Origin of the sequence: Nocardia sp. CA-119907 (assembly GCF_050955995.1) — a bacterium.
In the GTDB taxonomy this organism is placed as follows: domain Bacteria; phylum Actinomycetota; class Actinomycetes; order Mycobacteriales; family Mycobacteriaceae; genus Nocardia.
The window spans coordinates 6,263,302-6,317,669 of the sequence record NZ_CP192091.1 but is presented as its reverse complement, the minus strand read 5'-3'; the positions used below and the strand labels follow the sequence as shown (position 1 = coordinate 6,317,669).

General features: G+C 66.2%; 58 protein-coding genes and 3 pseudogenes (2 of these 61 only partly in view). 28 read left to right on the top strand and 33 right to left on the bottom strand.

What is annotated here, in order from left to right; genetic code table 11:
* A protein-coding gene (locus ACQP2D_RS27915) for an LGFP repeat-containing protein (RefSeq protein WP_433678889.1) crosses the window boundary here: on the bottom strand, positions 1-432 show its 5' portion. It extends 330 nt beyond the left edge of the window; 432 of the gene's 762 nt are visible here — the first part of the coding sequence; it begins with the start codon at positions 430-432; its stop codon lies beyond the left edge, outside the window.
* Positions 433-588: 156 nt separating this feature from the next.
* On the opposite strand from ACQP2D_RS27915, the gene ACQP2D_RS27910 reads away from it, so the two are divergent.
* Positions 589-1,605 (top strand): NADP-dependent oxidoreductase, encoded by a 1,017-nt coding sequence (locus ACQP2D_RS27910; RefSeq protein WP_433678888.1) that lies wholly within the window; start codon positions 589-591, stop codon positions 1,603-1,605.
* 15 nt (positions 1,606-1,620) lie between these two features.
* Here ACQP2D_RS27910 and ACQP2D_RS27905 read toward each other — a convergent pair whose 3' ends face one another.
* The 6 genes from ACQP2D_RS27905 to ACQP2D_RS27880 form a co-directional block, all read right to left on the bottom strand.
* The gene (locus ACQP2D_RS27905; RefSeq protein ID WP_433678887.1) at positions 1,621-2,607 is read right to left on the bottom strand and encodes a zinc-binding dehydrogenase; all 987 of its coding nucleotides are present in this window, start codon (positions 2,605-2,607) and stop codon (positions 1,621-1,623) included.
* A 15-nt stretch (positions 2,608-2,622) separates the two neighbouring features.
* On the bottom strand, positions 2,623-3,045 hold the full coding sequence (locus ACQP2D_RS27900; protein WP_433678886.1) for an organic hydroperoxide resistance protein: 423 nt from the start codon (positions 3,043-3,045) through the stop codon (positions 2,623-2,625).
* Entirely contained in the window at positions 3,042-3,497 is a 456-nt protein-coding gene (locus tag ACQP2D_RS27895; protein WP_433678885.1) for a MarR family winged helix-turn-helix transcriptional regulator, read from the bottom strand. The genes ACQP2D_RS27900 and ACQP2D_RS27895 overlap by 4 nt, the downstream gene beginning before the upstream one ends.
* Before the next feature lie 80 nt (positions 3,498-3,577).
* On the bottom strand, positions 3,578-3,937 hold the full coding sequence (locus ACQP2D_RS27890) for a hypothetical protein (protein ID WP_433678884.1): 360 nt from the start codon (positions 3,935-3,937) through the stop codon (positions 3,578-3,580).
* Between the two features lie 77 nt (positions 3,938-4,014).
* Positions 4,015-4,863 (bottom strand): SAM-dependent methyltransferase, encoded by an 849-nt coding sequence (locus ACQP2D_RS27885; protein ID WP_433678883.1) that lies wholly within the window; start codon positions 4,861-4,863, stop codon positions 4,015-4,017.
* A gap of 168 nt (positions 4,864-5,031) precedes the next feature.
* A complete protein-coding gene (locus tag ACQP2D_RS27880; protein ID WP_433678882.1) occupies positions 5,032-5,181 on the bottom strand; it encodes a hypothetical protein in 150 nt (49 codons plus the stop codon).
* A gap of 300 nt (positions 5,182-5,481) precedes the next feature.
* On the opposite strand from ACQP2D_RS27880, the gene ACQP2D_RS27875 reads away from it, so the two are divergent.
* Positions 5,482-5,757 (top strand): hypothetical protein, encoded by a 276-nt coding sequence (locus ACQP2D_RS27875; protein ID WP_433685784.1) that lies wholly within the window; start codon positions 5,482-5,484, stop codon positions 5,755-5,757.
* A gap of 308 nt (positions 5,758-6,065) precedes the next feature.
* Here ACQP2D_RS27875 and ACQP2D_RS27870 read toward each other — a convergent pair whose 3' ends face one another.
* Complete coding sequence (locus tag ACQP2D_RS27870) at positions 6,066-6,548, bottom strand: DUF4383 domain-containing protein (RefSeq protein ID WP_433678881.1); 483 nt, start codon at positions 6,546-6,548, stop codon at positions 6,066-6,068.
* A 241-nt stretch (positions 6,549-6,789) separates the two neighbouring features.
* Here ACQP2D_RS27870 and ACQP2D_RS27865 point away from each other — a divergent pair.
* Positions 6,790-6,948: pseudogene (locus ACQP2D_RS27865) on the top strand (SDR family NAD(P)-dependent oxidoreductase); the annotation flags it as partial.
* Between the two features lie 44 nt (positions 6,949-6,992).
* Here the strand turns inward: ACQP2D_RS27865 and ACQP2D_RS27860 are convergent.
* Positions 6,993-7,454, bottom strand: coding sequence for an SRPBCC family protein (locus ACQP2D_RS27860; protein WP_433678880.1), 462 nt, complete (start codon positions 7,452-7,454; stop codon positions 6,993-6,995).
* Between the two features lie 311 nt (positions 7,455-7,765).
* Between ACQP2D_RS27860 and ACQP2D_RS27855 the strand changes: the two genes are divergently transcribed.
* Positions 7,766-7,936 (top strand): hypothetical protein, encoded by a 171-nt coding sequence (locus ACQP2D_RS27855; RefSeq protein WP_433678879.1) that lies wholly within the window; start codon positions 7,766-7,768, stop codon positions 7,934-7,936.
* A gap of 280 nt (positions 7,937-8,216) precedes the next feature.
* Here ACQP2D_RS27855 and ACQP2D_RS27850 read toward each other — a convergent pair whose 3' ends face one another.
* Positions 8,217-8,819, bottom strand: a complete 603-nt coding sequence (locus ACQP2D_RS27850) for a TetR/AcrR family transcriptional regulator (protein WP_433678878.1) — start codon at positions 8,817-8,819, stop codon at positions 8,217-8,219.
* A gap of 127 nt (positions 8,820-8,946) precedes the next feature.
* On the opposite strand from ACQP2D_RS27850, the gene ACQP2D_RS27845 reads away from it, so the two are divergent.
* From ACQP2D_RS27845 to ACQP2D_RS27830, 4 genes and pseudogenes are all read left to right on the top strand, one after another.
* Positions 8,947-9,372 (top strand): anti-sigma factor antagonist, encoded by a 426-nt coding sequence (locus tag ACQP2D_RS27845; RefSeq protein WP_433678877.1) that lies wholly within the window; start codon positions 8,947-8,949, stop codon positions 9,370-9,372.
* A gap of 34 nt (positions 9,373-9,406) precedes the next feature.
* Positions 9,407-9,607, top strand: coding sequence for a MarR family winged helix-turn-helix transcriptional regulator (locus ACQP2D_RS27840; protein WP_433685976.1), 201 nt, complete (start codon positions 9,407-9,409; stop codon positions 9,605-9,607).
* Positions 9,595-9,798, top strand: a pseudogene (locus ACQP2D_RS27835) (hypothetical protein); the annotation flags it as partial. The gene ACQP2D_RS27840 and the pseudogene ACQP2D_RS27835, both read left to right, overlap by 13 nt.
* A gap of 416 nt (positions 9,799-10,214) precedes the next feature.
* A complete protein-coding gene (locus tag ACQP2D_RS27830; protein WP_433678876.1) occupies positions 10,215-10,907 on the top strand; it encodes an SDR family oxidoreductase in 693 nt (230 codons plus the stop codon).
* Between the two features lie 119 nt (positions 10,908-11,026).
* Here the strand turns inward: ACQP2D_RS27830 and ACQP2D_RS27825 are convergent, their stop codons facing one another.
* Both ACQP2D_RS27825 and ACQP2D_RS27820 read right to left on the bottom strand, forming a co-directional pair.
* The gene (locus ACQP2D_RS27825; RefSeq protein ID WP_433678875.1) at positions 11,027-11,275 is read right to left on the bottom strand and encodes a hypothetical protein; all 249 of its coding nucleotides are present in this window, start codon (positions 11,273-11,275) and stop codon (positions 11,027-11,029) included.
* 473 nt (positions 11,276-11,748) lie between these two features.
* Positions 11,749-11,964: pseudogene (locus ACQP2D_RS27820) on the bottom strand (hypothetical protein); the annotation flags it as partial.
* 83 nt (positions 11,965-12,047) lie between these two features.
* On the opposite strand from ACQP2D_RS27820, the gene ACQP2D_RS27815 reads away from it, so the two are divergent.
* On the top strand, positions 12,048-12,587 hold the full coding sequence (locus ACQP2D_RS27815) for a MarR family winged helix-turn-helix transcriptional regulator (protein WP_433678874.1): 540 nt from the start codon (positions 12,048-12,050) through the stop codon (positions 12,585-12,587).
* 57 nt (positions 12,588-12,644) lie between these two features.
* Here the strand turns inward: ACQP2D_RS27815 and ACQP2D_RS27810 are convergent, their stop codons facing one another.
* The gene (locus ACQP2D_RS27810; RefSeq protein ID WP_433678872.1) at positions 12,645-13,139 is read right to left on the bottom strand and encodes a phosphoribosyltransferase; all 495 of its coding nucleotides are present in this window, start codon (positions 13,137-13,139) and stop codon (positions 12,645-12,647) included.
* 104 nt (positions 13,140-13,243) lie between these two features.
* Here ACQP2D_RS27810 and ACQP2D_RS27805 point away from each other — a divergent pair, with 104 nt between their 5' ends.
* The 3 genes from ACQP2D_RS27805 to ACQP2D_RS27795 all read left to right on the top strand — a co-directional run bounded on the left by ACQP2D_RS27805 (position 13,244) and on the right by ACQP2D_RS27795 (position 14,458).
* Positions 13,244-13,828, top strand: a complete 585-nt coding sequence (locus ACQP2D_RS27805; protein WP_433678871.1) for an NAD-dependent epimerase/dehydratase family protein — start codon at positions 13,244-13,246, stop codon at positions 13,826-13,828.
* A gap of 120 nt (positions 13,829-13,948) precedes the next feature.
* Positions 13,949-14,314 carry a hypothetical protein gene (locus ACQP2D_RS27800; RefSeq protein ID WP_433678870.1) on the top strand — a complete coding sequence of 122 codons (366 nt, stop codon included), beginning with the start codon at positions 13,949-13,951 and terminating at the stop codon, positions 14,312-14,314.
* Positions 14,315-14,398: 84 nt separating this feature from the next.
* A complete protein-coding gene (locus tag ACQP2D_RS27795; RefSeq protein WP_433685783.1) occupies positions 14,399-14,458 on the top strand; it encodes a hypothetical protein in 60 nt (19 codons plus the stop codon).
* 98 nt (positions 14,459-14,556) lie between these two features.
* Here the strand turns inward: ACQP2D_RS27795 and ACQP2D_RS27790 are convergent, their stop codons facing one another.
* Genes ACQP2D_RS27790 through ACQP2D_RS27765 form a run of 6 tightly spaced genes read right to left on the bottom strand, consistent with a single transcriptional unit; the run spans position 14,557 to position 21,331 of the window.
* Entirely contained in the window at positions 14,557-17,244 is a 2,688-nt protein-coding gene (locus tag ACQP2D_RS27790) for a fumarate reductase/succinate dehydrogenase flavoprotein subunit (RefSeq protein WP_433678869.1), read from the bottom strand.
* Positions 17,241-17,975, bottom strand: coding sequence for an ABC transporter ATP-binding protein (locus ACQP2D_RS27785; protein WP_433678868.1), 735 nt, complete (start codon positions 17,973-17,975; stop codon positions 17,241-17,243). Before ACQP2D_RS27785 ends, ACQP2D_RS27790 begins: the two co-directional genes overlap by 4 nt.
* A complete protein-coding gene (locus tag ACQP2D_RS27780; protein ID WP_433678867.1) occupies positions 17,972-18,865 on the bottom strand; it encodes an ABC transporter permease in 894 nt (297 codons plus the stop codon). The genes ACQP2D_RS27785 and ACQP2D_RS27780 overlap by 4 nt, the downstream gene beginning before the upstream one ends.
* Complete coding sequence (locus ACQP2D_RS27775) at positions 18,862-20,289, bottom strand: ABC transporter substrate-binding protein (RefSeq protein WP_433678866.1); 1,428 nt, start codon at positions 20,287-20,289, stop codon at positions 18,862-18,864. The genes ACQP2D_RS27780 and ACQP2D_RS27775 overlap by 4 nt, the downstream gene beginning before the upstream one ends.
* A 29-nt stretch (positions 20,290-20,318) precedes the next feature.
* Positions 20,319-20,546, bottom strand: coding sequence for a 4Fe-4S dicluster domain-containing protein (locus ACQP2D_RS27770; protein ID WP_355184857.1), 228 nt, complete (start codon positions 20,544-20,546; stop codon positions 20,319-20,321).
* Positions 20,546-21,331, bottom strand: a complete 786-nt coding sequence (locus ACQP2D_RS27765; protein WP_433678865.1) for a GntR family transcriptional regulator — start codon at positions 21,329-21,331, stop codon at positions 20,546-20,548. The genes ACQP2D_RS27770 and ACQP2D_RS27765 overlap by 1 nt, the downstream gene beginning before the upstream one ends.
* A 515-nt stretch (positions 21,332-21,846) precedes the next feature.
* Between ACQP2D_RS27765 and ACQP2D_RS27760 the strand changes: the two genes are divergently transcribed.
* The 4 genes from ACQP2D_RS27760 to ACQP2D_RS27745 are packed head-to-tail and all read left to right on the top strand — an operon-like array spanning position 21,847 to position 25,797.
* Complete coding sequence (locus tag ACQP2D_RS27760) at positions 21,847-23,568, top strand: hypothetical protein (RefSeq protein WP_433678864.1); 1,722 nt, start codon at positions 21,847-21,849, stop codon at positions 23,566-23,568.
* Positions 23,565-24,005, top strand: a complete 441-nt coding sequence (locus tag ACQP2D_RS27755; protein ID WP_433678863.1) for a hypothetical protein — start codon at positions 23,565-23,567, stop codon at positions 24,003-24,005. Before ACQP2D_RS27760 ends, ACQP2D_RS27755 begins: the two co-directional genes overlap by 4 nt.
* Positions 24,006-24,058: 53 nt before the next feature.
* Positions 24,059-25,198, top strand: coding sequence for a hypothetical protein (locus ACQP2D_RS27750; protein ID WP_433678862.1), 1,140 nt, complete (start codon positions 24,059-24,061; stop codon positions 25,196-25,198).
* A gap of 26 nt (positions 25,199-25,224) precedes the next feature.
* Positions 25,225-25,797 (top strand): hypothetical protein, encoded by a 573-nt coding sequence (locus ACQP2D_RS27745; RefSeq protein ID WP_433685782.1) that lies wholly within the window; start codon positions 25,225-25,227, stop codon positions 25,795-25,797.
* Between the two features lie 48 nt (positions 25,798-25,845).
* On the opposite strand, the gene ACQP2D_RS27740 is transcribed toward ACQP2D_RS27745, so the two are convergent.
* Complete coding sequence (locus tag ACQP2D_RS27740; protein WP_433678861.1) at positions 25,846-27,642, bottom strand: acyl-CoA dehydrogenase; 1,797 nt, start codon at positions 27,640-27,642, stop codon at positions 25,846-25,848.
* 109 nt (positions 27,643-27,751) lie between these two features.
* On the opposite strand from ACQP2D_RS27740, the gene ACQP2D_RS27735 reads away from it, so the two are divergent.
* Complete coding sequence (locus tag ACQP2D_RS27735) at positions 27,752-28,360, top strand: QsdR family transcriptional regulator (protein ID WP_433678860.1); 609 nt, start codon at positions 27,752-27,754, stop codon at positions 28,358-28,360.
* On the opposite strand, the gene ACQP2D_RS27730 is transcribed toward ACQP2D_RS27735, so the two are convergent.
* From ACQP2D_RS27730 to ACQP2D_RS27720, 3 genes are read right to left on the bottom strand one after another with little or no spacing between them, the layout of a single operon-like run.
* On the bottom strand, positions 28,345-29,337 hold the full coding sequence (locus ACQP2D_RS27730; protein WP_433678859.1) for a 1-aminocyclopropane-1-carboxylate deaminase/D-cysteine desulfhydrase: 993 nt from the start codon (positions 29,335-29,337) through the stop codon (positions 28,345-28,347). The genes ACQP2D_RS27735 and ACQP2D_RS27730 overlap by 16 nt on opposite strands.
* A 17-nt stretch (positions 29,338-29,354) precedes the next feature.
* Entirely contained in the window at positions 29,355-30,389 is a 1,035-nt protein-coding gene (locus ACQP2D_RS27725) for a phosphotransferase family protein (RefSeq protein WP_433678858.1), read from the bottom strand.
* A 5-nt stretch (positions 30,390-30,394) separates the two neighbouring features.
* Positions 30,395-31,510 (bottom strand): hypothetical protein, encoded by a 1,116-nt coding sequence (locus tag ACQP2D_RS27720; protein WP_433678857.1) that lies wholly within the window; start codon positions 31,508-31,510, stop codon positions 30,395-30,397.
* A 92-nt stretch (positions 31,511-31,602) separates the two neighbouring features.
* On the opposite strand from ACQP2D_RS27720, the gene ACQP2D_RS27715 reads away from it, so the two are divergent.
* Positions 31,603-32,205 carry a TetR/AcrR family transcriptional regulator gene (locus tag ACQP2D_RS27715; protein WP_433678856.1) on the top strand — a complete coding sequence of 201 codons (603 nt, stop codon included), beginning with the start codon at positions 31,603-31,605 and terminating at the stop codon, positions 32,203-32,205.
* A 90-nt stretch (positions 32,206-32,295) separates the two neighbouring features.
* On the opposite strand, the gene ACQP2D_RS27710 is transcribed toward ACQP2D_RS27715, so the two are convergent.
* Positions 32,296-35,142, bottom strand: a complete 2,847-nt coding sequence (locus ACQP2D_RS27710; protein WP_433678855.1) for an ATP-binding protein — start codon at positions 35,140-35,142, stop codon at positions 32,296-32,298.
* Between the two features lie 110 nt (positions 35,143-35,252).
* Here ACQP2D_RS27710 and ACQP2D_RS27705 point away from each other — a divergent pair, with 110 nt between their 5' ends.
* Both ACQP2D_RS27705 and ACQP2D_RS27700 read left to right on the top strand, forming a co-directional pair.
* Positions 35,253-36,410, top strand: coding sequence for an epoxide hydrolase family protein (locus tag ACQP2D_RS27705; RefSeq protein WP_433678854.1), 1,158 nt, complete (start codon positions 35,253-35,255; stop codon positions 36,408-36,410).
* 68 nt (positions 36,411-36,478) lie between these two features.
* Positions 36,479-37,411: a MerR family transcriptional regulator gene (locus ACQP2D_RS27700; RefSeq protein WP_433678852.1), complete on the top strand. Its 933-nt coding sequence runs from the start codon at positions 36,479-36,481 to the stop codon at positions 37,409-37,411.
* Positions 37,412-37,531: 120 nt separating this feature from the next.
* Here ACQP2D_RS27700 and cysC read toward each other — a convergent pair whose 3' ends face one another.
* From cysC to ACQP2D_RS27685, 3 genes are read right to left on the bottom strand one after another with little or no spacing between them, the layout of a single operon-like run.
* Complete coding sequence (gene cysC / locus ACQP2D_RS27695) at positions 37,532-39,370, bottom strand: adenylyl-sulfate kinase (RefSeq protein ID WP_433678850.1); 1,839 nt, start codon at positions 39,368-39,370, stop codon at positions 37,532-37,534.
* Positions 39,370-40,302: a sulfate adenylyltransferase subunit CysD gene (gene cysD, locus ACQP2D_RS27690; RefSeq protein WP_433678849.1), complete on the bottom strand. Its 933-nt coding sequence runs from the start codon at positions 40,300-40,302 to the stop codon at positions 39,370-39,372. The genes cysC and cysD overlap by 1 nt, the downstream gene beginning before the upstream one ends.
* A gap of 25 nt (positions 40,303-40,327) precedes the next feature.
* Positions 40,328-41,221, bottom strand: coding sequence for a helix-turn-helix domain-containing protein (locus tag ACQP2D_RS27685; protein ID WP_433678848.1), 894 nt, complete (start codon positions 41,219-41,221; stop codon positions 40,328-40,330).
* 122 nt (positions 41,222-41,343) lie between these two features.
* Here ACQP2D_RS27685 and ACQP2D_RS27680 point away from each other — a divergent pair, with 122 nt between their 5' ends.
* The 4 genes from ACQP2D_RS27680 (at position 41,344) to ACQP2D_RS27665 (ending at position 46,262) form a co-directional block, all read left to right on the top strand.
* Positions 41,344-42,507 (top strand): hypothetical protein, encoded by a 1,164-nt coding sequence (locus tag ACQP2D_RS27680; protein WP_433678847.1) that lies wholly within the window; start codon positions 41,344-41,346, stop codon positions 42,505-42,507.
* Positions 42,507-43,283 carry an SDR family oxidoreductase gene (locus tag ACQP2D_RS27675; protein ID WP_433678846.1) on the top strand — a complete coding sequence of 259 codons (777 nt, stop codon included), beginning with the start codon at positions 42,507-42,509 and terminating at the stop codon, positions 43,281-43,283. The genes ACQP2D_RS27680 and ACQP2D_RS27675 overlap by 1 nt, the downstream gene beginning before the upstream one ends.
* A gap of 4 nt (positions 43,284-43,287) precedes the next feature.
* Entirely contained in the window at positions 43,288-44,457 is a 1,170-nt protein-coding gene (locus tag ACQP2D_RS27670) for a sulfotransferase family protein (RefSeq protein WP_433678845.1), read from the top strand.
* Positions 44,458-44,801: 344 nt separating this feature from the next.
* Positions 44,802-46,262: a flavin-containing monooxygenase gene (locus tag ACQP2D_RS27665; protein WP_433685781.1), complete on the top strand. Its 1,461-nt coding sequence runs from the start codon at positions 44,802-44,804 to the stop codon at positions 46,260-46,262.
* Here ACQP2D_RS27665 and ACQP2D_RS27660 read toward each other — a convergent pair.
* The gene (locus ACQP2D_RS27660; protein ID WP_433678844.1) at positions 46,243-46,914 is read right to left on the bottom strand and encodes a PaaI family thioesterase; all 672 of its coding nucleotides are present in this window, start codon (positions 46,912-46,914) and stop codon (positions 46,243-46,245) included. The two genes, ACQP2D_RS27665 and ACQP2D_RS27660, sit on opposite strands and share 20 nt — an antisense overlap.
* Positions 46,915-46,985: 71 nt before the next feature.
* Complete coding sequence (locus tag ACQP2D_RS27655) at positions 46,986-48,386, bottom strand: MFS transporter (RefSeq protein ID WP_433678843.1); 1,401 nt, start codon at positions 48,384-48,386, stop codon at positions 46,986-46,988.
* A gap of 71 nt (positions 48,387-48,457) precedes the next feature.
* Between ACQP2D_RS27655 and ACQP2D_RS27650 the strand changes: the two genes are divergently transcribed.
* Together ACQP2D_RS27650 and ACQP2D_RS27645 are read left to right on the top strand one after the other, a co-directional pair.
* Positions 48,458-49,471 carry a GlxA family transcriptional regulator gene (locus ACQP2D_RS27650; RefSeq protein ID WP_433678842.1) on the top strand — a complete coding sequence of 338 codons (1,014 nt, stop codon included), beginning with the start codon at positions 48,458-48,460 and terminating at the stop codon, positions 49,469-49,471.
* A gap of 171 nt (positions 49,472-49,642) precedes the next feature.
* Positions 49,643-50,296, top strand: a complete 654-nt coding sequence (locus ACQP2D_RS27645) for an HAD family hydrolase (protein WP_433678841.1) — start codon at positions 49,643-49,645, stop codon at positions 50,294-50,296.
* Here ACQP2D_RS27645 and ACQP2D_RS27640 read toward each other — a convergent pair.
* Positions 50,293-50,532: a hypothetical protein gene (locus tag ACQP2D_RS27640; RefSeq protein ID WP_433678840.1), complete on the bottom strand. Its 240-nt coding sequence runs from the start codon at positions 50,530-50,532 to the stop codon at positions 50,293-50,295. The genes ACQP2D_RS27645 and ACQP2D_RS27640 overlap by 4 nt on opposite strands.
* Before the next feature lie 62 nt (positions 50,533-50,594).
* Positions 50,595-51,188 (bottom strand): TetR/AcrR family transcriptional regulator, encoded by a 594-nt coding sequence (locus tag ACQP2D_RS27635; RefSeq protein WP_433678839.1) that lies wholly within the window; start codon positions 51,186-51,188, stop codon positions 50,595-50,597.
* Between the two features lie 93 nt (positions 51,189-51,281).
* Between ACQP2D_RS27635 and ACQP2D_RS27630 the strand changes: the two genes are divergently transcribed.
* Together ACQP2D_RS27630 and ACQP2D_RS27625 are read left to right on the top strand one after the other, a co-directional pair.
* Positions 51,282-51,578, top strand: coding sequence for a hypothetical protein (locus ACQP2D_RS27630; RefSeq protein WP_433678838.1), 297 nt, complete (start codon positions 51,282-51,284; stop codon positions 51,576-51,578).
* Positions 51,575-52,063 (top strand): hypothetical protein, encoded by a 489-nt coding sequence (locus ACQP2D_RS27625; RefSeq protein ID WP_433678837.1) that lies wholly within the window; start codon positions 51,575-51,577, stop codon positions 52,061-52,063. The genes ACQP2D_RS27630 and ACQP2D_RS27625 overlap by 4 nt, the downstream gene beginning before the upstream one ends.
* 28 nt (positions 52,064-52,091) lie before the next feature.
* Here the strand turns inward: ACQP2D_RS27625 and ACQP2D_RS27620 are convergent, their stop codons facing one another.
* Together ACQP2D_RS27620 and ACQP2D_RS27615 are read right to left on the bottom strand one after the other, a co-directional pair.
* Positions 52,092-53,357 (bottom strand): RNA polymerase sigma factor, encoded by a 1,266-nt coding sequence (locus ACQP2D_RS27620; protein ID WP_433678836.1) that lies wholly within the window; start codon positions 53,355-53,357, stop codon positions 52,092-52,094.
* Between the two features lie 223 nt (positions 53,358-53,580).
* On the bottom strand, positions 53,581-54,368 hold the 3' portion of the coding sequence (locus ACQP2D_RS27615) for a tyrosine-type recombinase/integrase (protein WP_433678835.1). Its footprint extends 208 nt past the window's final position; only the last 788 of its 996 coding nucleotides appear in the window; its start codon lies off the right edge, out of view; its stop codon occupies positions 53,581-53,583.

The window sequence follows — 54,368 nt, the reverse complement described above, 5'->3', positions numbered from 1 at the left end:
ATAGATGGATCCGCCCTGGAAAACGCTGTAGGTACCGGATCCCGTGGGCGTGGATTGTTGCCGGGTGACCGGGTAGCGCAGCACCCCGGTTTCCCAGCCGAGGTCCCGCCATTTATCGCGGATCGCGCCAGCGACCTCATTGGCGCCGGTATCGGGATGCCAGTAGATCGAGGCATTGCGCTCGAACGTCTGATATCGACCGCCATTGGCGGCATCGAGCTCGGGGGCGGTCGGATCGCCGAGCGATCCGGGACCGCCCACCTGGTCGTATTCGACCTCGATGGCGCCGCCGACGTCGAACGGGCCGACGGGCCGCGCGGTCGCGGTGCCGAGACCGACGCTCAGCGCCAAGGCCAGCGCGGCGGTGGTCGATGTCAATGCCGCCCGCGCATGCGATCCGGCGGGTCTGTGGATGCGAAATTGCCGTGCCAAAGGAACTCCTGAGCAGGTCGTAGTCGAACACGAACTTCGGTGATGCCGCGGTCTGTCGTCAGGTTGTCGACAGCTGTATCGGCGGCCGAGCAATATCCGTTAGCCAACCTAGCTATTCCGTGCTTTCGGAGAGGGGCCAGCGCTAGGGTAAGGCATATGGCCGAGTCGACGAGAATTGTGCTGGCATCGCGGCCGGAGGGCGCTCCGACTCCGGCGAATTTCCGGATCGAGACCGTGGGGTTGCCGGAGCCCGGCGCGGGAGAGGTGCTGCTGCGCACGCTGTATTTGTCGCTGGATCCGTATATGCGAGGGCGGATGAGCGCTGCGGAATCGTATGCGGCGTCGGTCGAGATCGGGGATGTGATGGTCGGTGGCACGGTCGCCGAGGTGCTCGAATCCCGTGATCCGTCGCTGGCGAAAGGCGATGTGGTGCTGGCCTATTCGGGCTGGCAGTCGCATCAGGTCGCGCCCGCGTCGGGCGTGCGCAAGCTGGATCCGGACAATGCGCCTATATCGACCGCGCTCGGTGTGCTCGGCATGCCCGGCTTCACGGCCTATTCCGGACTGTTGAAGATCGGGCAGCCGAAGGCGGGGGAGACCCTGGTGGTGGCCGCGGCCAGCGGTCCGGTCGGTTCCGCGGTCGGCCAGATCGCCCGCATCAAGGGCGCGCGGGCGGTCGGCATCGCGGGTGGGCCGGAGAAATGCGCCTATGTGCGTGAAGAATTGGGCTTCGATGTCGCAATCGACCACCGCGCATCGGATTTCGCGGACCAATTGCGCGCGGCTGTCCCCGACGGCATCGATATCTATTTCGAAAATGTCGGCGGTGCGGTGGCGGATGCGGTGTATCCATTGCTGAATACCTATGCGCGCGTTCCGGTTTGCGGACTCATCGCGAATTACAATGCGACCGGAGCCCCCGCGGGGCCCGATCGCCTGCCCGGTTTCTTCGGTCGCATTCTGACCAAGAGCCTGACCGTGCGCGGATTCATCCAGAGCGAATTCGTCCGCGAGATGTACAACGACTTCTTGCGGGAGATGTCGGGTTGGATCGCCGAGGGCCGGGTCCGCTACCGCGAGGACATTGTCGAAGGCCTCGAGCATGCGCCGGAGGCGTTCATCGGCATGCTCGAGGGCCGCAATTTCGGCAAGCTCGTCGTGCGGGTCGGGTAGCGGACCCGGGCCGGATCAGACCGGCTGCGGCGACAGCGCGATCTTTGCCGACCGCCCCGGCGTTTCGCTCGCGGCCGCGGCATCGGCCGCGGCTTCCAGCGAGTAGGTGGCCTCGATGTCGAGTCGCAACGCACCCGTTGCCGCCATGCCCACCAACTCGCCGATCAGCCGCCGCATCTCCTCGCTGCTGGTCTGCTCGCCCCGCTTGGTACCCCAAAAGCCCTTGATGACAGCCTGTTTGAAGATCAGCGGACCCGGATTGATGGAGAGTGGCTGACCGGAGAGCGCGCCGAACGAGATCAGCTCACCACCGGATCCGAGCAGCGAGAGCAGCGCATCGGCGGCCCGGCCGCCGACCTGGTCCACGGCGCGCACGACCGGCGCGCCCGCCGTCGACGCGATGGCCCGGTCGAGCCAGCCCTCGGATTCGGTATCGAAGACCGGCTCGAAGCCCAACTCACGCAAGGCCTTTTCCGACGCCGAACCGCGGACCAGGTTGAGCACATTGATACCGCGTTGCCGCGCAAGCACATTCACCAGGCGTCCGACCGCACCATTGGCGGCATTGATCGCGATCCAGTCGCCGGGCGCCACCCGCAGATCCTCCAGCAGCATCAAGGAGCTGAGCGGCATTGCCAGCAGCTGCGCCGCCGTCTGATCGGAGATGCTGTCGGGCAGCGGAACCACCTGCGTCGCCTTGGCCAGGAAGTACTCGGCCCACACCTGGTGGATGCCGGAAACGCTCACGCGCTGACCGACTTCCAGCCCGGTCACATCCGCGCCCACCGCGTCGATCCGGCCGACGGCCTCGGTGCCCGGAATCGCGGGCAACTCCGGTTTATAGCCGTATATGCCGCGGATGGTCGCGAGATCATGGTTGTGAATGGGCGCCAGAATGAGCTCGATCCGCACCTGACCCGCGCCCGGTTCGGGCGTCGGCCGCTGCGCGATGGTGAGCACATCCTTCGGTTCGCCGAAACTTTCGATGACTACGGCACGCATGATGGATTCCTTTCGTCAGTCGTCAGCGAGGGTGACCTGGACGTCGATATTGCCGCGGGTCGCGTTGGAGTACGGGCACACCTGGTGCGCCTTGTCGGCGATGGTCTGCGCCTCGGCGGGGGACAGGTGCGGCAGCGAAACCTCGAGGGTGACGGTCAGCTCGAACCCGCCCGCTTCGTTCGGGCCGATGCCGACCTTCGCGCCGACCGCGGAATCGTCGACATTCGCGCCTTCGCGCTTGCCGACCAGGCGCAGCGCGCTGTGGAAGCAGGCCGCGTAGCCCGCCGCGAAGAGCTGCTCCGGGTTGGTGCCCACGCCGCTGCCACCCATTTCCTTGGGGATGTCGAGGGCGAAGTCGAGCTTGCCGTCGGAGGTGCGGGCGTGGCCGTTGCGTCCGTCGCCGGTCGCGAGGGCTTCGGCGGTGTACAGGACGGTCATGTCTGACTCTCTTTCGATCGGGGGTGCAGCATCAGCGAATCGGTAAGTCGCCGAAGGGTTTCGCGCAATGCGATGAAATCGTCGGGGGACAGGCCGCTGGCCTCGCCCATTTCCATTGGCAGACACCGTGCTTCGGACCGCAGTCGGCGGCCGTGCTCGGTGAGTTGGACATCGACGCGACGTTCATCGGCCGCTGCCCGGCGTCGCTCGACCAACCCCGCCGTCTCCAGCCGCTTGAGCAGCGGGGACAGGGTGCCGGAATCGAGTAGGAGTGCCTCGCACAGGTCGCCGACGCTGCGACCGTCGCGTTCCCACAGCGCCAACATGACGAGGTACTGCGGGTAGGTCAGCCCTAGGCGTTCGAGCTTCGGGCGATAGACCGCCGTCATCGCCCGCGACGCGGCATACAGCCGGAAGCACAGCTGCTCGTCGAGAGTGAGGTGATCGGTCATGTTCATTACGGTAGCGGGCAATTATATTGCGCACAACCAATTGGGGTGTGGTTCATGTCACTACAGCCGTGCGTTGGCGGCTATCCCGCGACGCTGCCGCCGCCGATGCCCAGGTAGACGATCATCATGGTGAACAGGAACCAGCCCGCACCCTGCCAGATCGGCCAGCTCCCGCCGCGCCGCCACTCCCGGTAGGTCTGCACGAACGCCCCGATGCCACCGAGGATCAGCACCACGGTCGGCCCGGCCACTATCGCGGTCTTCGCGGGCGCATCACAGAGCATCATCTCCGCATTCGCGCAGGCCGCGCGCTGGGCCGCCCAGATCGCGGTGACCACGAAGACGACCGCGGCCACCGCGAGGACTGTCGCCACATAGATCGCCACCCGGCGGAAGGTTCGGTTGTCCGCCGTCCATCGCTTCTCCAGATCGTTGACCATGATCGATCACCTCACCGGTGGAATTGCCGACCGGTGCCGACCCAAACGTCAATCGGTGCCGCGCCCGGACGCGGTGGTCATGGTTTGCGGCCGACACCCGCCCAGTACCACGCAGATGCAGGGTCGGCCTGGACGGCTCGAAGGCCACCCGACAGCTCGCCGACCAGTTCCGGATGCCAGGTGACCACGGGAACGACGCCCGGTTCGACCAATTCGGTTCCGGCGAAAAGACTTTCGGTCTCGGTGCGGCTCCGCGGGTGGAAGGTGATTCCGGCCGATTCGGCCGAGGCAACCACCCTGGCCATGGCGCGGTCGTCGAAGTCGGCGGTGGGATGGGTGATCACCAGGTAGCTTCCGGCGGGGACCGCATCGAGCAGCTTCTCGACGATCGCGTGCGGATTGTCGCTGTCGCGGAAATACATCATGATCGCGACCAACATGATCGCGACGGGGCGATCCGGATCCAGGGTCGCGGTGAGCGCCGGATCGCGCAGGATCGAGGCCGGATCGTGCAGATCCGCGTGGATGAAGGCGGTTTCGCCCTCGCGGGTGCTCGACATGAGCGCCCTGGCGTGGGCCAGGACGATCGGATCGTTGTCCACGTAGACGACGCGCGCGGTGGGATCGACGCCCTGGGCGATCTCGTGGGTATTGCCCGCGGTGGGGATGCCGGTGCCGATATCGAGGAATTGGGTGATGCCCGCGTCGAGCAGGTAGCGCACCGCGCGGCCGAGGAAGGCCCGGTTGGCGCGGGCCATGCTGCGGATGGCCGGAACATGGGTCGCTATCGCGTCGCCGAGTGCGCGGTCGGCCGGATAATTGTCCTTTCCACCGAGCCAATAGTCGTAGACACGCGCTTCATGAGCCACGCTGGTGTCGATCTTGGTCGGTAGTCCGGTCGCGGTCTCGGTCCAGCTGTTCGGCATGGCGATTCCCTCCTGTGGCGGGCGGGCCGTCGGGTGCCCGCAACCGCCGAGCCGCCCACGGTCGACGGCCCACTACTGCGAATTTGCTCGCTCAGGATAGGCCCGGAGGACATCCGGCCCGCCGTGATTCGGGCGGCATTAGGGGAACGATTCGGGGGCGGGGATGGGCTAGTGCACCGCGGGCAGATCGGGCGGATTGTGTCGGGCGCTGTGCCGGATCTCGACCCAATAGGTCGCGATGACGGTCGTGTAGACGGCCGCGATCACCGCGACCGGGATGACCAGCAGTAGAACGAGCAGTGGTAGCAGGAAAGTCATGTGCGCTCCCCGATTTCCGGGTGATGTCGGCAAGGACGGTGGGTGGCGCCGCGCCGCGCCGATTCGCTATCGATCCCCTGCAATCAGCGACCCCCTCACCAAGATCGTAGGGCCGGGAACGCTCACCGGCACGGGCCGGGCAGTGTGAGTTGGGTCATGTACCGACCGGTGTGTCGCTCTCGCCAGATGATCTTGGTGAGGTTGAATCGATGAGCTCAACGTGTCATGGCGATCTATCGCGATAGCTGTTCCGAACATCCGCTGCAGCACCGGCATGCGACAAGGAGCATGAAAGTGAGCATGATTCTCGCCGCGCTACACGACACCGTGCTAGCCGAGGTCAGTAATCCGACGCCGGAGGCGCCGCCGATGGCGGACAAGCTGACGCAAATGGGTCGGTACTTCACCTGGCTGATTCAGCTCTCCGGAGTCACCGCGATTACCTACGGCGGCGGTCGGTTCGCCTGGGAGAAATGGTCCGGTGGCGGGCTTCAGTCGCCGAAGATGATCGCCAGCGCGATGGCCGGTGGTGCGGTCGCGACCAGTGCGGGCACGATCATGAACGCGGTGTTGTAGCAATATCGCAGCAGTCTGCGCGAACCAGGCGCCCGCACACTCCGCGTGTGCGGGCGCCGGTGTTTCTGGGCGAAATCGACCGGGCTCCCTGCGGCTTTCGCGCCGCGACATCGACCCGACACGGTTCATCACCCAGCACGCCGAACCGCTTTCGATGATCGACGCCTACGAAGCATTCGACCGCCGGACGGAAGGCTAGAGACGGTCGTCCCCATGTGGCCCGCCACCCGATATCTCACAGCATCGCACCCCAGCGTCGTGAGCGCGCCGAGACCAATCGCGCTGCCGGTTTCTGGCGGTGCGATGCGTTATTCGATGATTCCCGGCTGGCGGCCGGACAAGTGCCTGTTGGTATTCGTGAGATCAGCGGGAAAGGCACTGAGGCCGATCATGGCGATGCCCAGCCCAAAATGCAGCCAGTTGTCGGCGGTGTCGAGGGGGACGAAGTTCGCCGCACTGGTCTGGTCGGTAATGAGTCCGTACAACCACAGCACAAGGTAGATACCGCCGCCGCCGATCAGGTACGCACGGGCCGTGGCCGCACGGACCCCGGCGAGGAGACCGGCGATGCCGAAGGCCACATGCACGACGTTGTGCAGGACGGATACGGTGAACAACCCCAGCAGTTGTGCGTGCGAGTGGTGTCCCGCCCATCGCATGCTGTCGAAGTCCGTGGTGACACCTGGGATGAACCCGAGGATGCCGACCAAAAGGAAGACGGCACCGACCGTCATGGCGGCCAGTTGTACCGGTGTGCGCGCGCTGACCGCGTGCCTGGTTGGTGTCGACATGGCGTCTCCTCTCGATCGATTCCTGTCGCCCCGTGTATGGGCCGGGTGCCCCGAGGTGGCATCGGCAAACCGGTGACCAGCGCGTGAACTGGTTCGCTCGCCCGCGTTCGGGTATCCGCTCGGCGAGAGCGCGGCATCGTGACCATCGCCCTCACGGTCGGGCTGGTAGTCCTGTTCGCCGTGTGGCGATCGGATTGGTGATCAGCGTCGGCGAATGCATCATCGCCTCGCCGTCCATTTGTCGATCATCGGCAGTTAGTCGGTCGATTCCGATATGCCCTCCCCGACGCTGGCGCCGTACGCGGCGACCAAGGCGGCCATCGCGAACTTCTCCCCGAGCCGGGCACAACTATTGGGAGAGAAGGGAATTCAGGTCAACAGCGTCACGCCCGGGCCGATCGGTCTGTGACGAACGGCCGGGCATGAGTGCTCGCGGGCGGACGCTCAGGCGTCGGGGCGGGGGATATCGCCGCGCCATGCGCCGGTCTCGTGTGGCCGCTCCTCGATGTACTGCTTGAACCGCTTGAGGTCGCCCTTGACCCGATGCTCGAGCACTCCGAGCTTGTCCGCGACGTTCTCCGCGAAGCCTTCCGGGTCTACTTCCATCTGGGCTGTCACGCGGGTGTGGTTGGCGTCGAGGCGATGGAAGGTGATCACGCCCGCGTGCTCGGGACCGCTGTCGGATTTCCAGGCCACCCGCTCGTCGGGGTGCTGCTCGGTGATAGTGGCGTCGAACTCACGAATCGACGGGCCGACGTGGATGCGCCAGTGGGTGTGCCGGTCGTCGAGTTGCTCGACGGTTTCGACGCCCTCCATGAATCGGGGGAAGGACTCGAACTGTGTCCATTGGTTGTAAGCGGTGCGTACGGGAACTTCCACATCGACGGTAGCGGTCAGGCTACTCATGTCTCTTCCTCTTTCGCATCGTTGGGATCGTCGCCGGAATCGGTGCTCTTGTACCGGCGACCGCAGTTATGCCGGATGAGTGCGCCCACCTCGCATCGGCCTAGTTCACGGCGATAGGAGTCACGGCGGGCACGTGCGCGATGGCCGTCTGCAGCGGTCGCCTTCGCAGTACCGCGAAAGCGGTGCGCTCAAACAACCCAGTGCGACCGACGGGTATTCACACCACATACTCCCTGGTCTCGTCCGCATTCCGTCGAGGAATGAGTGGCGGGCTGCAATAGGGGTAAGACCCTGACCAGGAGGTGAGTGAAATGATTGCTCTTTTGTTGGTTCTGCTACTTGCCCTGATTCTGTTCGGAGTCGGTTTCGCGCTCAAGGCTCTGTGGTGGGTAGCCATAGCGGTACTGGTGATCTGGGCGTTCGGGTTCGTATTTCGCGGTGCTGCCGCCGACGGAACTCGCGGGCGCTGGTATCGCTGGTAGGGCAATTCGCGGCCTGCGCTAGAGGATCCACTGCATGCCGAACAGTGGGCCCGCGCCGGCATTTGCTGTGCGGCCAGGCGATTCGCCGCAATTGCTCATCTTCCGCGAGGGGCGAAGCATCGCGAAATACACGCCGAGGATGTTGATCGCCGACTCGAGGGCTCGTCGGGAGAAAATTACAGCGCCAAGGATATTCGGACCTGAACACCACGTGAATGCAGTCCGGGCTCGGGGCTGTCAGTTACGACGGCAAGGATGGAGATCGGGCCGAGGTGTGAGGCTATGGCGGTGTCGGCCGATAGTGTTCGATCAATACGCGGGCCATGGCCTGGGCTCGGCGGGCGGCCAGCACATCACCTTCGGCCGCAGAGATGATCGAGCCTTTCATGAGGATGTGCCAGGAACGGGCGAAATCATCGGGTTCGCGGAGTCCGGCCGCTTCGGCACGCTCGCGTACTATGGCGCGGACGTTGTCGAGGTATTGGATGCTGGCCGCGCCGGCCGGGTGAGCGGCGCCGAACTCGAGCAGGACGTTGATGAACGAGCAGCCGTCGAAGTCCTCGCGCTCATGGAACCAGTCGTCGAATACGTCGAAGATCGCCAGCAGCTGCTCCTCGGGTGTGTTGCCTCGCAGCCGGGATTGCTGTTCCACGAGCCCGATCGTCCATACTTGCTCCCGGCGCTGCAACACCGCCAACACCAGATCGTCCTTGCTCGGAAAGTGGCGGTACAGGGTCGCTTTCGCGACGCCGGCCACGTCGATCACTTCGTCGGTGCCGACCGCGCGGATGCCACGGCGGGTGAACAGATCGTAGGCCGTGCTCAGTATTCGCTCACGAGCCGGCACCGCGGATGTGGTCCGCAGTGCGGGGGGCGTTTCCATAGTGAGACCCAGGGTACCCCTGTACAGACAGCCCTGTCTCTGCTATACAAGAGAGACAAGTCTGTCTTCAGATGAGCAGGGCGGGCCGATCATTGAGCGCTGTGGCGCCGAATATCGGAAGTCCGCTATGAGCACTATCGTGACACCGGCATCCAATAGCCAAACCACCAGCAGTCCACTGGTTTCCGAGCCTGCCGATGCCGTAACTCGGCTCCAGAGCAGCACTGAACTACGGGACCACGGGGTCGTTGTGCATGCGAGTGGAGAGGTGGACGCTTACACGCTGTCGACCTGGCACCGCCTGCTGCGTGAGGCAGCCGCGACCGCAACTGGGCCTGGATACCTCGTCATCAATCTCGAACCCCTCAGTTTCATCGCCTGCCGAGCATTCACTGTCCTCGCCGACGAGGCACTGCGGTGCCGGCGGCGGGGCATACAGCTCCGTTTGGTCAGCACCGCCTCGATCGTCACACGGATCATCGCCGCCGCTGACCTCACAGAACTGTTGCCCGTTTACGCCAGTATCGACGCCGGAGCGGACAGCAAGAACTAGCGGTTGGCAGTCGTCGGAAATCTGTTGTCCACCAGTGAGATTCGTCTCGGTGATTGCCGCGGTCTCCCCGCTCATTCAGCGGCTGCAGGCGCGCGGTCTGGTCGAGAGCGTGCGCAGCAGCCAGGACCGACGTGCCGTCGAACTGCGCGCTACCGATGCCGGACGTGCGCTGCGGCCACAGGCCGAGCAGATGATCGAAGCGGTTATCGCCGAAGTCGGCCAGCGGACAAGCTGACGCAAATGGGTCGGTACTTCACCTGGCTGATTCAGCTCTCCGGAGTCACCGCGATTACCTACGGCGGCGGTCGGTTCGCCTGGGAGAAATGGTCCGGTGGCGGGCTTCAGTCGCCGAAGATGATCGCTAGCGCGATGGCCGGTGGTGCGGTCGCGACCAGTGCGGGCACGATCATGAACGCGGTGTTGTAGCAATATCGCAGCAGTCTGCGCGAACCAGGCGCCCGCACACTCCGTGTGTGCGGGTGCCGGTGTTTCTGGACGAAATCGACCGGCTCCGTGTGGCTTTCGCGCGGGCGACATCGATGTCGAGCATTGCGGCAACGGGATCGAACGGAATATTCGGTCCATGCGCGATGTCGCCATCTTTCAAATATCGGGATGGTGTTGCGATGGGCAGGAAGGATGGCCGGGTAGCTCGGCGCGTCCGGTGGCCCACAGCTCGGGCAGATTTTTGGCAATCTTCACTGTGGAACCCACCACGGACGGCTTAGCCTGGTTCTACACCAATATTGCGGATCACCAAGTAAATCTGGGGCGTGCACGCAGGTTGTCGCTTGTGACCGGATGGCTTCATATGCCCCGGCAGAGATCCTGAAAGGAAAGCCATGAAGATCGTTGTGATCGGTGGCACAGGTGTCCTGGGGTCAAAAGTGGTCGACAAACTGAGAGACCACGGCGACGAGGCGGTGTCAGCGTCGCCGAGGACCGGCGTCAACACACTTACCGGGGAAGGCCTCGCCGACGTTCTAACCGGTGCCGACGTGGTTGTCGACGTGTCCAACTCCCCCTCCTTCGACGACGATCCCGCGATGGAGTTCTTCACAAAATCGACCGCTAACTTGGAGGCTGCCGCGAAGGCCGCGGGCATCAGGCACTACGTCGCGGTGTCGATCGTTGGTGCCGACCAGCTACCCGACAGCGGCTACCTACGGGCGAAGGTTGCCCAGGAGAAGCTCATCGAAGAGTCGGACGTTCCCTACTCGATCGTGCGCGCCACCCAGTTCGCCGAGTTCACCGGCGCGATCACGGCCTCGATGACGGTTGGCGACGAAGTGCGCGTACCAGACGCGCTGATACAGCCCATCGCCGTCGACGATGTCGCCGCCGAGGTCGCCCGAGTGGCTGAAGGCGAACCACTGGATGACATCGAGAACATCGGAGGGCCTGAGAAGATCTCCTTCGAACAGATGGCCCGCGCCGTGTTGGCCCGGGAAGGCGAAGCCAAGACAGTCGTCGTCGACCCCCGCGCGGGTTACTTCGGAACACCGCTCTCCATGAACAGCCTGGTTACCGCATAGGCACGTCCGGGCGGACCAGCCGGAGACAGCGGCCCGCCGAACATCGTTGGATTTTTCGGCGGAAACTACGGGGACCCCGAAGGGGATGGCGTGTTGAGCGCTTGGTCGTGGACCGGGGGTCAGGCGGGGACGCCGGTGTACAGGTCGTAGGTGCCGTCGGCCTGTAGCTCGCAGACATAGTGGGTGCCTCCGGTGCTGGGTGACTGGCCGTCGGCCTCGCAGGCGGCCAGGGTGGCGTAGTTGCCGATGTAGGTGCCGCCGGGGTTGGCCGCGGCGATGCCGGTGACGAGGGTGGCGGTGGCGCCGACCGCGAGGAGACAGGTGGCGAGGGTGGTGGCGATCTTGTTCATGGCTGTCCTTTCGGTCATTGTGTCGAGCATCAGATACGGAACAGTCTGTTTTTGGAGATTCGGAGCCGCTAGGGTAGTGATCTACTCGATCGTGGGGCCAGGCGCGCTGTAATCTCACCGGACAGACGAGGACCCCGGCGGATAGCGCCCGCCGGGGTCCTCGTCGTTTATGCAGTTAGGGAGGGTTATCCGCCCCCGCGCAGGTACATCACCGGCGCCTTCTCAGCGGTGCGTTCGGCCTCGATCTGGGCGGCCAGCTCGATTTACTTGGCGGTGGTGTCGCGGTGCGGGCCGATCTTGCCGCGGTAGATGCGATCACGCCCAGCCCGTCACGACGGTGCGCGGATGCACCGGTTATGTCGATCGTGGCCTGGCTCATGACAACGAAAACCGTTGCTGCAAAGGGGGACTCGCTGGAGCGGAACCAGCAATTCGGCCAGCAGCAGCCGAGACTCGGCGTCCGGCCCAGCCATGTGCGCGCGTCATCGACATCACTCGTGGCTGTCTGTGACGTAATCCGCGACGCTGAGACCGCTGATACGCTGGCGGCCTTCCTCCGCTTGGCGCTCGACGAACGTGGCCGTCTCGTCGAGGGGCGCCCGCCCGGTACCGGCGTAACCCACCGTGAGGTCCTCGAACCCAATCGACATGCCACAGAAGAGAATGAGCTCGTCCGGGGGTGATACGACCTCGGCAACGGTCTTGCGGTCATGGCAACCGTTCGCTTCCTGGGCCGCTACCCCCGTAAGAGCACAGCTCATGGAGCGATTTCGCTGCGCTAAAGTGTCCTATGCCCGAAGAAGCGCATCCCACACCAGTGGTGCGTGTCGAGGCGGCCGCGACTTCCGGCGGTGCCACCGCAACCGCCGGGGGAACCGACACCGACCTGCTCTCGCTCGCATCACAGCTGTGTTTTGCCCTGTACTCCACCTCTCGATCGATGACCGCGGCCTATCGGCCGTTTCTCGACGCGATGGGGGTGACGTATCCGCAGTATCTGGCCCTGCTGGCGTTGTGGGAACGACCTGTGATGACCATGAAGGAGCTCGGCGAGCAGCTGCGTCTGGACTACGGTACGGTCTCCCCGCTCATCCAGCGGCTGCAGGCGCACGGTCTGGTCGAGAGCGTGCGCAGCAGCCAGGACCGACGTGCCGTCGAACTGCGCGTAACCGATGCCGGACGTGCGCTGCGGCCACAGGCCGAGCAGATGATCGAAGCGGTTATCGGCGAAGTCGGCTATCCGATCGCGCGGCTGATCGAACTGCGCGACCAGGTCAACGCACTCGGGGCGCGCCTCGATGCCGCCACGGCCGAGCGATCCGATAGGTAGCTCGGACCGCCGTCGGTGCCCGCTCGAAGGAGCGGATGCGCCGCAGTGGGTGCCGGATCAGGCATCCAGCACACGGGCCTGACGATCGACGACCGGCGGTTCGGTGGACCAGGGGAAGTTGATCCAGCGGTCGGTGCGGCGCCAGACGTATTCGCAGTCGACCTCCGAATGCGGCTTCTGGTAGATGACCGCGCAGCGGACCTCGGCGACGTGGTCGATGCAGAAGTCGCGCACGAGCTTCAGTGTCGCGCCGGTATCGGCCACATCGTCGGCGATCAGGACCGTCGCACCGGCCAGATCGACCGCCTGCGGGACCGGCGGCAGCATGACGGGCAGGTCGAGGCGCTGATCGATGCCGGTGTAGAACTCCACGTTCATCACGTGCAGGTTCTTCACGTCCAGGGCGTAGCCGAGCGCACCCGCGACGAACAGGCCGCCGCGCGCGATCGAGAGGATCAGATCCGGTTCGAATCCGTCCTTGGCGATTTCGGTCGCGAGCTCGCGGCTCGCGGTCCCGAACAATTCCCAGGTCAGCACTTCCCGATCCGCCATGGACCCTCCATCTCCCTCGCTACCGCTGGCCATAGAGCATACGACCAGCTACGCGGTGTTCCCCAGCACATGGAACGCATTCGTCCGGGAATTAGGGTGGCCGGGTGCGGATCTTTCTGGCCGGTGCGACCGGCGTCATCGGAACCCGATTGCTGCCCTTGCTGATCGAGGCAGGACACGAGGTTGCGGGGATGACCCGGTCGGCGACCAAGGCCGACCAGGTGCGCGCCGCCGGTGCGGAACCGGTCGTCTGCGATGTGTACGACCTCGACGCGCTCACCGCCGCGGTCGTCGCCTTCGGCCCCGACCTGGTGATGCACCAGCTCACCGACCTGCCCGACGATGCGGCGCTGCTCCCGGAACTCGCCGGTGCGAATGCGCGCATCCGGGGCGAAGGCACCCGCAATCTGATTGCCGCCGCCCAGGCCGCGGGCGCGAAACGCTTTCTCGCTCAGAGCATCGCGTGGGAGCCGCCCGCCGGTCGCGGCGCGGTGATCGAGGCGCACGAGGCCGCAGTGCTCGATATCGGCGGTGTGGTCGTGAAGTACGGCCAATTCTACGGTCCGGGTACGTATTACGAAGCCGAGCCGCCCGGCCATCCGCGCGTGCACGTGGATGATGCCGCCGCGCGGACGGTTTCGCTGGTGGATGCGCCGAGCGGCATCGTGGTTATCGCGGATCCCGCCTGAGGCGTGGCGCAGCCGTGTGGCGACAGGCGGTCGCGGGTCGTGGCCGTGCCGGTCGGTTTGGAATACGGTGGCACAGGGCCGATCGCCCGGATCCGCTCACGCCCACCGAAGGAGACCCGCTTGCGCAACACGCTGCTCGTCACGTCCGTACTCGGTGCCGCCCTGGTGGCGATGCTGCCCGTTGGCGCGGCGGGTGCTCAGGCGCCCGGCGACGGTCCGCTGAAGGTGCAGGCGACCACCGGAACCGATCAGATACCGGTCACGGGCGTCGCGGTCGGCATCACCACGTGCTCCGCCGGACCGGTGCTGGCCACCGTGACGACCGGCCGGGACGGAACGGTGACGCAGAACTTCCCGAACGGCTGCTACCAGGCGCAGATCACCTCCGTTCCCTCCGGCTGCGAGCTGGCGAGCATCGCCTACGTTCAGGTCGACGTGGCACCCGGCACGACACCGGTCGCAAGCTTCCAATTCCGCTGCGCATAAACCGATTTCGATTGGCGGGCTTTCAGGCCTTCGGCGTGGTGCCGAGCGAGATGGCGGCCAGAGAACAACTTGTCGCTGGCGAACATGGACTTCGAGGACTTCTCTACCCATGTCGACGCGGATGGAGTTTTCCGCGGCTTCTGATGCGGATCGCCGAATGTCGAACTGCCGAGGACCTCCTCGGCTGGCGGCGCAGTGCCGCACCCCGGTAGGACGGCACAACCCGGATGAACGGTGTGCGGCTATGACAAAGGGTGTGCACTGTCCAACGCTCGGCGCGCATAGGCGCGCACATCCGCATCGGTGTCATCGATCGCCAGCTTCAACGCATCGTGCGCCGCCGCGCTGCGCGGCCAGGTGGTCAACGACAATACCGCTGCTTTGCGTACGTCGAGATGCGGATCGCGCAGGGCATCGGCAAGCGGGCCGACGCCGAAATCGGGATCCGCGCCCGCCAGACCCCGGGCAGCACCAACCCGAACCTGCCAGGCGGAGTGCGCGAGAGCGCCGACGAGCAGAGCCGAGTCATTCTGTGCGACACCGAGACTCGCGAAGGAAGCCAAGGCGGCGGCATGCACGAGCGGATCTGGATCCTCGGCCAGAGCGCGCACGGTTTCGGTGCCCTGTCCGCCGATCGCTGACAACCCGTGTGCGACCGCAATGCGTACCTCACGGCTCTCATCGGTCGCCACCGACGAGACGGCCTGCCAATCGTCGAGTGATACCAGCGCCCGCACCGCCTCGATGCGCACCCGATGATCCGAATCGGTCAGCGCCGCAATGAATTGCGCCGCCGATCCGGCTCGCAGCGCGCGCAGCAGATCCAGGACGGTCGCCCGGACAACCGGGTCGGGGGAATCGAGTCGATCGGCAAGACCTTCCGAGTCGGGAAGCACTTCCACGAGTTCGCGCAGACTGGCCGCGGCCGCCGCACGAACAGATGCCGCGTCATCGTCGAGCGCCCCGATCAATACCGACGGGAATCCCTCGGGCGTGTTCTCGGTCAGTACCGACAGTGCTGCCACCCGAACACCGGCATCGGCGTCGGACAGATAGGTCGAAAGGTCCGGTACCGTCGGCGAATCCAGGGCCAGCAGACTGACAAGTCGCGGCGATGGCGGTGTCGTCGATGTGCGCACGGTGCGTGGTGCGGCGGCCGGTGCGGGGCCACCGATGAGGTCGGGTTGCCGGACCGGGACCACGGTCGAATCGGCCGAGGGCAGGTCGTCGAGGCCGGGCACCGGAACCAGATACGGTGCCACCGGGCGCTTGAGGAATTCCATCGCGCCGCCGGAGCCCTTGCGCAGGTTCAGGTGGTAGCGCCATTCGTCGTCATCGCGTTGCGGCAGATCGGCGCGTTCGTGGTAGAGCCCCCAGCGGGATTCGGTGCGGGTCAGCGAGCTGCGTGCCGCCATTTCGGCGCAGTCGCGGATGAAGGAGACCTCGACCGCGCGCATGAGCTCATGCGGTGTGCGGGCACCGATTTCGGCGATCTCACCGCGCATCCGCTCGAAGGTCTCGACCGCGATGGACAGTTTCGCGGCCGTTTTCGGCGGCGCCACATAGTCGTTGACGAATCGGCGCAACTTGTACTCGACCTGGGGCTGCGGCGGGCCGTCCGGCTGTCGCAGCGGGCGGTAGATGAGTTCATGCGCTTCGGCCAGCTGGGATTCCGGAAGTTCACCCGGGGCATCGACTTCGGACAGGGTGGCTGCGGCATGCCCGCCCGCCAGGTCGCCGAAGACGAATGCCCCGATCATGTAGTTGTGCGGTACGCAGGCCAGATCACCCGCCGCGTAGAGCCCCGGCACGGTGGTTCGCGCATGCTCGTCGACCCAGACGCCGGATGCGGAATGTCCACCGCACAAACCGATTTCGGAGATGTGCATTTCGATATCGTGGGTGCGGTAGTCGTGGCCGCGATTGGCGTGGAAGGTGCCCCGGGTCGGGCGTTCGGTGGTGTGCAGGATGCCTTCGAGTGTGGACAGGGTCTCGTCGGGCAGATGCGACACCTTGAGATAGATCGGCCCGCGCGCCGATTCGATTTCGCGCTTGACCTCCGACATCATCTGGCCCGACCAGTAATCGGAGTCGACGAAGCGTTCGCCGTGCGCGTTGACCTGGTACCCGCCGAAGGGATTGGCGACGTAGGCGCAGGCCGGACCGTTGTAATCCTTGATCAGCGGATTGATCTGGAAGCATTCGATGCCGCTGAGCTCCGCACCCGCGTGATAGGCCATCGAATATCCGTCGCCCGCATTGGTGGGGTTCTCGTAGGTGCCGTACAGATAGCCCGATGCGGGCAGCCCCAATCGACCCGACGGGCCGGTCGCCAGGATCACCGCCTTCGCGCCGACCGCCACGAATTCGCCGGTACGCGTATGCAATGCGGCCGCGCCGACCGCGCGGCCCGCGTCGGTGAGCACCCGCACCGGCATGAGCCGGTTCTCGATGCGGATCTTCTCGCGCATCTTGCGTTGGCGCAGTACGCGATACAGCGCCTTCTTCACATCCTTGCCCTCGGGCATCGGCAGCACATAGGACCCGGACCGGTGCACCCGGCGCACGGCGTACTCCCCGTACTCGTCCTTCTCGAATTTCACGCCGTAGCGTTCGAGTCGCTGCACCATGGCGAAGCCGCGGGTGGCGGTCTGATAGATGGTGCGCTGGTTGACGATTCCGTCGTTGGCCCTGGTGATCTCGGCAACGTAGTCCTGGGGTTCGGCCTTGCCCGGAATCACCGCATTGTTCACCCCGTCCATGCCCATGGCGAGGGCACCGGAGTGCCGCACATGCGCCTTCTCCAGCAGCAGCACATCGGCGCCCGCCTCGGCGGCGGTCAGTGCGGCCATGGTGCCCGCGGTGCCGCCGCCGATGACGAGCACATCGCAGTCGAGCCGGATCCGGTCGGATAGCTCGGGAATATTCACAGCTTCTCCAAGATTTCGGCCTGTACGGACCGGCGGTCCACCGGCGTACGCGGCTGCGGTACGTCGATAAGTCCGTGCAGCGCACCGTTACCCAGGACCGCGATGCGGTCGCCGAGGAGCAGCGCCTCGTCCAGGTCATGGGTGACGAATACGATGGTGGTCGGATGGGCGCGCCAGGTGTCGATCAGCAAGCGCTGCATGCTCGCTCTGGTCTGGGTGTCGAGTGCGCCGAACGGCTCGTCCATCAGTACCGCGCGTGGCGACCCGGCGAGGCTGCGTGCCAACTGAACTCGCTGCCGCATACCGCCGGAGAGATCGCGCGGGAGATAGTCGCCGTAGCCGGTGAGCCCGACCTCGTCCACCCAGTGCTGGGCGCTCGCCTTGCGTTCGGCGCGCGACGCCTTGCGCAATTGCAATGCGAGCTCGATGTTCTGGCGCACGGTGCGCCAGGGCAGCAGCGCATCGTCCTGGAAGACCAGGGCGCGATCGGCGGACGGTCCGGTCACCGGAGTCCCATCGGCGCGGATCACCCCGCGGTCCGGCTTGCGCAGTCCGGCGATCGCGCGCAGCAGCGTCGACTTGCCGCAGCCGGATTTGCCGACCACGACCAGGATTTCGCCGGGCGTGACGGCCAACTCGAGGTTTTCCAGCACCGTCTTGCCGCCGTAGGCGATGCGAATTCCGTCCAGGCTCAGCCGCATTCCGGTGGTGGGTGCGGTTGTCGTGGTCATTCGGCGACCTCCCTCGGCAGCCAGCGGGTGATCCGGCGTCCGGCCAGTTCCACGATTCCGGAGGTGCCGAAGCCGAGGATTCCGATGGTGATCATGCCGACGAACACCGCCGGATAGTCGACGATGGTGTAGGCCTGCCAGGTTCGGTAGCCGATGCCGAGCCGCCCGGAGATCATCTCCGCCGAGATGAGGCAGATCCATGCCACGCCCATGCCCACCGACAGACCGCTGAACACACCGGGCAGGATGCCGGGAAATACCACTCGCACCAGCACATCGGTGCGCGAGGCGCCCAGCGTACGCAGGGCGTCCTCCCAAATGGTCGGCAGCGCGCGCACCGCGTGTCTGGTGCTGACCAGCACCGGGAACAGCGATGCCATGAATGTGATGAAGACGATGCCCGATTCGTCGCTGGGGAACAGCAGGATCGCCACCGGCACCAGCGCGATGGCCGGGATCGGCCGCGCCAATTCGGTGAGCGGTCCGAGCACGGCGGCGAAGAGTCCGGAGCGGCCGAGGCCGATGCCCGCGACCACCCCGACCACGGCCGCGAGCCCGAATCCGGTGAGAATCCGGATCAGCGATTGCGCGACGTCGACATAGAACTGGTCCGACTGGAGCTGTTTACCGAATTCGCGAATGATCTCGGTGACCGTTGGCAGCGTGTCGAAGCGCAGCCACCACCGCACATTATTGGCGGTGAGCAGCTGCCATAGTCCGATCGCGGCCGCGACCGACGCCACCTGGAGCAACCGAGTGCGCCATGCGGAACCACCACGCGCCCCAGCGGTTTCCTCGCTGTCGGCCACGGCGGGGCCGACCAGGGCCGTCGTGCGCCCGCCGGTCGCCCGGCGACCACTGGTCAACGAATCGGTGCGTGCTGCCGTCATCGTCGAACTTCCGTGACGGCTTGGTCGTAGGAGATCGCCACGGCGGCCGGATGCGCCTGCCGATAGCGCTGCGCGGCAGCGGGTGTGGTGAACGGCAGGAAGCTATCGCCATCGCGCAGCCACACCGCCTTATCGGCGAACCAGCGCGTACCGAGTTCGGCATCGGGCACATAGGCGGCGCGTATCGCCCTGCCCTGTGCCTTGGCCGCCTGGACCGCGCGCAGCAGGCAGGTCGGATCGGCGGCGGGCTGCGGGCGCTCGGCGCCGTCGAGCCACAGTTCCCCGGCCTGCGCGGCATTGCTCACCGGACGCGCGCAGACCGGATCGGTACCGGTGACGCGGCTCGGGTTGACGGTGGATGTCACCGCCTGGTCGTAGTCGCCCACGCCGTTGTCGGCGAAGGCTTTGCGCAGTGGCGCGGGATCGACGAACTTATCGATATCGAGTTCGGCGAAGTCGCCGATCGACTTCAGGTACTGCACATCGCCTTTGAACGCGTCGATCAAACCGGGCTTGAGTGTGGTGTCGAAAGACGTTCCGCCGGGCCCGTTGTAGAGGTACACGACCTCCTGCGGCAATCCGGAACCGTCGGCGACGATCTTGGCGGCTTCGAACGGCTTCTCGTTCAGGAACTTCGTGGCATCGAGCTGGGCGGCGAGAAATGCCCGCAGCACCTCGGGATGATCGGCGGTGTAGGAGCGTCGCGCGACCACGCCGTGGAAGGTGGGCACACCCAATTCCGCACCGTCGTAGAGCAATTTCGCCTTGTTCTGGAAGACCAGCAGACCGGGCCAGGCCACGAACTGCGCGAGCGCGCCGACCTGGTGCGATTCCAGTGCGGTGGCACCGATCTGCGGCTGCTGGTTGAGTACCTCGACGCCCTTGGCCGGGTCGACACCCGCCCGCGAGAGGGCCTGCACCAGGGTGCCGTGTCCGGCCGAGCCGACGCTGGCCGAAATCTTCTGCCCGGCCAGCTCGCCGATTGTGTTCGCGGTCGAATCCTGGGGCACCACAACCATATTGAGCGCGCCCCTCGGGTTGTATCCGGTCACCGATACCAGTGCCGTCTTGGCCCGATCATTGGCCTGGGTGCGAGATCCATTGATCAGCAGCGGATAGTCGCCCATCGAGCCGATATCGATCTTCTCGGCGAGCATCTGCGCGGTGATCGGCGCGCCGGTGTCGTAGTCCTGCCACTCCACCTGGTATTCGGCGCCGCCGCTGTCGGTGATCTTCTGTAGCCGCTGCTCCAGATAGCCCTGCGCCTTCAGCAGGGTGCCCGCGGTGACGGTATTGATGGTCTTGGACTGGTAGCCGACAACGACCTTGACGGTTCCGGCCGGGGTGCTGTCCGAACTCTGCAGCGAGCAGCCCGCCGCGGCCAGTGCGACGGCGAGGAGCAGGGGAGCGAGGCGTTTCTTCATGGGGGACTTCCGGATTCGGTGCAGATTATTCAGCGGATCAGATAGGGCATATTGACGGTGACGGCACCGGTCGGACATCTGGCCGCGCACGGGCCGCAGTACCAGCACTCGTCCACATGCATGAAGGCCTTGCCGTTGTCCGGGTTGATGGCCAGCGAGTCGAGCGGGCAGATCTCCACGCACAGCGTGCAGCCCTGAATGCACAGGGATTCGTCGATGGTCACCGGGATATCGGTGCGTTGGTTCGCCAGTGCCATCAGATGACCTTCCATTCGGATGTGCTGCGGATCAGACTGCCGCGCATGGTGATTCGGTCTCCGCGCATCCGGATGTACTCCAGATCCACCGGTCTGCCGTCATCGAGACGGGTCAGCCGTTCGAGCATCAGCAGTGCGGCGCCCTCGGGCGCCTCCAGGGTGGCGGCGGTGTGCGCGTCCGCGGTAATCGCTTCCAGCGCGAGATCGGCCGAGCCGAGTGGTCCGCCGCTGATCTGTTCGATGAGCACGAAGATGTCATTGGACTCGAGATCGTGACCGAGGACCTCGGTGCCGATATCGGGTGCGAGATAGGTGAGATCCAGGCTCAGCGGCAGATCCGCGAGATAACGCAGTCGCTCGATATAGACCACGCGCTCACCGGGATTCAGCCCCAGCTTGCGCGCGACGGCGGGCGGCGCGGTGATGTGCATCGCCGCGCGCACCTCGTTGCGCACCGTGCCGTGGCCCTTCAGCGTTTCCTGTAGCCCGAGCAGCGCGTCGAGCCCATGGTCGTATTTGCGTCGGGCGACCCGGGTGCCCACCTTCGGCACCCGATCGATCAACCCTTCGTCCTTGAGCAGTGCGAGCGCGTCCCGCACGGTATTGCGGGACGCGTCGTATTCCGCGACGAGCTGCTGCTCACTCGGCAGCGCCTCGTCGAACGCGCCCGCATGGATCTGATGACGCAGCACGTCGGCTATCCGGCGCGCCTGGTCGGCCCGCAACCGTCGCACGGGCGTCGCCTCGGCTCCCACCTCCGCCACCTTTCTCTCGCTGACCTGCATGGACAGCGACGATAGTTGGCGCGCCGGCCCGCCAGATCCACGCTGCGGGCCGGGCAAATCAGCGGATGTTATTCCGCCGCCCGCCACCCGCGCTGACCTGGGCGGATGCGTGCCGGAGCGGCGATTGCGCCACCCCGATCGCGGTCGGTGAGTTCTGATCACGCAGATTCGAATGACGCGTCGAGCGCGGTACGGACCAACATCTCGGTCTCGACGATCGCCTCCGCCAGCATCGCGGACTCTGGGCGCGGTCCGGCCACGATGGTGTCGATGCCACGCAGCCCCGCCCGCCGCAGCAGCGCTTCTCGTTGGCGGCCGATTCGCCGCGCGCCGCCAGCACCGCGAGCGCCGTCCGCATCGCCGCGGTGGCAAGGGCACTCGCGACCTCGGTGAGGTGGCCGCGTTGGACATGGGCATCCCGGGCGTAGCGCAGCGTGAGTGCTGCCCGGTCCCGCCATACCGGCGGGCACCGCCTGTTGCATCAGCGGGTATCGGGGCCAGTGGTTCCGGCGCGGATGAGCTCGGGGATTATCCGGATGGTCGCCCAGGGCGGCATCACTCCGGCGGGGGAGTCGAAATCCCCACTGGGGGTGATGTTCTCGTGGGTGCGCATCCTTACCATTGCGGGCGTGGCTGTTGTTGCCGGTGTTGTCCGCGGTCGCGCTGTGCTGGTCGCGGGGGTGTGTGCGCTGTTGGCGTCGGTGGGGATGGGTTCGGCGTTCGCGGATGCGCCTGCCTCGGGTGCGGACGTCTCGGTCGCGCAGTCGCTCGGTGATCGGGAGCTCACGATCGTCTTGCGCCGGGTGACCAGTGTGCCGGGGCCACTGCGTGTCGATGTGGTCACCCATGCCGGTACCGCCGCAGGGCGCCTCACACTGGCGGTGACGCCGACCGGCGCCACGACACGATCGACACTGCCCGCGCCCGGTGCGTCCACCGCCGAGGCCGTTGTGGATCTCGGCGATACACCCGGAATGTATTCGGCCACTGTGCCCATGGATCGGGCCGGGCCATGGGAATTGGCAGTCGGCGACGGTGTGCGGGTGGCGCGGATTCCCTTCGTCGTGCCCGCGCAGGTGACCTCGCCACCCGAACGGCTGGTCTATGGCGGATTTCTGGTGGCGGGTGTGCTGCTGCCGGTCGCAGGGGTGATCGCGCTACGCGCTCGGCGCAGTGGGTGGGCACTGCTCCCCGCTGCCGGGATGGTGGCCGGGATCGCGGTATCGGTGACCGCCGCGGTCCTGTCGTCATCGCTGCCGCTGCCTCCGCAACCCGGCGGACAGCTCGATCCCACGGTGGACAATGTCACCGATCCCTATGCCCTGAATCAGCCATTGCTATCGGATTTCTCGCGGCCGCCGGTCCTGCTCACCATCGCGGGCGGGCCGGTAAATGCCGGGCGCCCAGGCGATCTCGATCTGGTTCTGATCGATGCGGCCACCGGAGCACCGGTCGATGATCTGCTCGTCCACGACAGTGCGCTGATGCATCTGCTGATGGTCGGACCATCCGGCGGTCTGTCGCATCTGCATCCGATTCGGATCGGACCCGGTCGCTATCAGGTTCATCTGCGGTCGCCGCAGGCCGGGCGATATGCGGTGTCCGCGGAATTGGCGCGGCGTGGCGGTGGTGTTCAGATGGTCCGCGCGGCAAGTGGTTTCACCGTTCTGCCCGGTGCTGACGCAGCACAATCGGTCGGCGCCCCGGTGCATCTCGGTAGCGGTGACAAGAACACCGCGACCATTATCGACGGAAACCCGGTCAAAATCAGGACGACCATGCCGGTGGCCGGAGCGCCGACCACCATTACCGCCGAGTTCGGCGACAGTGCCGACCTGCAACCCTGGCTGGGCATGGTCGGGCACATGATCATGGCGGGTCCACTGCCCGCCCATACGGATATCGCCGCCGCCGTGCAGAACTCGCCCATCTGGGGGCACGCGCACTCGATGGGCGCGGCATCGATGGAGAGCATGCCCGGTATGGATATGTCGGGTATGGCTATGCCGGGCATGGATATGACCGCGCCCGCCGCGAGCCGGGGAACCATGCTCATGCCACCCGGCAATGGCGACAGCGCACCCGACGAGACGGTTGCCGCATACGGACCCGATGTTCCCTTCACCTACACCTTCCCGATCGCGGGCCGGTATCGACTCTGGATCCAGGTCGAACGGCGCTACACGGTGCTGACAGTGCCGATCGTCCTCGATGTCGCGACGGGAGCGCGGCCATGACCAGGTCCGAATCCGTCTTCCGGACAACCGATCGCCGTCTGCTCCTGGTCGGGGGAGCGGCGATCGTCATCGTGATCGCCACCATCGCCTGGTTGGTCCGGCCCAGTCCGTCGGGCCCGCTCGTGCTGAAATCCGGAACAACGCACCATCTCGTCACGGTCGCCATCGGCAACCCACGAATCGGCAGCACCGATATCGACATCACCGTCACCGACCGTTCCGGCGCCACGAAAGACCATGCCGCAGTGCTTATTCAGGCGAACCAGCCGTTGATGGGATACGCGGGACAACCCGTCGCGACGGTGGCCGCCGGGTCCGGTCGTTTCCACGCCGCCACGGTGCCGTTGATGATGACCGGTCCGTGGGAGCTTCGCGTATCGATCGACGAACACGACAGTGTCGACGACCTCGCGGTCCCGCTGTGGATCGGTGGCTGAAAACACTTGCAGATCAAGACAACCGTCGGAGCACGAGAGAGATGAGGACCGCCATGAGCACGCCGGCACCACCCGATGCGACCGCGGCCGCGGCCGGACCGGCAGCGAATATCACCGCCTCCGAGAGCGGGAGCGCGGCCCGCATCGGCGCTTGGGGCGTATTATTCGGCACCGCGGTCACTTTGGTCGGTCTCAGCTGGGATATCCAGTGGCACAACGAAGTCGGCCCCGACACCTTCTTCACCCTGCCGCACCTGTTTCTGTACTCCGGCAGCGCCATATCCGGATTCGCCAGCCTCGCCATGGTGCTCATCGCCACCGCCGCCCAACGTGCCGGTCGGCCCGTCCCGCGGCTGGGCGGCACCCCCATCCGGGTCTTCGGCAGTAACCTCACCGCCCCGCTCGGCTATATGATCGCCGGTGCTGGCGCCGCATTGTTCCTGCTCTACGGCCTGCTCGATCTGGAATGGCATTCGATCTACGGCTTCGACGCGGTACTCAACACGCCGTCGCACGTCGCGCTGTTCCTATCGATCTCGCTGACCATGATCGGCAGCATCATCGTCTTCGCGGCCCACCGTGACCACCGCTGGGGACAGATCGGCATCGTCGTGGCGATTCCCATTCTGATCACCTTCGCGCCGATTCCCACCAACGCACTGAACAACCTGCACCTGCCCGCCGATCCGACGATCCTCGGCCTCGTGCTGTTCGGACCGATGCTGCTCATCCTCGGCGCGGCACTGCTGGCGCGCACGGGCGCCGCCATCGCCATCGCCGCCGCGCTCGGCGCCATGCAGGCGCTGCTGTGGTGGTTCTCGCCCTGGGCCGCGCAGACCTACGCCTCGGCCATCGGTCTGCCGCTGCGCGACGGTCTCACAGGACGACCACCGGAGCTGCCGGTCATGATGCCGATGTTCCTGATCGTCGCGGCCGTCGCCGTCGAGGCGCTGTTCTGGCTGGCCCGCAATCGTGGTTTCGACGCCAGGAAGATCGTATTGGTGGCCGGTGCGGTGACCGGCGTGATCATCGGTGTGACGTTTCCGCTCCAGCTGACTTTCACCCATGCCACATCGCGTATCGCCATCGGCGACGTCGTGACGATCACGCTCCTCGGCATTCCGCTCGGGCTGCTGGCCGGATTCCTGGGCGGCCGGTTCACCACCATGCTGCCCGCGGTGCGGGAGGCGTGATGAGCACTGGATCGCGTAGCGATTCGATGAGGGGTGGTCGCCGGGTGGCGGGTCTGCACACACTGCGCAGACTCGTGGTCACGGTGCTGACCACGATCACCCTGTCCCTGATCGCGATCGCCCCCGCCTCCGCCTACGCGCCGGTCGATATCGTGCACACCGAGCGCCTCCAGGTCGGGCCCTACGGTGTGACCGTCGGGTTCTCGACCTGGCCGATTCGCGCGATGAAATCGCTGGACTTCACCTTCATGCCCGACGGTGGCATCGCCTATAAGTCCGGGACGCTGCGGTTGACCGGTCCCGCGGTCAGACCTGGCCGCCGCGCCGCGCCGCTGGTCCGCCATCCCCGCAAACGCGATTCCTGGGGTCTGGACGTGAAGGCCTTCGATGCCCCGGGCACCTACACCTTCACCTTCGCGATCGACGGTCCGCTCGGACACGGCGAAGGCACCCTCGGCAATGTGACGGTCCTCGACCAACCCGGACCGCCGCTGCCGCTGAGCTGGACGATCGGCACCCTGCCACTGCTCGGCCTGCTCATATTCCTCGCGGTGGCCTGGCGTCGCACCCGCCCCGGCCAGCGACCACTGGTCGTCTGAGGGCGCGACCCCACCGCGATGCGGTCCCGGTCGCGGTGCGTGAGCAGGTCAGAACCAGGCGTCGCGCATATCCAGGGTGGTTCGGTCCATCAGTTCCAGCAGGTCCAATTGTGGTGCGGTCTTGGGTAATTCGTAGCGGAAGAAGTAGCGGGCGGCGGCGCGCTTGCCGTCGTAGAAGTCGCCCTCTCGGCCGTGGGCGGCCAGTGCCTGCTCGAGCCAGATCCAGGCGAGGACCACGTGGCCGAATGCCTCGAGGTAGATGGTCGAATTCGCCATCGCCGCGGTGATATCGCCGGAGGAGAACATCCAGCCGGTGACGGTGAGCAGGCGCTGCCAGACCGCGTCGAGTTGACCGCCGAATTCGGTCCATTCGCCGCCCGCCTCGGTGGCCGCGAGTACGGTCCGCTCGATTTGTGCGGCCAGTAGCCGCAGGCTCGCCCCGTCGTGCTGGATCACCTTGCGGCCCAACAGATCCAGACCCTGGATGCCGTGGGTGCCCTCGTGGATGGGGTTGAGGCGGTTGTCGCGGTAGTGCTGTTCGACATCGTATTCGCGGGTGTAGCCGTAGCCGCCGTGTACCTGGATGGCGAGGCTGTTGGCCTCCAGACACCATTGCGACGGCCAGCTCTTGGCCACGCCGGTGAGGATTTCCAGCAGCAGGGTGTGCTCGCGTTTCGCCGCCGGATCCACGGCGGTGCGTTCCAGGTCGACGAGCCGGTTGCAGTAGAGCAGCAGACCGAGCGCGCCCTCGACATAGGCCTTCTGCGCCAGCAGCATGCGCCGCACGTCCGGGTGCTCGATGATCGGCACCTGCGGCGCGGACGGATCCTTGGCGGTGACGCCGCGGCCCTGGCGGCGCTCGCGGGCGTATTCCAGCGACTTCAGGTATCCGGTGTAGCCCAAAGCCGTCGCGCCGAGTCCGACACCGAGCCGGGCCTCGTTCATCATGTGGAACATGTAGGACAGGCCGCGATGCGGTTCGCCGACCAGATAGCCCACCGCACCCGCCGCACCGTCGGGAGTGTGCTTGCCCTCACCGAAGTTCAGTACCGTATTGGTGGTGCCGCGATATCCCATCTTGTGGTTCAGCCCGGCCAGCACCACATCGTTGCGCGCGCCGAGCGATCCGTCCGCGGCCACCAGGAATTTCGGCACGACGAACAGGGAGATGCCCTTGGTTCCGGCCGGTCCGCCCGGAATCTTGGCCAGTACCAGGTGCACGATATTGTCGGTCAGCTCGTGATCGCCGCCGGAGATCCACATTTTCGAGCCGAACAGCCGGTAGGTGCCGTCGGCCTGCGGTTCGGCGCGGGTGACGATATCGGCCAGCGAGGAACCGGCCTGCGGTTCGGACAGGCACATCGTCCCGGTGAATCTGCCCTCCACCATGGGTTTGACGAAGCGGTCGATCTGTTCCGGAGTGCCGTGTGCGGCAAGGAGATTGGCATTGCCGACGGTCAGGAACAGGTAGCCCGTGGTGCCGACATTGGCCGCCTGGAACCAGCAGAACCCGGCCGCCTCCAGGGTGGCGGGCAGTTGCAGCCCGCCGATCTCCTCATCCATGGCGGCACCGATGAGATTCGCCTTGCCGAAGGCCTCGACCGCGGCCTTGACCTCCGGAATGATGGTGACCCGCTCACCGTCGAAGGTCGGCTCATTGCTGTCGTTGCGCTTGTTGTGCGGCGCGAACTGCTCGGTGGCGAGATCCTCGCACAGGTCGAGGAAACCGTCGAAGGTCTCCCTGGAGTGTTCGCGGAACCGCGGCAGCGCCGTCAGTTCCTCGACCCGCAGCCATTCGTAGAGCAGGAAATCGAGGTCCCTACGGGAGATCAATGTCGAGCGCACGGGCACTTCCTCTCACGGTGGCAGAGACTGGCCCAGACGGGCGTGCCGCTCGCCTGGGTCGATTTGGTACGTTACTACCCATGTGTCGCGAATCGATCCCAGGGCTGGGATGACCACAACCTCGAGTACCGCCCGCCCCGTCGGCCGTCCCGCCGCCGCCTCCCAGGAGCAGGTGCTGGCCGCGGCGAGTGCCCAGTTCCTGGCCTCCGAGCGGGTCGACGTGCAGGCTATCGCGGCCGAGCTGGGGCTGTCGCGGGCGACCATCTACCGCTGGTTCGGGTCCCGGGACGGTCTGCTCGGTGCGGTCATAGTGTCGGAATTCGAGCGGATGGTCGGGGCGGCGCGCATGCGCGCCGAAGGATCGGGCGCGCCGCGCGTGCTCGCCATGCTCGACCGGGTGGCGCGCTGGATGACGCGCAGCGAGGCGTACCGGTATTTCATCGCGACCGAACAGGCCACTGCGGGCCGCATCATCACCACCAGCGACGGACCGGTGCAGCCGAGGGTGGTCGGGGTGGTCGCCGAGATACTCGATATCGCGATCGAAGAGGGCTACCAGAACCGGGTCGATACCGAGACGTTCGCGTACGCCCTGGTCCGACTCATCGAGGCATTCCTGTATCAGGATGCGGTGACCGGTCTTCGGGGCGATGTGGATCGGCTGCGTGCGGTGCTCGCGGTGATTCTGGGGTTGGATCCGGATCAGCGCGGCCCGTAGGTATCGAGGAACAGCACGGGTCCGTCGCCGAAGTCGCCGCGAGTATCCATATCCAGCAGGCCCGCCAAAGCCTTTGCGGTGTAGACGGTTTCCAATTCCAGTCCATTGGTCGCGGCGAGCTTCTGCGCGGCTATTGCGGCCGGGGTTTCGTGGCCGTAGCCGGGACCGAGCCAGTCGCGCACCATCGTCACGTCGTCCGGACGTAGCTCGGACACGGTGACTTCCGCGCCGCGTGCGCGGAGCACCGCCGCGGAACGGTTCGCCAGCTCGACAATGTGCAGCGCGTCGAGCGGGAGCGAATCGTTGACGATGACGCCGACGACGCGGGTGGGTAGTCCGGCCAGCCGTAGGCCGAGAGCCAAACCCGCCGCCGTGCCACCGGATCCGACGGCGGTCACCAGATGCGTCGGTTCGGGCAGTTCGCCCGCGGCGATCTGCGCCGCCAGTTCCAAGGCGACCTCGACGTAGCCGAGCGCGCCGATCGGCGACGAACCGCCGACGGGCAGCACATGCGGCAGGGTGCGGCCGTGCGTATGCCGCAGCAGCAGCCATGGTGCGGCCAGCACGGTGCGCATCTTGCTGTGCGTGAAATGTACAGTGGCGCCGGAGTTTTCCAGTCGCCGCAGTTGCGCGCGGACGTGGTCGTCCACCGGTTGGTCGACCAGCGCCAGCGCGGTGTCGATGCCGAATTCCCGGGCATAGAGCGCCGTGGCCAGACCCCAGTTGGTCCCGGTGCCGCCGAAGGTCAGGATGGTGCGGGCACCGCGCCGTCGGGCCTCGGGCAACAGCCACTCCAGCTTGCGGATCTTATTGCCACCCCAGCCGCCGGAGCCGTACCCGCTTTCGTCCTTGCACCAGACAGTGGCAGCGGTGCCGAGATCGAGTGGGCGGACCGGCGTCGGCGCGACACCGAGCCGGGCGAACGGCAGTGTGCTGGCCAGTTCGGGGAAGCGCCGGTGGAGTAGGGATTCGGTCATCCGACCATTATTGGGGTTCAGCTCCCTTCGGTGAGCAGTTGGTCGAGGCGGGCCGCGCAGACCTGGGAGAGATCGCCCATGCCGAGATGGCTGGACATGCGCAGCAGGGGTACCGAAAGCAGAACCGCGCAAAGGATTTCATTGAAACGCAGGTTGCGCACCGGCCAGCCGGTGCGCTCCTCGTAGCCCGCGATGGTCTCGGCGCGTGTCGGCGTGCCGGGCAGTCGCGCTCGGGCCTGGAAATCGCTGCACAGCCAGTCCGTCAGCAGTAGCCAGGCAAGGTCGGCCTCGTGATCGCCGAGGTAAGCGATCTCCCAGTCGAGGACGCCGATGACCGAGAGATCGTCGCCGTAGAGGAGATTCGACAGACGACTATCGCCCCAGCACAGCGTCACATGCTCGGGTCGGTAGCGATTGCCCCGCAGCCAGGCCAGCGAGCGTTCGAAGATGGGCGATGGGGTGGGACTTGCCCAGTGCACCGCCAGATCCAGATAGTTGAGCACCTGTTCGAGCGGTTCGGCTCCGAGTCGAGGCATGCGCAGAAAGTCCAGGCGCAGTGCCGCCGGATCGAGCCGGTGCACCCGCGTCATGGTGTCGACACAGGACCACCAGATCGAGGCGCGCTGTTCGGGTGTCGCCTCGAAGTACATCCCGGCCTCGTGATAGGTCGGGACATCGCTCGGTGTCCGGCCGCCGTCGATTCGGTCCATGACGAAGTAGGGCGTGCCGAGCGGATTCGGGTCGGTATCGATCCAGCGCACCGTGGGGACCGGGATATCGGTCGCGGCGAGGCGTTTCATCACCAGGAACTGCCTGCGCAGATCGTAGTCGGGGAACAGTGCGACCTCGGGCGGTCGGCGAAAGACGAAACCGGCGTGCCCCGGTGCGGTGTTCAGCCCCTCGACATCGAAAAGGTAGGTGTCGGAGGCAAAGCCCTGGTCGGCGCGCTTCCAGTTCGCGATGGTTGCCTGCTGCGAGGCTGGAATGTGCTGGTGCACAAGGGGTTTCAGATGCTCGGGCAGTTCGTCCGGGGTGAGTCGGGTGGCACTCATAGTGCTCACCGACCGCTGTAGCCGTAGCGCGGGTAGCTGCCCATGAACACCATCTCCAGCAGTCCGTGCCCGACCTTGTCGCCCGCGCGCACCTCGCACAGCGTCTCGCTCAGCAGGCTGACCGGCCGCACCTGGTCGAGATCGGTGATGTCGACGGTGAATCCATCGCTGAACGACTTTCCCCGCCACATCCCCGACGCGTAACCGCGGTACTCGTTGTACCCGGCGAAACCGGGCCAGAAGCGACAGCTCGGGCGCACCTCGAGCACCGAGGACGCGCGGTCGGCGCGATGCACGGTAAAGGTGCCGCCGGTGGCGACGCGCAGTTCGGATTCGAAGGTGAGATCGTGCTCGACATCGATGAGCGGCGTCGAATCCCGTCCGGTCGCGATCGGGTACAGCACCTCCCCCTCGAATTGCCAGCGCGCACCCGTGCTGGTCTCGCGCTGCGCGAAATGCACCAGCTCATCGTCGAATTGGAAAATGCCCATGTAGTAGAGCACGCCGTCGGGCACCTCGGTGGGTTGTCGGCCCGCGCCCTCGTCGAGACTGCCGCCGCCGGGACCGTGCCGCACGCCCCACGAGTGGTCGCGGCCGAACCACCATTGCTCGGGGTCGATATCGATGCGCCTGCCGTCGATCTCGATCCAGCCGGTGACGGTGCCGTTCTGGTAGTACCGCCGCGCGTCCTCGCGCACCCGTCCGCGGGAACGGTGGAAGGCCGGCGTCTGCTCGTAGGCGGGGAACGTCCCGTGGAAGTCCAGCCGCAGACGCAGGCCGTGGTCGTTATCGGTCAGCGTGGCTCTGGTGCCGAGCAGCGGCTGGGTCACCTCGTAGGTGTACGGGCCGACATCCCAGGCGCCGAGGCTCGCCGCACGATGGTTGTATTCGGTGGACAGGCGCACGACCTTCGCCTGTTTACCGCCGACGGTCACCATGGCATAGGCATCCATGACATTGCGGTTGGGGAAGCGCGCGAGACCCGTCATCACGCTGATCTCGCCGGATTTGTCGAAGCCGTACATCACCACGCGTTCGGTCCAGCGCAGGTCGCTCTGTCCGACGTGATCGAACGTCGTCGCGAGTTGATGGGACAGCATTTCGTCTTCGGGCACCAGCATTCGGACTCCTTCATCGGGGTACCCGCGAATGTAATACGTTGCACATCGCAACGTAATTGTTTTCGCCGATTCCCGCCGGTACGCTCCGCCGTATGACGTCCACCGATTCCGCGCCCCCGAGGTCCGCCGCCGGGCGGCCACGCGATGCGCAGATCGATCGGGCGGTCCTCGACGCGACCAGGGAACTGCTCGCCGAGGTCGGCTATCAGGACACCTCGATCGCCGCGGTCGCCCGGCGCGCCAATGTCGGGACCGCACCCATCTACCGGCGCTGGCCCGGTAAGGAGGCGCTGATCGAGGACGCCGTCTTCGGCTCCGAAAACCTGTGGCTTCCAGCCGAAACCGATGATCTACACGCCGATTTGATCGCGTGGGTGCGCGTTTTTCTGGCCCGCATCGCCGAACCCGCTACGCGCGCCGCGATTCCCGGACTCATCTCGGCCTACCACCGCGACCCCGACCGCTACCGCGCCCTGCACGACCGCGCCGACCTACCCGCCCGCCAGGCGTTCACGGCCCGAATCCACTCGGCCATACCCTCGAACGCCGATGCGACCGCGACTGCCGACCTGGTCTTCGAAATCCTGGTCGCCCGGACCCTGGTCCGCGGACTGACCCACGGCACCGACGACGACGAAACCTTCTGCGCCCGCACAGCCGACGCCCTGGTGACCCTGATCCGATCCGCCACCTGACCGGGATCGGGGAAAGAGTTCGCGTTGGGGACCGGCATATCGGATGGCGCGCCACCGCACGACCCGCTCAGTGCGTCGATCGAGGCCGGCTCAGTCGGGCTCGATGAGGCCGTGTTTGCGGGCGATAGCGGCGGCCTCCGTTCGCGTCGCGGCACCGAGCTTGGTGAGGATTCGCGAGACGTGTACGCCAGCGGTATTGCCGCTGATGAAGAGTTCGGCCGCGATCTGCCGATTGCTCAAACCCTGTGCGACCAAGTGCAATACGTCGGTCTCACGTGCTGTCAGGCCGAATGTTCGCGGCGAGCCCGCTGCCGGTTCCGGGCGACTCACCTCGAGTCCGACCCTGGCGCGCTCGGCCAGCTGTCCGGCCGCCTCGGTCAATGGGGTAGCGCCCAATTCCGCTGCCAGTTCGGCGGCTTCGCGCAGGGGTTCTCGGGCGGCGGTGCGATTGCCCGCCGCCAGTTCGGCTTCGGCGCAACCGAGAAGGCTGCGAGCCAGGTCGTAGCGCTGACCGATGGTGCGCCAAGCGGATACCGCTTCGTCCCACGCGGCGGGATCGCTGCTCCGGGTGGCAGTGAAGACGGCGCGGTGGGCTGTGTCCACCACGGTGGTGACCGGCAATTGGTCGGCGATCGACGCGAGATCGGTTGGCGCGTGTTCGATCCGAGCCGCGGTCGCGAGCAGTGGCCACACTTCGTGGTGATGGGTAGCCAGGTCATCAGCCGCCAGCGCCTCGGCAACAACCTCACCCGCACGACGGGATTCTCCGTCCGCGATCGCGATATCGGTTCGCAGAGTGTGCAATTGGAGCTGGTACTGGCGTGCCCACTGGCCGTCGCTCAGTAGCGCTGCGGCGGCGTCGGCACTGCTCGTCGCCGCCGCCGACGAGCCCTGTGCCAGGACGATTCCGGCATGGCAGAGCAGTAGCGCGGCCTTGCTCAGCGGTGGCAGCTGCCCGGTGAGCGATTCATCGATGAGACCGAGCGTCTGCGGCCAGCGGCCGAGAGCGGTCAGCGCCTGGGCCCATTTCACCAGCAGGATGGGCCCGGCCTCGGCGAAACGAAAGGTTTCGTGAGCCGCTCGTAATCCCTGTTGGATCGCTTCGATTGCCGCATGGTGCTGGCCCGCCGTCACGAGTGCCGCCGACTCCCACAGCACCACGGTCAACAGCGTCTGCGGATCGGCTGCCGCTGCATGGGCCTTTTCGAAATATGTCATGGCGGAGCCGGTTCGGGAGGCCGCCGCCAACCCCTGATAGGCGTAGCCGCGCGCCGCCAGCGCTGGCGTCCCGGTCTGTTCGGCCACCGCGACCGCGGCCCGGGCGGCCCGGGCGGCCCCGGCGGCGTCACCGCTGAACACGCGGAATGCGGCGAGTTCGGCGAGTGCCTCACCACGCAGCACGGTCGGCGGCTGCTCGGGCAGCAACTCGAGCGCCTGGTCGAGATCGCCGACGGATCCGCCGCCGCTCTGATTCTTCAGCACCGCGCGGTAGTAGTGGATCCGGGCGGCGCGCTCCGGTGCGGCCGTCGCATCCAGCAGTTCCAGCGCCTCGTCGGCCGCCGCGACACCGTGCTCGACGATGCCACCGAGATGGCAGGTCCCGACCACGCGTTCCAGTACGTCGAGGCGATCGGCCCCGACCAGCATCGCCGCATCGGGCACTCGATCCCACAGCGCCAGTACCCGGTCCAAATGCCGGAGGCGTTCGCCATGTGCCGCTTCCGATTCCGCGGCTGCGGCGGCTGCCCAGGATGCGGTGAGCGCGCGCGGCAGATCGCCCGCGGCGTGCGCGTGATAGGCCAACTCGCCGATCCGCCAGTCGTCGGCGCGCAGCGTATCGTCGGTGATCAGTGCATGAGAAAGTCTGGTGTGCAATCGCTTTCGTTCGATCGGCAGTAGATCGTCGTAGACGGCATCGCGAATCAGGCTGTGGCGGAACTCGTAGCCGGTGTCGGTGGCGAGTAGCAGCCGCTGCTCGGTCAGCTGGCGCAGCGCGAGGTCCAGCGCATGGTCGGTCAGGTCCGTGGCGGACTCCAGTAATCCGCCGCGCACCGGCGACCCCGCGACGGCGGCGAGCCGCAAGAGCGCCTTGGCATCGTCGGGCAGACCGGATTGATAGTCGAGCAACAGTTCGGACAGGTCCGCGGGAACGTCCTCGGGTGCGCGATCGGGATCCGCTCGCAGCGCACGGCCGAGCGCCTCAACGAACAGCGGAATCCCCTTGCTGCGCTGGAAGACTCGGGCGCCGATGCCCGGATCTGGTTCGCGGCCGAGCGTTGCGGCGAGCTGGCGACCGACCTCGTGCTTGGTCAGCGGCTCCGGATGCAGGACGCGCACACCGGGATTGCGCCGCAGTCCGGCGACGAGCCGACGCAGCGGCTCCGCATCGCTGGGCCGATAGGTGACGATCAGCAGTAGATCGCGCTGGGCGAGATCGGCGACCAGGAAGGCCAGCAACTCCCGGCTCGAGTCGTCGGCCCAGTGCAGATCCTCCAGGACGAGCACCACTGGACGCGTGAGCGCCAGCTGTTCCAGCACGGTCAGTATCTCGCCGAACAGTCGGATCCGATCCGACTCGGGCTCCGCCGATCCGGCCCGCACCGCCAGTTCCGGCAGCCAGCGCGATAGCGCGGGGCGGGTGACCGGAAGCAGTGCGGTCAGCTCCTCGATGCCGATCCGGCGTACCAGAGCGCGCATGATCGAGACGAACGGCGCGAACGGTACCCCGTTGTCTCCCGACTCCGGGCACTGGCCGACCAGTACGACCACATCCGCGCCCAGCCGTGACGTGAATTCGCTGACCAGCCGCGATTTACCGAGGCCGGGCTCACCGGCGATCAGCACCGTATGCACCCACTCGTCCCGATACGCCTGCTGGAGCGCGGCGACCTCTGCTGCTCGCCCGACAAAGGCACCGTGGTCGGGAAGGCTCAACACCACGCGATCATGCCCGATCATGGGCCCGGTGCCAACGTAAAGAGCGCGTGGTCCGAAGATAACGAATTCTCGTGATTCGCCAGCGCCCCCTTACCAGCAGAGTCGATGCCATGACGAACAACGACATTCGCCCCTTCCGCATCGAAATCCCACAGGCCGCCATCGACGATCTGCGCGAGCGCCTGGCCCGTACTCGCTGGATCGACGACCTGCCCGGCACCGGCTGGGAGCGCGGCGTACCCACGGCATATCTGAAGGAGCTTGCCGGTTACTGGGCCGAGAAATTCGATTGGCGCGCGGTCGAGGCGGAACTCGACAAGTACCCGCAGTTCATCACCACCATCGGTGGGCAGGATGTGCACTTCCTGCATGTGCGCTCCGCCGAAGCCGACGCCACCCCGCTGCTGTTGCTGCACGGCTGGCCCAGCTCGGTGCTCGACTTCCTGGACATGATCGGCCCCCTGACCGATCCGAAGGCGCACGGCCAGGCCGACGTGCCCGCCTTCCATCTGGTCATCCCGTCGCTGCCGGGCCACGGCTTCTCCGGTCCCATTACCGAGGCGGGCTGGCACGACGGCCGGGTCGCGGCGGCGCTGGCGGGGGTGATGGTTCGTCTCGGCTACGACCGGTACGGGGTGCAGGGTGGTGACCACGGTGCATTTCTCGCGCCGCGGCTGGCCCGGCTCGATGGCGAGCATGTGCTCGGCGTGCACGTCAATGCGCTGGTCACCTTTCCGACCGGCGATCCGGCCGATATGGCCGCGCTCACCGACGCCGAGCGGCAGCGAATGGCCCGCATGCAGAACTTCCAAGACGACGGCTCGGCCTATATGAACCTCAACGGCTCGCGTCCGAACACCATCGCGCAACTGGTGGCCGATTCCCCGGCCGGGCAGCTCGGCTGGATCATCGAGAAGTACAAGGAGTGGATCGACCAGTCGCACGAACTGCCGGAGCAGGGCATCGACAAGGATCGGATCCTGGCGAATGTGAGCATTTACTGGTTCACCGACACCGCCCGCAGCGTAGCCAACTTCTACTACGAACGCTTCCACGATGCCGCGCTGTTCGCACCAGCGCCGAGAGGCACCGTGCCCACCGGGGTGGCGGTCTTCAAGGACGGCGACTACGCGATCCGCCGCTTCGCCGAGAAGGCGCACAACATCACGCACTGGTCGGAGTTCTACTCCGGCGGCCACTTCCCGGCCCTCGAGGTGCCCGACCTGCTGGTCGGCGATGTCCGCGAGTTCTTCCGCACCATTGGCTGATCGCATCGCAGCCGTAGCATCGCGCTGGGACTTGCGTCTCCACCAAGGGGAGACAGGAGGGTAGGGGCATGGACGGCGACACGCTTTATCCGATCGGCACCATGGCCGAACGGACCGGCCTCTCGGTCAAGACCATCCGGTTCTACGCCGATACCGGTGTCGTGCCGCCGACCGCCCACAGTCCCGCCGGCTACCGGCTCTACGACGACGACGCACTCGCCCGCCTGCAACTGGTGCGAACCCTGCGCGAACTCGGCATCGATCTGCCCGCCGTCCGACAGGTGCTCGAGCGCAAGCTGTCGGTGCCCGAGGTGGCCTCCGCCCATGCCGAAGCGCTGGAATTCCAGATCAGCGCACTGCGGGTGCGGCGCACGGTACTACGAGCGATCGCCGAGCGGGGCCCGACTCGCGAGGAAATGGAACTCATGCACAGGCTCGTCGAACTCTCCGACGCCGAAAAGCGCCGCCTCATTACCGATTTCGTCGAAGACACCTTCGGCGGTACCGATGCCAATTCCGAATTCGTCGATCTCATCCGCTCGGCGATGCCGGAACTTCCCGACGATCCGGAACCTGCCCAGGTACAGGCCTGGGTGGAGCTCGCCGAACTCACCCGGGACCCGGACTTTCGCGCATCGGTACGTCGCATGGCGGAGTATCAGGCCACCCAGCGCGCCGAAGGTGACACCACCGGTCTGCACCATGAGCTGACCGAACTCGTGCGCGACCGTGTCGGTCAGGCCCTCACCTCGGGGATAGCGCCGAATTCCGTTGCGGCCGAATCGATTGTCGATGAGTTGACGGCCGCATACGCGGCAACATTCGATCGCGCCGATGACGCCGAGCTGCGAGGCTGGCTGCTGGCCCGGCTCGAGGTCGCGGGAGACCCGCGCGCCGAACGCTATTGGCAACTGCTCGCGGTCATCAATGGCTGGCCCTTACCACCGACCCTGGTGCCGGTATTCGACTGGCTCGGTGCCGCGTTGCGCGCGCATCCCTGAACCCGTCGGTGCATGCCGGAGCTGTCGGTGCATGCCGGAGCTGTCGGTGCATGCCGAACCATCGGTGCATGCCGGGGCCTGTGGTGGCGGGCCCCGGCATTTGCTCGGTGGCCAGGCCGGTCAGTCCAGTTCTGCCAGCTTGGCGAGGATTGCCGCGGCCATGGCGGCCGGGTCGCCGTCCTCGGGACGCAGCACGAGTTCGGCACCGGCGGGGGCCTCGTAGGGATCGTCGATCCCGGTGAAGCCACGGATTTCACCGGCCCGCGCCTTGGCGTACATGCCCTTGGGATCGCGGGATTCGCAGATCTCGAGTGGGGTGTCCACGAAGACCTCGATGAACGGTATTCCGGCTGCCTCGTGGACGGCGCGGACCTTATTGCGATCGGCGGCGTAGGGGCTGATGAGGGAAACCACCGCCACGACACCGGCTTCGGCGAACAGTCGGGCCACTTCGCCTACGCGACGGATGTTTTCGACGCGGTCCGCCGCACCGAAGCCGAGGTCGGCATTGAGGCCATGGCGTAGATTGTCACCGTCGAGAAGGAAGGCGGGCCGCCCGGCCGCGACCAGGTGACGCTCCAATTCCACTGCGACAGAAGACTTCCCAGAGCCCGACAGACCGGTCAACCAGACCGTCAGTCCGGTGGTCGGACGCTCGTCGCGGCCGACGGCGGTGGCATGCCATACGACGCGGGACGAGGGCAGGGTGGGGCCGGTGATCATGCCGGCGGCGACGGTATTGTTGGTGGTGTCGTCGACCAGGATGAAGCTGCCGGTGGTGCGGTTGCGTCGGTAGGGATCGAACAGCAGCGGCTGGCGGGTGCGTAGCTGGATGCGCCCGATCTCGTTGAGCGACAACGAATCCGCGTTCTCATCGCGGTGCAGGGTATTGACGTCGAGCCGGTAGTCCAGGCTGCGCACCTCGGCAGTGGCGGTGCGGGTGGTGTGCCGGATCGTGTAGGTCGCGCCCGGGGTGAGTTCGCCGTCCTCGGCGAACCAGCACACCATGGCGTCCAGATCGCGTCCGACGTGCGGCCGGTTCGCCGGGCGGCAGATGAGATCGCCACGGGAGACGTCGAGATGATCGGCCAGCTGAATGGTAACGGCCTGCGGCGGAAAGGCTTCCGCGATGGGTGTCCCGCCAGGGCCCCAGATCGCCTCGACCGTCGTGGTGAATCCCGAAGGCAGCACCGCGACCTCATCGCCCGGTTTGAATACCCCACCGCATACGGTGCCCGCGTAACCGCGGAAATCCTCGGCGTGCCTGCGGGTTACGTACTGCACGGGGAAGCGCGCGTCGATGAGATTGCGGTCCGAGGCGATGTGCACCTCCTCCAGATGGTGCAGCAGCGGCGAGCCCTCGTACCAGGGCATGCTCGCGCCGCGATGCACGATATTGTCCCCGTGCAGCGCCGACATCGGGATGAAGGTCAGGTCGGCGACGTCGAGTTTCGTTGCGAAGCCGACGAATTCCTCCTTGATTTCCTCGAACCGGTCCTGTGACCATCCGGCCAGATCCATTTTGTTCACGCACAGCACCAGGTGCGGGATGCCGAGCAGACTGGCCAGGAAGGCATGGCGGCGGGTCTGTTCCACGATGCCCTTGCGCGCGTCCACCAGGATCAGCGCGAGATCGGCGGTGGAGGCGCCGGTGACCATATTGCGCGTGTACTGGATGTGGCCGGGGGTGTCGGCGATGATGAACTTGCGCCGGGGGGTGGCGAAGTAGCGATGTGCCACATCGATGGTGATGCCCTGTTCGCGCTCGGCGCGCAGGCCGTCGGTCAGCAGCGCCAGATCCGGATAGTCGTCGCCGCGCGCCCGGCTGGTCCGCTCCACGGCGGCGAGCTGGTCGGTGAAGATCGTTTTGGAGTCGAACAGCAGACGGCCGATCAGGGTCGATTTACCATCGTCGACACTGCCCGCGGTGGCCAGACGCAACAGCGTGGTGGTCGTCATCAGAAGTACCCTTCCCGTTTGCGGTCTTCCATGCCAGCCTCGGAAATACGGTCATCGGCGCGGGTCGCACCGCGTTCGGTGACGCGGGTGGCGGCGACCTCGGCGACCACCTCCGCGGGGGTGGTCGCGCTCGACTCGACACATCCGGTGCAGGTCGCATCGCCGACCGTGCGGAAGCGCACCATGCTCTCATAGGGTTGCTCGCCGTCGAGCAGTTCGAGGAATCTGGTGTGCGCCAACAGCATTCCGTCGCGCTGGACCACAGCCCTGCGGTGCGCGTAGTACAGCGGCGGCAGCTCGATGTCCTCGGCGGCAATGTAATGCCAGATATCGAGTTCGGTCCAGTTGGACAGTGGGAACACCCGGATGTGCTCGCCCTTGCGGTGCCGCCCGTTGTAGAGGCTCCACAGTTCCGGTCGCTGATTGCGCGGATCCCACTGCCCGTATTCGTCGCGGAAGCTGAATACGCGCTCCTTGGCGCGCGCCTTCTCCTCGTCGCGGCGGGCGCCGCCGAAGACCGCGTCGTATCCGCCCTCGCGGATCGATCGCAGCAAAGTGGCTGTCTGCAAGCGGTTTCGGGAGGCGCGCGGTCCGGTCTCCTCGGTCACCCGGCCCGCGTCGATATCCTCCTGCACACTGCCGACCACGAGTCGCAGACCGAGCCGTTCCACCGTGCGGTCGCGGTATTCGATGACCTCGTCGAAATTGTGCCCGGTGTCGATGTGCAGTACCGGGAACGGCAGCGGGGCGGGCCAGAAGGCCTTGGCCGCGAGGTGCAGCATGACCACCGAATCCTTGCCGCCGGAAAACAGCAGCACCGGCCGTTCGAAGGTGGCGGCGACTTCGCGGAATATATGTGCCGACTCGGCCTCGAGCGCGTCCAGATGAGGCAGCTCGTAGGTGCTCGCCGTCGACTTTGCGTACTGGCTCACGTCACAAAACTAGAACACGTTTCGGTCATTGGTCAATGGTGGCACCGGGCTTGCGACCGCCCGATTGCGCGGTCACCCGATCCGCTGCGGCCACGAGTGCCGTTCCGCGACGGTCGATTTCGGCGCCGGTGATGGATGCGCCGACGTACATCGTGAGCACCATGTTCTGCCTGCCGTCCCCGCTGTAGGTCGGCGCTGCGAGCAGGCTGACCGGATGCTCCTTGCGTGGCCGCAGATCGGTGCCGACATAGACCCGCTCCCCGAGGCTGGTCACCAGCTCGCCGACGAGTTCGCGCACTTCTTTGGGCAGCTCATGGGCGGCGACCCCGGCCAGCAAAGAGTACAGTCGCCGACCGGCCGCGGTCAGGCTTTCGACCAGGTAGCCGCGCTCGCGGCACTCCGCGACGACCTGGCGCAGCCGGGCCTCGTCCTGCTGCAGCGGCACCGTCGGCGGCTTGTTCAGCCAGGCGTCGAAGGCCGCATCGGTATCCCACAGCACATACATCAGCCCGACCGGCGGTGCGAAATGGTAGGCCGCACCCACCTTGACCAGGCCGGGGCCGGTGCTCTCCAGCACCATGATCTGCTCGCCGACGACCGCGGAGGCCGTGCAGGTGGTCCGGTAGAGCGCGGTGAGTTTCTCGAGTTCGGCGCGGGCGATGGCGGAGCTGGCGAAGCTGTCCTGCGCGATCCGGCCCGCGGCGATTAATGCAGGTCCGAGGCCATAGGTGCGGGTGTCCGTGGCACGCACCAGATAGCCGCCCGCGGTCAATTCGGTGAGGATGCCGAGGCAGGTCGGCTTGGCCAGGTCGAGTTCGCGGGCCAGTTCGGACAGGCCGAAGCGTTTGCCGCGCTGTTCGACGAAGAAATCCAGCACTTGGACCACCCGGGCGGTCGGGGCGGATCTGCGGGCAACCATGGACAACTCCTAGAACACGTTCTAATCTTGCTCCTATCGAAATGTACCAGACCGGTACATATTTGGAACAGTGATCAACGGTAGCGACCGCCTGTGGGTCGCTCGAAAGGATCGGAAGCCTCTTGCTGACACAGCCGTTCGCGGAAGCCATCGCCGCCGCCGAGCAGATCATCACCGGCGCACCGCATATTCGGACCGAACAGGATCTCGTCGAGGGCTATGACTACCTCGCGGGCAGTATTCGCGCCTCCATCCAGATGGCCTGGGCCTATGAGCGGGACTTTCCGTTCTTCGTCATGTCCACCGGGCCCTATACGAAGATGGGTCTGGACAACCCGGACACCCTCTACTTCCACTCGTATCTGCGCCCCGACGCCGAATATGTGGTGACCGGAACCCGTGGCACCACCCGCGACCTCAGCTTCCAGGTGCTCAACGGCAACTACTCGCCGGTGGACGTCCCCGACAGCGAGACCGCCTTCGATGCCCGCGCCCTCGATATCGCGGCCGACGGCTCCTACGAACTGCGCCTCGGCCCCGGCGCGGCGCGCCCCGGCTATGTCCATCTTGCGCCCGACTCCGCCATGCTCGTGGTGCGCGAGGTGTACAGCGACTGGGCCACGGAGAAGGCGGGCACGATTCGCATTCAACGGATGGACACGATCGGTGACGCACCGCCGCCGATCACCAGGGACCTGATGAGCAAGCGCTATGACATCGCGGGGAAGATGCTGGTCTCGCGGCTGAATACCTTCCTGGCGTTCCCGAAGTGGTTCTATCTCAACCTGCCGGTCAATACGATGACCGAACCGCGCTCCACCCCGGGCGGACTCACCACCCAGTTCTCCTCGGTCGGCCACTACGAACTCGACGACGATCAGGCGATGATCCTCACCGTGCCGAAATCGGATGCGCCGTATCAGGGGTTCCAGCTCGGCAGCATGTGGTACCTGTCGCTGGACTACATCAATCACCAGACCAGCCTCACCGCCGACCAGGCGCGCGTGGATCCGGACGGGATGATCCGGCTCGTGATCAGCGAGCGCGACCCCGGACTGACCAACTGGATCGAGCGCACCGGGCATGCGCGCGGGTATCTGCAGTTCCGCTGGCAGCAGCTGTCGCGGGATCTCAAACCCGAGGACGGGCCGACGGTTGAGGTGGTCTCGGTTGCCGAATTGCCCGAGCGGCTGCCGTACTACCAGGAGGCTCGGGTCGCACCCGAGGAATGGCGGGCGCGGATCGCGGCGCGTCAGGTCGCCGTGGCGGAAAGGATGCTGGGCTGATGTTGTTGCAGGACAAGGTTGTTGTCGTCTCCGGGGTCGGTCCGGGGCTGGGCCGGGCCATCGCGGTGCAGAGTGCGCGCGCCGGAGCGGATGTGGTGCTGGCCTCGCGTACCGAATCGCGGCTGACCGAGGTGGCCAAGGAGATCACCGAACTCGGCCGGCGCGCGGTGGTCGTGCCGACCGATATCAATGACGAAGCCGCGGTGGCGAATCTGGTCGAGACGGCGCAGAGTGCCTTCGGGCGGGTCGACACGCTGGTGAACAATGCCTTCGCGATTCCCCCGATCACCGATCTGGCCGATGTCGACCTCGATGACGTGCGCGCCGGATTCGAGACCAATGTGCTCGCCGCACTGCGGTTGACGCGACTGTTCGTGCCCGCGCTGACCGAGTCGAAGGGTTCGGTCGTGATGATCAATTCGGCGGTGCTGCGGCATTCGCGGCGCACCTTCGGGCCCTACAAGATGGCCAAGGCGAGTCTGCTCGCGCTGGCGCAGAGTCTGGCCACCGAACTCGGGCCGAAGGGAATTCGGGTCAATACCATTGCGCCCGGCTATATCTGGGCCGACAACTTGAAGTGGTACTTCAACTATCTGGCCGAACAGCGCGGGATCACCGCCGAAGAGGTGTACGCCGAGACCGCTAAGACCATCGATCTGCGCAAGCTGCCCGAACCCGATGAGATCGCCGACGCCGTCGTCTTTTTCGCCTCGCATCTGGCGCGGGCTATCACCGGCGCGTGCCTGGATGTCAACGGCGGCGAATACCACCACTAGGAGAATGACTGTGATCGGCAGAGACGACGTCGGGACCATCGACGATCTGCACGCCTCGGCGACCAAGGTCGTCGGGTTGAGCGATTTCGGCGACGACGGTTACCGCGAGGGTCTGCAGGTGCTGCTCGAGTCCTATGCCGAGGACGCCGAGCTGACGCCCTTCGGCAATAAGGTCAATCGCGCATTCCTGCGCGGGGCCCTGATCGCGCGATTGCTCAGTGAGTCGGCGTGGCAACGCTTCCCGGAGCACGCCGAGGTGGCGATCGAGCGCCCGATCTTCGTGACCGGACTGCCGCGCTCGGGTACGACGGCGGTGCATCGACTGCTCAACGCGGATCCGGCGCATCAGGGCCTGGAGATGTGGCTGACCGAGATGCCGCAGCCGCGACCGCCGCGCGAGACGTGGGCGACGAATCCGGTGTACCAGCGGATCGAGGCGGCCTTCGAGAAGCATCATGTGGAACATCCGGAATTCATGGGCGTGCACCACATTTCGGCGGACCAGGTGGAGGAGTGCTGGCAGCTGCTGCGGCAGTCGGCGATGTCGGTCTCCTACGAGTGCCTCGGCTATCTGCCCGGGTACTCCGAGTGGCTGCGCGAACAGGATTGGACCGATGCCTATCGCAGGCATCGGCGGAATCTGCAATTGATCGGGCTGCCGGATGCCGGACGGCGGTGGGTGTTGAAGAACCCGAGCCATCTGTTCGCGCTGGACGCGATCTTCGAGGTGTACCCGGATGCACTGGTGATCCAGATGCACCGGGATCCGCGCACGATCATCGCCTCGGTCTGCAGTCTCAATGAGCAGGCCTCGGCGGGGTGGTCGGAGAAGTTCCGCGGTCCGGTCGTCGGCGCGGCCCAGTTGGATCTGTGGGCCAGGGGAGCGGATAAGTTCCTCGCGGATCGCAAGCGGCACAACGTCGCCCAGTTCTGCGATGTGTACTACGACGACTTCGTCGCGGACCCGATCGGTACCGTGGCGTCGATCTACCGCCACTTCGATCTGTCATTGAGCTCGGAGGCCGAAGCCGCGATGACACAGTTGCATTCGGAAAGCACCTCCGGCGCGGCCCGTCCCGTGCACCGCTACACCCTGGAGGACTTCGGCCTCACCGCGGCCCAGGTCGACACCCGCTTCGCCGAGTACCGCAACAAGCACTTCCCGGCCAGCTAGGGCCCGAACTGGGCCTCGATCGGATCCGCCCAGAACGCGGTGGTCGGCGTGGAACCCGCCGGGCACATGCGGTGGATAGGCCGGTAGCCGGGGTCGACCCGGCTACCGGCACGCCGCCGACACCGAATCGGGTAAATGAGCCCTGTGAAGGGCCGTGATCGCGGCCGGTTGCCAGCATGATGCGCACACCGTGCGGCGTTCGATCGAAGGCCCACGCGGGCTGCGCCACCGGAGATACGGCTGGAACCGCAGCAAACTGCCGAATGTCGGAAAAGATCATAAGAATGTCGGGCTGACGCATTCTGTCGGCGGCGTTCGAGTCATAGCCTCGAAGTATGGTCGGAATGCGACGGCGCAACCCACGGATCGCCATTATCGGGGCCGGGATGTCGGGCATCTGCATGGCCGTGACGCTGCAGCGCGCCGGCATCGACGATTTCACGCTCTTCGAGAAGGCCGATCGGTTCGGCGGCACCTGGCGCGACAACACCTATCCGGGGTTGAGCTGCGATGTGCCCTCGCGCTTCTATCAGTTCACCTTCGCCAAGAACCCGCGGTGGTCGCATTTCTTCTCCCCGGGCGCGGAGATCCTCGATTACTTCGCGAAGGTCGCGCACGATCGCGGGCTCGCGAGCCGCACGCGGTTCGGTACCGAAGTGGTCGGGGCCGAATTCGACGGTGCGCGGTGGGAAGTGACGACCACGGACGGCGCATCGGAGCGGTTCGATTTCGTGCTCTGTGCGACCGGCATCCTGCACCACCCGCGCCTGCCGGATATCAGCGGTCTCGGCGATTTCACGGGGGCGATGTTCCATTCGGCGCGGTGGGATCACGATGTCGACTTGGCGGGCAAGCGGGTCGGCGTCCTCGGCACCGGGTCCACCGGTGTGCAGATCGTGACGGCGCTCGCCGGAAATGTCGGGCACCTGAGCATGTTCCAGCGCACAGCGCAGTGGATCCTGCCGCTGCGCAATCGCCGATACTCGCGGCTCACCATAGCCGCGCACCGCAGATTCCCGGGGCTCGACGAGTTGAGCTACGCGGTAACGCGGCACATTTTCGAATTCTTCCTCGACGCCGTCACCAAGCCCGGACGCAAGCGTGACCTGGTCGGCCGGATGTGCCGGGCGAATCTGCGCACGGTGCGCGATCCGGCGCTGCGTGCCGCACTGACGCCGGACTACCAGCCGATGTGCAAGCGACTTGTGGTGTCGGGCGACTTCTATCGCGCCGTGCAGCGCGACGGTGTCGAGATCGTCACCGACGCGATCGACCATATCGAGCCACGCGGCATCGTCACCGCGGACGGGCGGCTGCACGAACTCGATGTGCTGGTGCTGGCGACGGGATTCGATGCGCACGCGTTCATGCGGCCCATGGGGATCACCGGAACCGACGGCCGCACACTGGATCAGGTATGGGCGGACGGGCCGCGGGCCTTCGAAACCGTTGCGATGCCGGGCTTTCCGAATATGTTCCTGTTGATCGGCCCGCACAGTCCGGTCGGCAACTATCCGCTGACGCTGATCGCGGAGACCCAGGCCGAGCACATCCTGGGCTGGATCCGGCGTTGGCGCGACGGTGAATTCGATACGGTTGCGCCGACCGCCGAGGCCACCAGCAGCTACTACGCGGAACTGCGCGCGGCGATGCCGAATACGGTGTGGGCGACCGGCTGTCAGAGCTGGTATCTCGGCAAGGACGGCGTTCCGGAACTGTGGCCGTGGACTCCGGCTCGGCATCGCGCACTGATGGCGCGCCGACCGGACCCGGCGAACTACCGGATCACTGCTGCCCGGGTTTGAGCACGATGAACAGGCCGCTCGCTTCGGCGCAGAGCCGATCGCCGTCGTGCAGGGTGGCCCGCACGTAGACCTTGCGGCCCTCCTGCCGCTCGGCCCAGGCGTGCACCCGCAGTTCGGTGTTCAGCGGGGTGATGGACCGGTAGTCGACGGTGAGCGATGCGGTGCGGGTGACCGCACCCGCGTGCACCGCCGCGGCCATGCCGAGCAGATCATCGAAGCCGACCGCCACCTGTCCGCCGTGGGCGGCGTTATTGCCGCCCAGGTGGAAGGTGCGGAAGGTGATGCGGGCCTCGACGCCGTCCTTGGCCGCCTTGTCGACGACGAACGGCGGCAGTGTGATGTTGCCGCGGGACGGCAGGTCGACCCTGGTCCAGGTCGGCGCGGACCATTCGTCGACGACCGCCGCGTCCAGCTTGTCGTTGAGCTGTTTGAGGACGGCGATCGTTTCCAGCGCCAGCTCATCGGACGGGCAGGCCAGCCGGGCCCGATCCATCAGGCCGCGCACCTGCTCGACGAATGCGCCATAGTGCGGTCCGCCGCGGGAAATATCGAGCTCGTCCAGCTGCGCGTTGATCAGCTCCGACATCGGCCGGAACCCGCCCTCATGGTGCTCCTCGCTCGGCAGCGAGTTGCCGACCTGCTGTTCGCTCATATGGAACACGTTATCGGTTGCCCGCCGAATGCTCGCGGCGGGCTCAGGTGCAGCGCCCGTCGAGCGGGTCGTCATGCCTGTTGATCGCGTTGGCCGGGGCGGTAGGCGATGCCAGCGGCGGTGGCCAACGCACCGACCGCCACCATGTACAGCCACCCGGCGCGGAACTCGGAGAGGTCCGGATGGACGGTGCGGCCGATGATCGCGGTGAGGATGGCGATGCCGAGGGCGGAACTGGTCTGGCGGGCCATCATGAGAGTGCCCGAGGCCAGGGAGATCTGATCGGCGGGCAGCAGGGCCGAGGCGCCGAACAGCGGCGGCTGCAGTAGGGCGGTGCTCGCGCCCGCGAGGATGGCGCCGGGCAGGAACATCACGAAGTAGTCGGTTGTCGCGCCCGCGGTCAGCGCCCACCATCCCGAACCGGCCGCAATGGTGGCGCCGCCGAGTGCGGCCGAGACGCGCGCGCCGAAGCGGTTGACGAAACGGCCCGAATAAGGCGACAGCACAAGGCAACTGAGCGGAACGGGCGCGACCGCCAGGCTGGCCCGCAGGACCGAGTAGTGCCAGTATTCGGTGAGGAACATGGTGGCTTCGAGGATCATGGCCGCAAACGCCAGGTAGTAGCAGAAGACGCCGAGGGTGGCGATGCGGAATATCCGGTGCCGCAAAATGGCCGGGCTGACCACCGGATCCGGATGGCGGCGCACGTGCGCGGCGAACAGTGCGGTCAGCAGTAGTGCGGCGGCTACACAGGCCAGGGTGGCGGCGCCGGTGTATCCCCAGTCCGATGCCTGTACGAACGCCGTGGTGAAAGCCGCGGTGGCGCCGAGAATCAGTGCGGCACCGAGCATATCGAGTCGGCGGCTGGCGTGCTGGCGGATATCGGGGAGCACGCGCAGTCCGAACAGGAAGGCCGCCACGGTGAACGGCACATTCAGGAAGAAGATCCAGCGCCACCCGGCCTGTAGCAGCAGGCCGCCGAGCACCGGGCCGCTGCCCGCGCCCGCCGAAGCGATGGCGGTCCAGATGCCCATGACCGTCGGATGTTCGCGTTTGGCGAAGGACGGCAACACCAGTCCGAGTCCGGTCGGGATCAGCAGCGCCGCGGCAATGGCCTGGACCACCCTGGCGCCGATGAGCGCGGCCAGATTCGGCGCCAGACCGCAGGCGATGGAGGCACCTCCGAATAGGGCTATGCCCATGAGGAAGCCGCGCTTGCGGCCGGTGTCGTCGGCGAGGCGTCCGGCCGGGACGAGCAGTGCAGCCATGACGATCGTGTAGGCGTTGAGCACCCAGGACACCGCGCTCACCGAGGCGTGGCCGAAGGCGGATTGCAGGGTCGGAAAGGCGACGGTGACAGCGAAGAGATCGAGGATGGCCAGATATTGGGCGATGGCCGCGACGGCGAGCACGCGCCAGCGGCGGGGGTTCGGCGGGGCTGCGACCGGAGTATTCGCGGTGATCGTCTGCATGAAATCGACTATGTGCGGCGGTGATTCATCGGACGAGTGTCAGGAATGCCATCATGCGCTAGATTACTGCCATGGAGTCGAATGCGTCCGGTCCGGGAACCTTGGCCGTTGCCGTCGCGCCCGGTCAGCCACTGTTGGAGGTGGCGATCCCGTATCAGGTGTTCTTCGAGGCGCCGCCGGGCGTCGATCGGGCGCGGTGGTACGAGTTCAAACTGTGCGGTCCGCGTGGTACGGGACACGCCACACTGCGGGACCCATTCGTGGCGCTGACCGACTACGACTACGACGATCTGATCGCCGCCGATACCGTGATCGTGCCCGCCACCCCCGATGTCCGTGCCGACCCGCCCGCCGATCTGGTCGAGGCCGTGCGCGCCGCCTACGACCGGGGCGCGCGGATCGCATCGCTGTGTTCGGGCGCGTTCGTCCTCGCCGCCGCTGGTCTACTCGACGGCCGTCGCACCGCCACCCACTGGAAGCACGTGGCCGCATTCAACGAGCGATATCCGCAGGTCGATGTCGACCCCACGGTTCTCTACATCGACGGCGGCCAGATCTGCACCAGCGCGGGCAACATGGCGGGCATGGATCTGTGCATCCACCTCATCCGCAAGGATCTCGGCTCGCAGGCCGCCAATGCGGCGGCGCGAAATATGGTGGTGCCGCCACACCGCGCGGGCGGCCAAGCGCAGTATCTCGAATCCCCGGTACCCGCCTACACGAGCGATTCCGGGCTCGCCGTGACACTTCAGTGGGCACTGCAACGACTCGACGAACCGCTGACGGTCGCCGACCTCGCCGAACACGCCAGCATGAGCGAACGCACCCTGGCCCGCCGCTTCCACGCCGAACTCGGTGGCACACCCCTGCAGTGGCTACTGACCCAAAGGCTCATCCGCGCGAGGGAATTCCTCGAGGGCACCGATCTGCCGGTCGATGTGGTCGCGGCGCGCTGCGGGTTGGGGAGTGCGGCCAATTTGCGTGCGCATTTCGGTCGGGAGGTGGGCATATCGCCCAGCGAGTACCGGCGATCGCATCGGGCCGACCGGCATGAGGTGGTGATCGGGACGGTCGAGGGTGCGTGACGCGCACCCGGCGTGGATGGGGTAAGCGGGTGCGCGGGCGGGGTGGGCTGGCCTAAGGTGGGTACTCGTTGCTCATCAGGTCTAGGCGAAAACCCCACCGCGGGGCGGGTCGATGGGTTGGCCATCGGGTCGCCACCTGTTCGGTGTTGCAGGCGAAAGGCTATGTCCCGGATGCACATTGCGGCAGTTGTCTTCGATATGGACGGTGTTCTGATCGATTCGGAGCCGGTATGGGAGCAGGTGCGCCGCGGCTATGTCGCGGAGATGGGCGGGCGGTGGCTACCGGATACCCAGCAGCGGTTGATGGGGATGAGTACGGGGGAGTGGTCGGAATATCTCAGTACCGAGCTCGGGGTCGGTGTGCCACCGGACACCGTGGCCAATGACGTGATCGAGCGGATGGCCGAACAGTACGAGCAGGTCGTACCGCTGCTGCCGGGTGCGGTCGAGGCGGTGCAGCGGCTCAGCGAGCATTGGCCGCTGGCCGTCGCGAGTTCGTCACCGCGAACCTTGATCAATACCGTGCTCGGCCGCACCGGGCTGATCGAATTCTTCGGCGTCACCTTCTCGACCGAGGAGGTGGATCGAGGGAAACCCGCACCCGACGTCTATGTGGCGGCGGCCGCATTCCTTCGACACAAGTCCACCGAGTGCGCGGCGGTGGAGGATTCCAGCAACGGGCTGCGCGCGGCACATGCCGCCGGCATGCGCGTCATCGCCGCCCCGCGCCCGGAATACCCGCCCGCCCCCGACGCCCTCGCCTTGGCCGCCGAGGTCATCGACACCCTCGACAAACTCACCCCCGAACTCGTTGCCGGGACCTAACGCCCAGCCAGTTCGGCCACCGCCTGCTTCGCGGGGACGATGTCGTGATCCGCGGGTGCGTATCCACCCGCATACCGCGCTGTCCGATCCACCCACCATCCCGGCAGGCCCGCCAGTGGCGCCACCGGGCTGAACAGCGGAAGCGGAGGCCGCTGCATTCGCGCCACCGACCCCGCACTGCTTTCCGGCACCAGATGTCCGAGCGGGGTACGCCCCGCGTTGGTCAGCGCGGGCAACCGTCGAGCCGTGTCGTCCGGGTGGCACCGAGACGTCCGATCCGGGGGCCTGCGGGCGAGGGTCAGGGGCGGTACGACTCGAGGAGGGCGCGGGCGGCGGCGGTTAGGTCGGTTTCGAGCCAGTCGGGGAGGGTGGGGGCGTGGGCGTGGCGGCGTAGTGCGGCGTAGGGGAGGTCGACGACGGCGCGGCTGATGGCGTCGATTTCGCGGTCGCCGTCGCGGCCGAAGACGTCGGCGGCGATGCGGCGCAGATGTTCGATGAGCGGTGCGTTCATGCGGTCGAGGTGGGCGCGGAATTCCGCGTCCGGTCCGCCGTCCAGTAGGTCGCTGGGGCGCAGGTTCAGCAATAGCTTTGCGTCGTCCGGCAATTCGCGTCCGAACTGGACGCTCGCCACGGCCATCGCGACTCCGGCCCCGACCGGGTCGGGATCGGCGGCGGCGGCTTTGATCCGATCCTGGAAGCGTTCGAGTGCGCGCAGCCAGGCCGCGGTCAGCACGCCGTTGCGATTGCCGAAGCGGTGGTAGAGCGTGCCGACCGGGGCACCGCTTGCCGCCGCGATCGCCGCAACGCTGGCGGCGCGAGGACCGTCGGTGAGCACCAGGGTGCGCGCTGCGTCGAGGATCACGTCGGTGTCGTGCTTGCGGGGTGGCGCCATGTACTAGTACGTTCCTTCTATATGGAGCGATTGCCCTACATAGATGAGCATGCCAGATCGGTTGACGCGAATCGCGATCGGGCGTGGAAAGCCTTGCTGAAAGTTGTCTGCAAGGATCCACACGATCCATCGAAGGCCCCGACCGGTTTCGTACTCGATGTGGCCGAGGAGCCGAGTCGGCTGGCGCTGCGGGGGCGGCACTGGTTCTCGCGCTATGCGCTGGTCTTCGAACTCGACGAGCGGGGGCCGAGTCGGACGCTGATACGGGCGCGCAGCTGGGCCGAATTTCCGGGCCTGCACGGCAAGATCTACCGAGCATTGGTGATCGGCAGCGGCGGTCACAAAATCGTGGTGCGCGATATGCTCCGGCGAATCGCGGCCGCGGCATGATTTCGGGATTGGTCTGGGGTGCGACCGAGGCCGAACGCGAGCTTCCACTGCCCTGTGACGACGTGCGACCCGGTGGGGTGCAGGCGGACCGGGCCATCAGTATCGATGCGCCGCCGAGTGTGGTCTATTCCTGGCTGTGTCAGTTGCGGGTCGCACCGTACAGTTACGACCTGCTCGATCATTTCGGCAGGCGCAGCCCGCGGCAGCGCGATCCGGCGCTGACCGAACTCGAAGTGGGACAGCGGTTCATGTCCGCGTTCACGCTCGTCTCGTTCGTATTGTGCCGCCATATCACCCTGGTGTCCGGCAAGATTTGCGTCACCTATGCCGTGCGGCCGGAGGCGGCCGGCACCCGCTTGACGGTCCGAATGCATTGCGGCGCACCGTGGATCATCGCCCACGCCTTGGCGCTCGGCGATGTGGTGATGATGCGCAAGCAACTGCTGACGCTGAAGGAGCTGGCGGAGGCCGAGGCACGCGCTTAGGGCCGACCTGCCATCTGAGTGTGCGCCCCTATTCACATTCGGCCATGCGGTCGAGTAGCAGTGCCTGTTCGGCGTTATTGCAGGTCAGCTCCGCCGCGCGGGCGAATTCGGCGCGTGCCTCGTCCCGGCGGCCGAGCCGTTCGAGCAGGTCGCCACGAACGGCGGGCAGCAGGTGATAGCTGTCCAATGCGCCGGTGGCGGCCAGTGCGTCGACCAGTTCGAGTCCGGCGGCCGGGCCGTGCACCCTGCTGACCGCGACGGCTCGGTTCAAGTCCACGATCGGCGACGGAAAGCGTTCGGCGAGAACGGCATACAGTCCGGCGATGCGCCGCCAATCGGTCTCCTCGGTGCTGGGCGCCATGGCGTGCACTGCGGCGATCGCGGCCTGCAGCGCATAGCGGCCCGGCGGCAGCCCATAATTGCGGCCGATCGCATGCGCGCGCCCGAGTGCCGCGAAACCGCGGCGGATCAATAGCTGATCCCACTGTGAACGCTCCTGATCCGCCAGCAGCACAACGGTTTTCGCGGGTCCGATGCGCGCCGCGGAGCGCGAGGCCTGCAACTCCAGCAGCGCGGCGAGGCCGTGCGTCTCGGCTTCATCGGGCATCAGTTGCGCCAGCATCCGCGCCAATCGCAGTGCGTCCTGGCACAGTTCGACGCGAACCCACTCATCACCGACGGTCGCCGAATAGCCTTCATTGAAGATCAGGTAGACGACCTCCAGCACGGAGTCCAGTCGCTCGGCCAGCTCATCCCCGTGCGGCACCGCATAGGGCACCCGCCGAGCGGCGATGGTGCGCTTGGCCCGCACAATGCGCTGGGCGACAGTCGATTCCGGTACGACGAAGGCGCGTGCGATCTCCTCGGTCGTCAACCCGCCGAGCAACCGCAGCGTCAATGCCACCCTGGCGGGTGCGGACAGCACCGGATGACATGCCGTGAAGATCATCCGCAGCAGATCGTCCTCGATGTCCTCATCCGCCGACTCTGGCTCGTGACCTTGGTCGGTCCGAAGTTCATGACCGACCAAGGTCAGCTTCCGCGTCAAGTTCTGGTTGCGCCGGACCAGATCGATCGCCCGGTGCTTCGCGGTGAGCATGAGCCAGCCGCCCGGATTCGGCGGGACACCGTCGCGGGGCCATTGCTCCAAGGCCGCGACCAACGCGTCCTGCGCGAGTTCCTCGGCGGCGTCGATATCGCCGACGATCCGGATGAGCCCCGCGACCAGGCGCGGCCATTCCATCCGCCAGACCGTTGCGACGGATTCTCGGATCTGTTCGGGCGACCGGCTCATCCGCGCATCAGCCCTCGTGCAGCCGGCGAATTTCCACCTCGATATCCCATTCCGGCCCGTGCACGGCGAGGAAGCGCGAGGTCCATTCCACTGCCTCCTCCTTCGACTTCGTCTGCAGGATGCAGTACCCGCCGACGACCTCCTTGGATTCGGTGAAATAACACTCGAATGGGGGCGAACTCGCATCATCTGCGTGCTCATAGCATCAGAGGTTACATTCACGTCAGGTCCTGGGGGCAAGCGGATGGCGAACCTCCCGCGCGAGAGGATGTGGTTGCCCGGTCACCGCTACCAGAGCTTCGGCGACCTCCACAATGGTGGCGCGGGTATAGATCGGGATGGCTCCTGTGTTCCAGGGCTGTGCTTGGCCGCTGTAGGCGCGTGCGACAGCCTCGCCGAACTCTCGCTCCACGTAGGTCAGTGTCGTATGCCGAATCCAATGAGATGACACCTGAAGCCGTTCTGCCCACGGCAGGTGCGCCCGGACTCTCTCGGTCAGATAATCGAATCGGCGTGCGGTGATGGGGCGTCCGTCGCGATACCTCATGATCTGAGAGGTTGCCGTCGCGCCGCCGCGGTTGTCCACGTGTTCGACGAGCTTGCCCATTAGCAGCGGCGAGATGGGCTGCCACCGAACGGTTCCCCCTTTCTCGTGCAGCTGTATTAGGGAGTCGTCCGGATTCAGGTCGGGAATCTCCAATGCAAGGATCCCAGCTCGCCTACAGGCTGCTTCGATATGGAGGCGAACGATCAACGCGTCGAGTTCGGTGTCATTTCCGGTCGTGGAAGCCACTCCACCGATTTCGATTACTTGTTGCCGGGTAAGCGCATGCCGCGGACTGTCCAATCGCCGAGGCTTCGCTACCTTCTGTGCCGGGTTGTCCCGAGGCTTGATCAGGCCATCACTTTCGGCGTGGCTGTAGATGCATCGAAAGGCAGACACCATATGGATAGCGGCGCCATGACCATCGCGTGAGTTACGCCGAACGGCCGCGTTGGCTCGCTTGTGCT

Excerpts from the sequence above, each read along its gene's own strand:
- ACQP2D_RS27775 (WP_433678866.1), bottom strand. The coding sequence starts at position 20,289 with ATGAAGAAACGCCTCGCTCCCCTGCTCCTCGCCGTCGCACTGGCCGCG.
- ACQP2D_RS27910 (WP_433678888.1), top strand. The coding sequence starts at position 589 with ATGGCCGAGTCGACGAGAATTGTGCTGGCATCGCGGCCGGAGGGCGCT.
- ACQP2D_RS27860 (WP_433678880.1), bottom strand. The coding sequence starts at position 7,454 with ATGAGTAGCCTGACCGCTACCGTCGATGTGGAAGTTCCCGTACGCACC.
- ACQP2D_RS27905 (WP_433678887.1), bottom strand. The coding sequence starts at position 2,607 with ATGCGTGCCGTAGTCATCGAAAGTTTCGGCGAACCGAAGGATGTGCTC.
- ACQP2D_RS27895 (WP_433678885.1), bottom strand. The coding sequence starts at position 3,497 with ATGACCGATCACCTCACTCTCGACGAGCAGCTGTGCTTCCGGCTGTAT.
- ACQP2D_RS27850 (WP_433678878.1), bottom strand. The coding sequence starts at position 8,819 with ATGGAAACGCCCCCCGCACTGCGGACCACATCCGCGGTGCCGGCTCGT.
- ACQP2D_RS27715 (WP_433678856.1), top strand. The coding sequence starts at position 31,603 with ATGACGTCCACCGATTCCGCGCCCCCGAGGTCCGCCGCCGGGCGGCCA.
- ACQP2D_RS27785 (WP_433678868.1), bottom strand. The coding sequence starts at position 17,975 with ATGACCACGACAACCGCACCCACCACCGGAATGCGGCTGAGCCTGGAC.
- ACQP2D_RS27635 (WP_433678839.1), bottom strand. The coding sequence starts at position 51,188 with ATGGCGCCACCCCGCAAGCACGACACCGACGTGATCCTCGACGCAGCG.
- ACQP2D_RS27675 (WP_433678846.1), top strand. The coding sequence starts at position 42,507 with ATGTTGTTGCAGGACAAGGTTGTTGTCGTCTCCGGGGTCGGTCCGGGG.
- ACQP2D_RS27720 (WP_433678857.1), bottom strand. The coding sequence starts at position 31,510 with ATGCTGGTGCCCGAAGACGAAATGCTGTCCCATCAACTCGCGACGACG.
- ACQP2D_RS27670 (WP_433678845.1), top strand. The coding sequence starts at position 43,288 with ATGACTGTGATCGGCAGAGACGACGTCGGGACCATCGACGATCTGCAC.
- ACQP2D_RS27745 (WP_433685782.1), top strand. The coding sequence starts at position 25,225 with ATGAGGGGTGGTCGCCGGGTGGCGGGTCTGCACACACTGCGCAGACTC.
- ACQP2D_RS27725 (WP_433678858.1), bottom strand. The coding sequence starts at position 30,389 with ATGAGTGCCACCCGACTCACCCCGGACGAACTGCCCGAGCATCTGAAA.
- ACQP2D_RS27780 (WP_433678867.1), bottom strand. The coding sequence starts at position 18,865 with ATGACGGCAGCACGCACCGATTCGTTGACCAGTGGTCGCCGGGCGACC.
- ACQP2D_RS27700 (WP_433678852.1), top strand. The coding sequence starts at position 36,479 with ATGGACGGCGACACGCTTTATCCGATCGGCACCATGGCCGAACGGACC.
- ACQP2D_RS27900 (WP_433678886.1), bottom strand. The coding sequence starts at position 3,045 with ATGACCGTCCTGTACACCGCCGAAGCCCTCGCGACCGGCGACGGACGC.
- ACQP2D_RS27730 (WP_433678859.1), bottom strand. The coding sequence starts at position 29,337 with ATGACCGAATCCCTACTCCACCGGCGCTTCCCCGAACTGGCCAGCACA.
- ACQP2D_RS27620 (WP_433678836.1), bottom strand. The coding sequence starts at position 53,357 with ATGAGCCGGTCGCCCGAACAGATCCGAGAATCCGTCGCAACGGTCTGG.
- ACQP2D_RS27660 (WP_433678844.1), bottom strand. The coding sequence starts at position 46,914 with ATGAGCGAACAGCAGGTCGGCAACTCGCTGCCGAGCGAGGAGCACCAT.
- ACQP2D_RS27665 (WP_433685781.1), top strand. The coding sequence starts at position 44,802 with ATGCGACGGCGCAACCCACGGATCGCCATTATCGGGGCCGGGATGTCG.
- ACQP2D_RS27650 (WP_433678842.1), top strand. The coding sequence starts at position 48,458 with ATGGAGTCGAATGCGTCCGGTCCGGGAACCTTGGCCGTTGCCGTCGCG.
- ACQP2D_RS27880 (WP_433678882.1), bottom strand. The coding sequence starts at position 5,181 with ATGACTTTCCTGCTACCACTGCTCGTTCTACTGCTGGTCATCCCGGTC.
- ACQP2D_RS27645 (WP_433678841.1), top strand. The coding sequence starts at position 49,643 with ATGCACATTGCGGCAGTTGTCTTCGATATGGACGGTGTTCTGATCGAT.
- ACQP2D_RS27755 (WP_433678863.1), top strand. The coding sequence starts at position 23,565 with ATGACCAGGTCCGAATCCGTCTTCCGGACAACCGATCGCCGTCTGCTC.
- cysC (WP_433678850.1), bottom strand. The coding sequence starts at position 39,370 with ATGACGACCACCACGCTGTTGCGTCTGGCCACCGCGGGCAGTGTCGAC.
- ACQP2D_RS27855 (WP_433678879.1), top strand. The coding sequence starts at position 7,766 with ATGATTGCTCTTTTGTTGGTTCTGCTACTTGCCCTGATTCTGTTCGGA.
- ACQP2D_RS27625 (WP_433678837.1), top strand. The coding sequence starts at position 51,575 with ATGATTTCGGGATTGGTCTGGGGTGCGACCGAGGCCGAACGCGAGCTT.
- ACQP2D_RS27735 (WP_433678860.1), top strand. The coding sequence starts at position 27,752 with ATGACCACAACCTCGAGTACCGCCCGCCCCGTCGGCCGTCCCGCCGCC.
- ACQP2D_RS27750 (WP_433678862.1), top strand. The coding sequence starts at position 24,059 with ATGAGCACGCCGGCACCACCCGATGCGACCGCGGCCGCGGCCGGACCG.
- ACQP2D_RS27705 (WP_433678854.1), top strand. The coding sequence starts at position 35,253 with ATGACGAACAACGACATTCGCCCCTTCCGCATCGAAATCCCACAGGCC.
- ACQP2D_RS27685 (WP_433678848.1), bottom strand. The coding sequence starts at position 41,221 with ATGGTTGCCCGCAGATCCGCCCCGACCGCCCGGGTGGTCCAAGTGCTG.
- ACQP2D_RS27890 (WP_433678884.1), bottom strand. The coding sequence starts at position 3,937 with ATGGTCAACGATCTGGAGAAGCGATGGACGGCGGACAACCGAACCTTC.
- ACQP2D_RS27845 (WP_433678877.1), top strand. The coding sequence starts at position 8,947 with ATGAGCACTATCGTGACACCGGCATCCAATAGCCAAACCACCAGCAGT.
- ACQP2D_RS27765 (WP_433678865.1), bottom strand. The coding sequence starts at position 21,331 with ATGCAGGTCAGCGAGAGAAAGGTGGCGGAGGTGGGAGCCGAGGCGACG.
- ACQP2D_RS27770 (WP_355184857.1), bottom strand. The coding sequence starts at position 20,546 with ATGGCACTGGCGAACCAACGCACCGATATCCCGGTGACCATCGACGAA.
- ACQP2D_RS27870 (WP_433678881.1), bottom strand. The coding sequence starts at position 6,548 with ATGTCGACACCAACCAGGCACGCGGTCAGCGCGCGCACACCGGTACAA.
- ACQP2D_RS27885 (WP_433678883.1), bottom strand. The coding sequence starts at position 4,863 with ATGCCGAACAGCTGGACCGAGACCGCGACCGGACTACCGACCAAGATC.
- ACQP2D_RS27810 (WP_433678872.1), bottom strand. The coding sequence starts at position 13,139 with ATGGCGGATCGGGAAGTGCTGACCTGGGAATTGTTCGGGACCGCGAGC.
- ACQP2D_RS27830 (WP_433678876.1), top strand. The coding sequence starts at position 10,215 with ATGAAGATCGTTGTGATCGGTGGCACAGGTGTCCTGGGGTCAAAAGTG.
- ACQP2D_RS27815 (WP_433678874.1), top strand. The coding sequence starts at position 12,048 with ATGCCCGAAGAAGCGCATCCCACACCAGTGGTGCGTGTCGAGGCGGCC.
- ACQP2D_RS27875 (WP_433685784.1), top strand. The coding sequence starts at position 5,482 with ATGATTCTCGCCGCGCTACACGACACCGTGCTAGCCGAGGTCAGTAAT.
- ACQP2D_RS27825 (WP_433678875.1), bottom strand. The coding sequence starts at position 11,275 with ATGACCGAAAGGACAGCCATGAACAAGATCGCCACCACCCTCGCCACC.
- ACQP2D_RS27760 (WP_433678864.1), top strand. The coding sequence starts at position 21,847 with ATGAGCTCGGGGATTATCCGGATGGTCGCCCAGGGCGGCATCACTCCG.
- ACQP2D_RS27655 (WP_433678843.1), bottom strand. The coding sequence starts at position 48,386 with ATGCAGACGATCACCGCGAATACTCCGGTCGCAGCCCCGCCGAACCCC.